This is a genomic window from Saccharothrix sp. (assembly GCF_031180885.1).
In the GTDB taxonomy this organism is placed as follows: Bacteria; Actinomycetota; Actinomycetes; order Mycobacteriales; family Pseudonocardiaceae; genus Actinosynnema.
The window spans coordinates 1-55,531 of sequence record NZ_JAPSLK010000038.1 but is presented as its reverse complement, the minus strand read 5'-3'; the positions used below and the strand labels follow the sequence as shown (position 1 = coordinate 55,531).

General features: G+C 71.7%; 54 protein-coding genes and 2 pseudogenes (1 of these 56 cut by a window edge). 19 read left to right on the top strand and 37 right to left on the bottom strand.

All coding sequences use genetic code 11. The features are described from left to right. From RIN75_RS31105 to RIN75_RS31095, 3 genes and pseudogenes are all read right to left on the bottom strand, one after another. Positions 1-280, bottom strand: partial view of a cellulose binding domain-containing protein gene (locus RIN75_RS31105; protein WP_309115613.1) — the 5' portion only. 221 nt of this gene lie to the left of the window's left edge; 280 of the gene's 501 nt are visible here — the first part of the coding sequence; it begins with the start codon at positions 278-280; the stop codon falls past the left edge of the window. Between the two features lie 115 nt (positions 281-395). Next, positions 396-836 (bottom strand): annotated as a pseudogene (locus RIN75_RS31100) (polysaccharide deacetylase family protein); the annotation flags it as partial. Further along, a pseudogene (locus RIN75_RS31095) lies at positions 734-1,036 on the bottom strand (endo-1,4-beta-xylanase); the annotation flags it as partial. The pseudogenes RIN75_RS31100 and RIN75_RS31095, both read right to left, overlap by 103 nt. Positions 1,037-1,171: 135 nt before the next feature. Between RIN75_RS31095 and RIN75_RS31090 the strand changes: the two are divergent. After that, the gene (locus RIN75_RS31090) at positions 1,172-2,308 is read left to right on the top strand and encodes an NAD(P)/FAD-dependent oxidoreductase (protein WP_309115612.1); all 1,137 of its coding nucleotides are present in this window, start codon (positions 1,172-1,174) and stop codon (positions 2,306-2,308) included. 28 nt (positions 2,309-2,336) lie between these two features. Here RIN75_RS31090 and RIN75_RS31085 read toward each other — a convergent pair whose 3' ends face one another. Beyond that, complete coding sequence (locus RIN75_RS31085; protein WP_309115611.1) at positions 2,337-3,881, bottom strand: SMI1/KNR4 family protein; 1,545 nt, start codon at positions 3,879-3,881, stop codon at positions 2,337-2,339. 30 nt (positions 3,882-3,911) lie between these two features. Beyond that, positions 3,912-4,589 carry a hypothetical protein gene (locus tag RIN75_RS31080; RefSeq protein ID WP_309115610.1) on the bottom strand — a complete coding sequence of 226 codons (678 nt, stop codon included), beginning with the start codon at positions 4,587-4,589 and terminating at the stop codon, positions 3,912-3,914. 69 nt (positions 4,590-4,658) lie between these two features. On the opposite strand from RIN75_RS31080, the gene RIN75_RS31075 reads away from it, so the two are divergent. Both RIN75_RS31075 and RIN75_RS31070 read left to right on the top strand, forming a co-directional pair. Next, positions 4,659-4,802 carry a hypothetical protein gene (locus RIN75_RS31075; RefSeq protein ID WP_309115609.1) on the top strand — a complete coding sequence of 48 codons (144 nt, stop codon included), beginning with the start codon at positions 4,659-4,661 and terminating at the stop codon, positions 4,800-4,802. A gap of 208 nt (positions 4,803-5,010) precedes the next feature. Beyond that, positions 5,011-5,205 (top strand): hypothetical protein, encoded by a 195-nt coding sequence (locus RIN75_RS31070; protein WP_309115608.1) that lies wholly within the window; start codon positions 5,011-5,013, stop codon positions 5,203-5,205. Here RIN75_RS31070 and RIN75_RS31065 read toward each other — a convergent pair. Next, a complete protein-coding gene (locus RIN75_RS31065; RefSeq protein ID WP_309115607.1) occupies positions 5,193-5,660 on the bottom strand; it encodes a MarR family transcriptional regulator in 468 nt (155 codons plus the stop codon). The two genes, RIN75_RS31070 and RIN75_RS31065, sit on opposite strands and share 13 nt — an antisense overlap. A 131-nt stretch (positions 5,661-5,791) precedes the next feature. On the opposite strand from RIN75_RS31065, the gene RIN75_RS31060 reads away from it, so the two are divergent. After that, on the top strand, positions 5,792-6,985 hold the full coding sequence (locus RIN75_RS31060) for an MFS transporter (protein WP_309115606.1): 1,194 nt from the start codon (positions 5,792-5,794) through the stop codon (positions 6,983-6,985). Here RIN75_RS31060 and RIN75_RS31055 read toward each other — a convergent pair. Both RIN75_RS31055 and RIN75_RS31050 read right to left on the bottom strand, forming a co-directional pair. Continuing rightward, the gene (locus RIN75_RS31055) at positions 6,969-8,486 is read right to left on the bottom strand and encodes a protein kinase (protein WP_309115605.1); all 1,518 of its coding nucleotides are present in this window, start codon (positions 8,484-8,486) and stop codon (positions 6,969-6,971) included. The genes RIN75_RS31060 and RIN75_RS31055 overlap by 17 nt on opposite strands. Positions 8,487-8,535: 49 nt before the next feature. Further along, complete coding sequence (locus tag RIN75_RS31050; protein ID WP_309115628.1) at positions 8,536-8,976, bottom strand: PPOX class F420-dependent oxidoreductase; 441 nt, start codon at positions 8,974-8,976, stop codon at positions 8,536-8,538. A 119-nt stretch (positions 8,977-9,095) separates the two neighbouring features. Between RIN75_RS31050 and RIN75_RS31045 the strand changes: the two genes are divergently transcribed. Both RIN75_RS31045 and RIN75_RS31040 read left to right on the top strand, forming a co-directional pair. Next, entirely contained in the window at positions 9,096-9,863 is a 768-nt protein-coding gene (locus RIN75_RS31045) for a GyrI-like domain-containing protein (protein ID WP_309115604.1), read from the top strand. Further along, positions 9,860-10,384 carry a GyrI-like domain-containing protein gene (locus RIN75_RS31040; protein WP_309115603.1) on the top strand — a complete coding sequence of 175 codons (525 nt, stop codon included), beginning with the start codon at positions 9,860-9,862 and terminating at the stop codon, positions 10,382-10,384. The genes RIN75_RS31045 and RIN75_RS31040 overlap by 4 nt, the downstream gene beginning before the upstream one ends. A gap of 16 nt (positions 10,385-10,400) precedes the next feature. On the opposite strand, the gene RIN75_RS31035 is transcribed toward RIN75_RS31040, so the two are convergent. The 3 genes from RIN75_RS31035 to RIN75_RS31025 all read right to left on the bottom strand — a co-directional run bounded on the left by RIN75_RS31035 (position 10,401) and on the right by RIN75_RS31025 (position 11,974). Continuing rightward, a complete protein-coding gene (locus RIN75_RS31035) occupies positions 10,401-10,673 on the bottom strand; it encodes a hypothetical protein (RefSeq protein WP_309115602.1) in 273 nt (90 codons plus the stop codon). Then, positions 10,673-11,458, bottom strand: a complete 786-nt coding sequence (locus tag RIN75_RS31030; RefSeq protein WP_309115627.1) for a hypothetical protein — start codon at positions 11,456-11,458, stop codon at positions 10,673-10,675. Before RIN75_RS31030 ends, RIN75_RS31035 begins: the two co-directional genes overlap by 1 nt. Positions 11,459-11,551: 93 nt before the next feature. Then, positions 11,552-11,974: a hypothetical protein gene (locus RIN75_RS31025; protein WP_309115601.1), complete on the bottom strand. Its 423-nt coding sequence runs from the start codon at positions 11,972-11,974 to the stop codon at positions 11,552-11,554. Between the two features lie 312 nt (positions 11,975-12,286). Between RIN75_RS31025 and RIN75_RS31020 the strand changes: the two genes are divergently transcribed. From RIN75_RS31020 to RIN75_RS31000, 5 genes are all read left to right on the top strand, one after another. Next, a complete protein-coding gene (locus RIN75_RS31020) occupies positions 12,287-13,777 on the top strand; it encodes a WD40 repeat domain-containing protein (protein ID WP_309115600.1) in 1,491 nt (496 codons plus the stop codon). Positions 13,778-13,837: 60 nt separating this feature from the next. Further along, the gene (locus RIN75_RS31015; RefSeq protein ID WP_309115599.1) at positions 13,838-15,262 is read left to right on the top strand and encodes a WGR domain-containing protein; all 1,425 of its coding nucleotides are present in this window, start codon (positions 13,838-13,840) and stop codon (positions 15,260-15,262) included. 344 nt (positions 15,263-15,606) lie between these two features. Continuing rightward, the gene (locus RIN75_RS31010) at positions 15,607-16,098 is read left to right on the top strand and encodes a hypothetical protein (RefSeq protein WP_309115598.1); all 492 of its coding nucleotides are present in this window, start codon (positions 15,607-15,609) and stop codon (positions 16,096-16,098) included. A gap of 10 nt (positions 16,099-16,108) precedes the next feature. Then, positions 16,109-16,546, top strand: a complete 438-nt coding sequence (locus RIN75_RS31005) for a DUF202 domain-containing protein (RefSeq protein WP_309115597.1) — start codon at positions 16,109-16,111, stop codon at positions 16,544-16,546. Beyond that, positions 16,543-16,809 carry a DUF202 domain-containing protein gene (locus RIN75_RS31000; RefSeq protein ID WP_309115596.1) on the top strand — a complete coding sequence of 89 codons (267 nt, stop codon included), beginning with the start codon at positions 16,543-16,545 and terminating at the stop codon, positions 16,807-16,809. Before RIN75_RS31005 ends, RIN75_RS31000 begins: the two co-directional genes overlap by 4 nt. Here the strand turns inward: RIN75_RS31000 and RIN75_RS30995 are convergent. The 10 genes from RIN75_RS30995 to RIN75_RS30950 form a co-directional block, all read right to left on the bottom strand. Further along, positions 16,784-16,975 (bottom strand): hypothetical protein, encoded by a 192-nt coding sequence (locus RIN75_RS30995; protein WP_309115595.1) that lies wholly within the window; start codon positions 16,973-16,975, stop codon positions 16,784-16,786. The two genes, RIN75_RS31000 and RIN75_RS30995, sit on opposite strands and share 26 nt — an antisense overlap. A gap of 244 nt (positions 16,976-17,219) precedes the next feature. Further along, positions 17,220-17,783: a hypothetical protein gene (locus RIN75_RS30990; protein ID WP_309115594.1), complete on the bottom strand. Its 564-nt coding sequence runs from the start codon at positions 17,781-17,783 to the stop codon at positions 17,220-17,222. Positions 17,784-17,833: 50 nt separating this feature from the next. Then, positions 17,834-18,346, bottom strand: a complete 513-nt coding sequence (locus RIN75_RS30985; protein WP_309115593.1) for a hypothetical protein — start codon at positions 18,344-18,346, stop codon at positions 17,834-17,836. Beyond that, the gene (locus RIN75_RS30980) at positions 18,346-24,585 is read right to left on the bottom strand and encodes an RHS repeat-associated core domain-containing protein (protein WP_309115592.1); all 6,240 of its coding nucleotides are present in this window, start codon (positions 24,583-24,585) and stop codon (positions 18,346-18,348) included. The genes RIN75_RS30985 and RIN75_RS30980 overlap by 1 nt, the downstream gene beginning before the upstream one ends. Before the next feature lie 32 nt (positions 24,586-24,617). Continuing rightward, positions 24,618-28,868: a LamG-like jellyroll fold domain-containing protein gene (locus RIN75_RS30975; RefSeq protein ID WP_309115591.1), complete on the bottom strand. Its 4,251-nt coding sequence runs from the start codon at positions 28,866-28,868 to the stop codon at positions 24,618-24,620. Between the two features lie 126 nt (positions 28,869-28,994). Next, complete coding sequence (locus RIN75_RS30970; RefSeq protein WP_309115590.1) at positions 28,995-29,264, bottom strand: hypothetical protein; 270 nt, start codon at positions 29,262-29,264, stop codon at positions 28,995-28,997. 25 nt (positions 29,265-29,289) lie between these two features. After that, positions 29,290-29,421, bottom strand: a complete 132-nt coding sequence (locus RIN75_RS30965; RefSeq protein WP_309115589.1) for a hypothetical protein — start codon at positions 29,419-29,421, stop codon at positions 29,290-29,292. A 153-nt stretch (positions 29,422-29,574) separates the two neighbouring features. Continuing rightward, on the bottom strand, positions 29,575-29,718 hold the full coding sequence (locus tag RIN75_RS30960) for a hypothetical protein (RefSeq protein WP_309115588.1): 144 nt from the start codon (positions 29,716-29,718) through the stop codon (positions 29,575-29,577). Positions 29,719-29,796: 78 nt separating this feature from the next. Continuing rightward, positions 29,797-30,681 carry an RNA polymerase sigma-70 factor gene (locus RIN75_RS30955; RefSeq protein ID WP_309115587.1) on the bottom strand — a complete coding sequence of 295 codons (885 nt, stop codon included), beginning with the start codon at positions 30,679-30,681 and terminating at the stop codon, positions 29,797-29,799. Positions 30,682-30,724: 43 nt separating this feature from the next. Continuing rightward, complete coding sequence (locus RIN75_RS30950) at positions 30,725-31,897, bottom strand: FAD-dependent oxidoreductase (RefSeq protein WP_309115586.1); 1,173 nt, start codon at positions 31,895-31,897, stop codon at positions 30,725-30,727. Positions 31,898-31,954: 57 nt separating this feature from the next. Between RIN75_RS30950 and RIN75_RS30945 the strand changes: the two genes are divergently transcribed. Next, entirely contained in the window at positions 31,955-32,701 is a 747-nt protein-coding gene (locus tag RIN75_RS30945) for a hypothetical protein (RefSeq protein ID WP_309115585.1), read from the top strand. 6 nt (positions 32,702-32,707) lie between these two features. Here the strand turns inward: RIN75_RS30945 and RIN75_RS30940 are convergent, their stop codons facing one another. The 4 genes from RIN75_RS30940 to RIN75_RS30925 are packed head-to-tail and all read right to left on the bottom strand — an operon-like array spanning position 32,708 to position 35,677. Further along, a complete protein-coding gene (locus RIN75_RS30940; RefSeq protein ID WP_309115584.1) occupies positions 32,708-33,736 on the bottom strand; it encodes an ABC transporter ATP-binding protein in 1,029 nt (342 codons plus the stop codon). Further along, positions 33,733-34,506: a molybdate ABC transporter permease subunit gene (modB, locus tag RIN75_RS30935; RefSeq protein WP_309115626.1), complete on the bottom strand. Its 774-nt coding sequence runs from the start codon at positions 34,504-34,506 to the stop codon at positions 33,733-33,735. Before modB ends, RIN75_RS30940 begins: the two co-directional genes overlap by 4 nt. Positions 34,507-34,532: 26 nt before the next feature. Further along, positions 34,533-35,279: a molybdate ABC transporter substrate-binding protein gene (modA, locus tag RIN75_RS30930; RefSeq protein WP_309115583.1), complete on the bottom strand. Its 747-nt coding sequence runs from the start codon at positions 35,277-35,279 to the stop codon at positions 34,533-34,535. Continuing rightward, positions 35,279-35,677, bottom strand: a complete 399-nt coding sequence (locus tag RIN75_RS30925; protein WP_309115582.1) for a TOBE domain-containing protein — start codon at positions 35,675-35,677, stop codon at positions 35,279-35,281. The genes modA and RIN75_RS30925 overlap by 1 nt, the downstream gene beginning before the upstream one ends. Before the next feature lie 169 nt (positions 35,678-35,846). On the opposite strand from RIN75_RS30925, the gene RIN75_RS30920 reads away from it, so the two are divergent. Beyond that, the gene (locus tag RIN75_RS30920; RefSeq protein WP_309115581.1) at positions 35,847-36,872 is read left to right on the top strand and encodes a hypothetical protein; all 1,026 of its coding nucleotides are present in this window, start codon (positions 35,847-35,849) and stop codon (positions 36,870-36,872) included. A gap of 824 nt (positions 36,873-37,696) precedes the next feature. On the opposite strand, the gene RIN75_RS30915 is transcribed toward RIN75_RS30920, so the two are convergent. From RIN75_RS30915 to RIN75_RS30905, 3 genes are read right to left on the bottom strand one after another with little or no spacing between them, the layout of a single operon-like run. Beyond that, positions 37,697-39,790 (bottom strand): hypothetical protein, encoded by a 2,094-nt coding sequence (locus tag RIN75_RS30915; protein ID WP_309115580.1) that lies wholly within the window; start codon positions 39,788-39,790, stop codon positions 37,697-37,699. Beyond that, positions 39,753-40,505: a protein phosphatase 2C domain-containing protein gene (locus RIN75_RS30910; RefSeq protein WP_309115579.1), complete on the bottom strand. Its 753-nt coding sequence runs from the start codon at positions 40,503-40,505 to the stop codon at positions 39,753-39,755. The genes RIN75_RS30915 and RIN75_RS30910 overlap by 38 nt, the downstream gene beginning before the upstream one ends. A 1-nt stretch (position 40,506) precedes the next feature. Beyond that, on the bottom strand, positions 40,507-41,340 hold the full coding sequence (locus RIN75_RS30905; protein ID WP_309115578.1) for a VWA domain-containing protein: 834 nt from the start codon (positions 41,338-41,340) through the stop codon (positions 40,507-40,509). Between the two features lie 160 nt (positions 41,341-41,500). Between RIN75_RS30905 and RIN75_RS30900 the strand changes: the two genes are divergently transcribed. After that, on the top strand, positions 41,501-42,508 hold the full coding sequence (locus RIN75_RS30900; protein ID WP_309115577.1) for a cyclase family protein: 1,008 nt from the start codon (positions 41,501-41,503) through the stop codon (positions 42,506-42,508). A 914-nt stretch (positions 42,509-43,422) separates the two neighbouring features. Here RIN75_RS30900 and RIN75_RS30895 read toward each other — a convergent pair. The 5 genes from RIN75_RS30895 to RIN75_RS30875 all read right to left on the bottom strand — a co-directional run bounded on the left by RIN75_RS30895 (position 43,423) and on the right by RIN75_RS30875 (position 46,603). Continuing rightward, entirely contained in the window at positions 43,423-44,274 is an 852-nt protein-coding gene (locus RIN75_RS30895) for a trypsin-like serine protease (RefSeq protein WP_309115576.1), read from the bottom strand. A 110-nt stretch (positions 44,275-44,384) separates the two neighbouring features. Beyond that, positions 44,385-44,894, bottom strand: a complete 510-nt coding sequence (locus RIN75_RS30890; protein ID WP_309115575.1) for an NmrA family NAD(P)-binding protein — start codon at positions 44,892-44,894, stop codon at positions 44,385-44,387. Then, positions 44,891-45,205, bottom strand: coding sequence for an NAD(P)H-binding protein (locus tag RIN75_RS30885; RefSeq protein WP_309115574.1), 315 nt, complete (start codon positions 45,203-45,205; stop codon positions 44,891-44,893). Before RIN75_RS30885 ends, RIN75_RS30890 begins: the two co-directional genes overlap by 4 nt. 47 nt (positions 45,206-45,252) lie before the next feature. Next, the gene (locus RIN75_RS30880) at positions 45,253-45,753 is read right to left on the bottom strand and encodes an endonuclease/exonuclease/phosphatase family protein (RefSeq protein ID WP_309115573.1); all 501 of its coding nucleotides are present in this window, start codon (positions 45,751-45,753) and stop codon (positions 45,253-45,255) included. Beyond that, positions 45,698-46,603 (bottom strand): RNA ligase family protein, encoded by a 906-nt coding sequence (locus RIN75_RS30875; RefSeq protein ID WP_309115572.1) that lies wholly within the window; start codon positions 46,601-46,603, stop codon positions 45,698-45,700. Before RIN75_RS30875 ends, RIN75_RS30880 begins: the two co-directional genes overlap by 56 nt. 94 nt (positions 46,604-46,697) lie before the next feature. Here RIN75_RS30875 and RIN75_RS30870 point away from each other — a divergent pair, with 94 nt between their 5' ends. Continuing rightward, on the top strand, positions 46,698-47,129 hold the full coding sequence (locus RIN75_RS30870; RefSeq protein WP_309115571.1) for a hypothetical protein: 432 nt from the start codon (positions 46,698-46,700) through the stop codon (positions 47,127-47,129). A 45-nt stretch (positions 47,130-47,174) separates the two neighbouring features. Here RIN75_RS30870 and RIN75_RS30865 read toward each other — a convergent pair whose 3' ends face one another. Both RIN75_RS30865 and RIN75_RS30860 read right to left on the bottom strand, forming a co-directional pair. Next, complete coding sequence (locus RIN75_RS30865) at positions 47,175-47,342, bottom strand: hypothetical protein (protein ID WP_309115570.1); 168 nt, start codon at positions 47,340-47,342, stop codon at positions 47,175-47,177. Between the two features lie 102 nt (positions 47,343-47,444). Then, positions 47,445-48,098 (bottom strand): helix-turn-helix domain-containing protein, encoded by a 654-nt coding sequence (locus tag RIN75_RS30860; RefSeq protein ID WP_309115569.1) that lies wholly within the window; start codon positions 48,096-48,098, stop codon positions 47,445-47,447. Between the two features lie 85 nt (positions 48,099-48,183). Between RIN75_RS30860 and RIN75_RS30855 the strand changes: the two genes are divergently transcribed. Next, a complete protein-coding gene (locus tag RIN75_RS30855) occupies positions 48,184-49,296 on the top strand; it encodes an epoxide hydrolase (protein ID WP_309115568.1) in 1,113 nt (370 codons plus the stop codon). On the opposite strand, the gene RIN75_RS30850 is transcribed toward RIN75_RS30855, so the two are convergent. After that, positions 49,278-50,321, bottom strand: a complete 1,044-nt coding sequence (locus RIN75_RS30850) for an RNA polymerase subunit sigma-70 (protein WP_309115567.1) — start codon at positions 50,319-50,321, stop codon at positions 49,278-49,280. The two genes, RIN75_RS30855 and RIN75_RS30850, sit on opposite strands and share 19 nt — an antisense overlap. Before the next feature lie 73 nt (positions 50,322-50,394). Here RIN75_RS30850 and RIN75_RS30845 point away from each other — a divergent pair, with 73 nt between their 5' ends. Then, on the top strand, positions 50,395-50,751 hold the full coding sequence (locus RIN75_RS30845) for a nuclear transport factor 2 family protein (protein WP_309115566.1): 357 nt from the start codon (positions 50,395-50,397) through the stop codon (positions 50,749-50,751). Positions 50,752-50,824: 73 nt separating this feature from the next. Beyond that, positions 50,825-51,376 carry a carboxymuconolactone decarboxylase family protein gene (locus RIN75_RS30840; protein WP_309115565.1) on the top strand — a complete coding sequence of 184 codons (552 nt, stop codon included), beginning with the start codon at positions 50,825-50,827 and terminating at the stop codon, positions 51,374-51,376. A 78-nt stretch (positions 51,377-51,454) separates the two neighbouring features. Here RIN75_RS30840 and RIN75_RS30835 read toward each other — a convergent pair whose 3' ends face one another. Continuing rightward, positions 51,455-52,846, bottom strand: a complete 1,392-nt coding sequence (locus RIN75_RS30835) for an FG-GAP-like repeat-containing protein (RefSeq protein ID WP_309115564.1) — start codon at positions 52,844-52,846, stop codon at positions 51,455-51,457. A gap of 236 nt (positions 52,847-53,082) precedes the next feature. Between RIN75_RS30835 and RIN75_RS30830 the strand changes: the two genes are divergently transcribed. Continuing rightward, a complete protein-coding gene (locus RIN75_RS30830) occupies positions 53,083-55,101 on the top strand; it encodes a hypothetical protein (RefSeq protein WP_309115563.1) in 2,019 nt (672 codons plus the stop codon). Positions 55,102-55,531 lie beyond the last annotated feature (430 nt).

Below are 55,531 nucleotides of genomic sequence, written 5' to 3'. Positions count from 1 at the left end.
AGGAGCCGGCGGTGATGGTGACCTCGCCGTTGAAGCGGTCACCCCACTGCTGCGTGGTCCGGTAGGTCGCGGTGCAAGAACCGGCGGGCAGCGGGGTGGTGGTGCCCGGCGGGGTGTCGGTGGGGGCGACGGCGCGGCCGGTGCTGGGCGAGATCATGCCGGTGCACAGGCCCCGGGACTTCAGGTTGGCCACGATCTGCGGGATGGCGTTGATCGTCGTCTGGTAGCCGTCGTGCATGAGGATCACGCCGCCGGCCTGGAGGTTGGACGCGGCCTGCACGATCTGCGCGGTGCCGGCGCCCGTTCCAGTCCCGGGAGTCGACGCTCCACAGCACCTCGGTGAGGCCGAACTGCGCCTCGACCGCCTTGAGGGTGCTGTTGGTCTCGCCGTAGGGCGGGCGGAACAGCTTGGGCGCCTCGCCGGTGGCCTGCTGGATCGCCTGCTGGGTCTGGCTGATCTCGGAGGTCATCTGGGACCGGCTGAACTGGGTCATGTGCGGGTGGGTGTAGGAGTGGTTGCCGATCCAGTGGCCCGCGTCCTTCTGGGACCTGGTGAGCGACGGGTTCGCGGCGACCTTGTTGCCTTGGTTGAAGAACGTGGCGCGGGCGCCGGCCGACCGCAGTGCGCCGATCACCTGGGTGGTGGTGCTCGCGTTGGGGCCGTCGTCGAAGGTGAGGGCGACGTAGCGGCGGTGCAGTCGGCGGGCGGGGCGGCCGTGGTGGTGGTCGTGGTGCCCGGGGTGCCGGCGGCGTTCAGGGCGTTGAGGACGGAGGTGTAGGCGGGCTTCTTGTTGCCGCTGCTGTCGAAGAGCAGCGGGGTGCCGGACGCGCGCCACGAGTCGCTGTCGCGGATGCCCCACACGGTGATGCCGTTGCACCGGGACACGGCCAGGCACGCCTGCACGACCCCTTGGTACCGCTGGGCTTGCGTGCTGCCGGAGCCCTCGATGTCGAGTTCGGTGATCGGGACGTCCACGCCGAGGTTGGCGAAGTTCTGGAGGGTGGTGTGGTAGTTGGACGGCACCGGGTTGCCGGACAAGCTTGGGCGCGAAACGAGATCGTCAAGAATTTCGATAACCAATGAAGACGTTGTCGTGCGCTTGCCATTTCGGCAACGAAGTTTGCCCGTTCGGCCAGAGTCGACGCATCGTTGTCGGCGGAGGTGGTCACGGTGACCGAGAAGTTGGTGAACAGGTACGACGTGGTGGTGGTCGGCGGCGGCGCGGCCGGGCTGAGCGGGGCGCTGATGCTGGCCCGGTCGCGGCGGTCGGTGCTGGTGGTGGACGCGGGCGCACCGCGCAACGCGCCCGCCGAGGGCGTCCACGGTTTGTTGGGGCACGACGGGGTGAAGCCCGCTGACCTGCTGGAACGGGGGCGGGCGGAAGTACGGCGGTACGGCGGGCACGTGGTGCACGGCGAGGTGGCCGGGGTCGAGCGGGCGGACGCCGGCTCCACGGCGCCCGGCTCCACGGCGCCCGGCTCCACGGCGCCCGGCTCCACGGCGCCCGGCTCCACGGCGCCCGGCTCCACGGCGCCCGGCTCCACGGCGCCCGGCTCCACGGCGCCCGGCTTCACGGTGTCGCTGACCGACGGCCGGTCGGTGCACGCCCGGCGGCTGCTGGTGGCCAGTGGGTTGGTGGACGAGTTGCCGGCAGTGGAGGGTCTGCGCGACCGGTGGGGTCACGACGTCGTGCACTGCCCGTACTGCCACGGGTGGGAGGTGCGGGACCGGGCGATCGGGGTGCTGGCGTCCGGGCCGATGTCGGTGCACCAGGCGCTGCTGTTCCGGCAGTTGAGCGCCGACGTCACCTACTTCGCCAACAGCCGCCCGCTGTCCGAGGAAGACGGCGAGAAGCTGGCCGCGCTGGACGTCCCCGTGGTGCACGGCGAGGTTGCGGCCGTGGAGGTCGCCGACGACCGCTTGACCGGGTTGCGCTTGGCCGACGGCACGGTCGTGGCCCGCGAGGTGGTGGCCGTGGCGACCCGGATGGTCGCCCGCGCGGAGTTCCTCGCGGGTCTGGGTTTGCGCGCGGTCGAGCACCCGTCGGGCACGGGCGTGCACGTGCCCTCGGACGGGATGGGGCGCACCGAGGTGCCGGGCGTGTGGGTGGCGGGCAACGTCACCGAACCGTCCGCCCAGGTCGGCGCGTCGTCGGCCGCCGGGGCCGCCGCCGGTGCGCAGATCAACGCGGACCTGGTGGCAGAGTCGACCAGGTGGGCCGTCGACCTGCGACGGTCACCTTTCGACCACGCCTCCGAAGCACGCAACGCAGAGCGCGTAGCCGGCCCCCGCCGCCACGGCCTCTGACCGGACCACCGCGCGATCCCGCCAGTGGTCAGCGGGTTGACAGGAGCCAGTCCGACCAGGCGACCACCTCCATCACCCGGGAGTTGCCCGCCCGCCGCGCACCCGCGAGGCGGGCGGGCAGGCGGCCGGCTGCGCGCAGCACAGCCCACTGGTCGCCCGACAGTGTCAGCACCCGCACGTCCAAGTCCGCCAGCGCCGCCACGTCGTCCACGTCCGCCTCCGACAAGTCCACAAAGGACAAAGCCGGTAGCGCCGCCAGATCCGCCACGCGGACCGGCAGGCCCGTCACGGTCAGGTCCCACAGGGTCGGGTGGCCCGCCAGGAGGGACAGGTCGGCCTCGCGGGCCTCGAGTGTCAGGCCCTCCACGGTGTGCGGCAGGTGCAACTCCACCCGGCCCGCGCGGTTGATGCTCAGGTCGCGCAGTCCCGGTGTGGCGGTCAGTGCGCGCAGGTCCAGTGTCTCGGCGTCGTTGAGGTAGAGCTGCTGGACCCGCTCACGGTTCGGGATCTCGGCCAGCACCTCCGCCAGGTCGCGGGACTCCACCGACTCCGAAGCGTCGTAGTCCTGGTCCTCGTCCCGCAGCGGCACGACGAGCCGGCCGTAGTCCTCCAGCGACTCGATCTCGTCCTTCCGCAATTTTTCCACCACGGCCGTCATCCGCGCGGTGACCGACTCCGCGACGTACCCGACCGGGCCGTAGAAGTCCCGACCGTAGGCGATCAGCTGCCCGGACCGGCCCGCGCGGCCGGGGTCGAGGTCGAGCGCGGCGTAGTTGCCGGCCAGGTCGGTGAAGGCGACGACCCACCAGTCGCTGCGCGACACCCGCCGCACCGCACCCGGCGGCTCCGCCTCCAGCACCACCCGGTCCAAAGCGAACAGGTCCTCGTTCCACCCCCACGCCCCCGGATCGCCGTCCAGGTACTCCGACACCACCTCGCCCAGCGGCATGAGCTTGTACCGCCCCAGGACACCGCTCTCCCGCATGTCGTCACCGATCAGCAGGTACAGCGCCCGCACGTCCTCGGGCAGCCGTAAACCCATCTCCCGCTCGGCGGCGGCCAGGTCCTCCTCGGTGCACACCTCGCCGAACTCCGGGTCCCGACCGGTCAGTCTTCGGTGGTGCCCGACGAACTCCGCCAGCAATTCCCCGACCTGCCGCAGCACCTCCGGGTCGGTCGGCGCCCCCGTCGGCTCCACACGGGCCGGGCGCGGCATCCCGGGCAGCGGGTGCCGGGGGTGGCGGTACTCCGGGTCGAGCACCACGGTGTCCGCCGAACTCCCGGGCGGCGCGAAGGCGTGCGTGAACTCCGACCCGCCCCGGCCGTCCAGCGCCACCTCGACCACCAGCAGCCGGTCGTCGCCGGACGGCCGCAGCTCCGCCTCCAGCTTCCGGAACAGGTCGAACCGCTCGAACGAGGCGTCCCCGGTCATCGGCCCCCGGTCCGGGAACACCTTGAACGACCACGACCCGCCGGTCATCACGACCTGCCACACGCCGGCCCGCCCCGGCGCCACCTCCCGCTCGGCGATCCGGGTCACCTCCGCCACCAGAACTTCGCGATCTTGAGTCATGGGGGGAGTGTCGCACCGGGGTACGACAATTCAGCGCGGTCCGGCGAAGAGGTCCACCACCGGGTCCCACCGGTTGCGCCGGTCCGGCGGGAACCGCCGCAGCGACTTGGCCATCCGCCGCGACCCCGGCCGGTAGAACCGGCGCGCCCACGGCGACCCCGGCCGCGCGACCCGGCACGTGGCGTACAACGCCAGCAGCGGCACGAAAAGCCCGCAGATGCCCAGCAGCGTCCGTCCTTTGAGGATCGCCACCACGGCGAACACCAGGTTCACCGCCACCACCAGCACCGCCGCCAGGCCGCCGTCGTCCGGGTCGTCGTCGAACGGCGAGAACCCCGCCAGCAACAGCAGTCCCACCACGACCGCGACCAGCACCGCGTCCACCGACCGCCGCCCCTCCGGTCCCCAGTAGACGTCGTCGAGCCGCAACCACAGCGCGAACTCGTCCAGCGTCAGCGCCGCCCCGATCCCGAACCCGACCGCCGTCACGTCGGCCCACCCCGCAGCGGGCTGGAACACCAGCGCGGTCGCGCCCGTGAACAACAGCAGGAAGATGCCGAACACCTGGTGGTGCACGTGGACGCCGCCCACCGAGACGTCCCGGAACGGCCCGCGCCCAGCCCGGATGAGCCGCGTCACCAGCCGCGTGACGAGGAAGGCGACCACGAAGGCCCCGAGCATCCAGGCGACGACCGACCGATCCACCACGCCCGGCACTGTCGCACCCGGACCCCGTTCCCGCCGGCCGGACCATGCACAATGCGCACGGGGGTGGGGATGAAGCGGACCGGTGTGGCGCTGACCGCGTTGCTGCTCGTCGGCGTGTGGGTGGCGGCGCAGGTCCCGGTGGTGGTGGGCGCGCCGTGCCCGGCCAGGCGCCGCCCGGCCCGGAGGCCGCCCTCGAACGCTGCCTCGACCTGATGCGCTCCACCGGGAGGCCCGTCACCGAGTCGTTCACCGCCGGCCCGAGCATGGTGCGTGACGGGGCGGTCACCGTTGTCGCGCGCTCGGCCACGAAAGCCGTGCGGTGCGCCGTCCACAGAACCGGCGCCACGAACTCGGAACACGACATCGACCAGGACCGCGCGGTGACTTCGATGGGCTTCGCGGGCTACCCGACGGAAGGTAAGTGGTACACGTTCGGGGCGGTGGCGGCCGACGTCGCCACGGTGATCATCCGGACGCGGTCCGGGCACGAGGTCCCGGCTCAGGTGAGCAAGGCTCCTACCTGGCGGACCTCACGGGTGTCCGCGAGGACAAGTCGCCCTACGTGCCCTTCGTCCGCGCGCTGGACGCGCGCGGCAACGTCGTCTACGAGGGCTGAATCTCCGTCCCCAACGCCTCGACGGCTTCGACCAGCGGGCGCAGAGCGGCGTCCTGACGGGCTTGGTCCAACGCCTCCCGCAGCGCCGTTCCGTGGGTGGGGCGGGCCTGCTCCAGCAGCGCCAGACCGGCCTCGGTCACGTCGGTGTAGATGCCGCGCCGGTCGGTCGGGCACAGGTAGCGCGACAGCAGGCCGCGTTCCTCCAAGCGGCTGACCAGGCGCGTGGTGGCGCTCTGGCTGAGCACGACGGCGTTGGCCACCTGGTGCATCTGGAGGTGGCCGCCCTCGCCGTTGTGCTGCCGGCTGAGCACCTCCAGCAGGGAGAACTCGCGCACGCTCAGGTCGTGCCCGGCCTGCAAGGCCCGCTCCACGCGGCCCTCGATGCGGTCGTGCAGGACCGACAGCGCGCACCAACCGGCAGCGAGCGCCGTCATGGAGGGGGCGGTGGCGGTCATCGACAGCGGCCTTTCACTCGGAGGGGGACATCCGTCACGTTAGCATAGCCCGCGCTTGCAACTATCCCGCGTCTGCAACTACCGTCGGACGCCTGTAAACATCGTTTGCAAGTCTTCTGGAAGGTCCTCTCATGCCTCTCGCGCTCGTGGCCCTCGCCATCGGTGCATTCGGGATCGGCACCACCGAGTTCGTGATCATGGGCGTGCTGCCCGAGGTCGCCGCCGACTTCGGCGTCACCATCCCCACCGCGGGCTGGCTGGTCACCGGCTACGCGCTCGGCGTCGTGCTCGGCGCCCCGCTGCTGACCGTCCTGGGCACCCGGGTCTCGCGCAAGAAGATGCTCATGTTCCTCATGGGCCTGTTCATCGTCGGCAACGCGCTGTCCGCCCTGGCCCCGGTGTTCGCCGTCATGCTCGTCGGCCGGGTGGTGGCTTCACTGGCGCACGGGGCGTTCTTCGGCGTCGGCTCCGTGGTCGCCGCGGGCCTGGTCGCGCCGGAGAAGAAGGCGTCGGCCATCTCCCTGATGTTCATGGGATTGACCCTGGCCACCGTCGTCGGCGTGCCCGGCGGCACCGTGATCGGCCAGTCCGCGGGCTGGCGGGTCACCTTCGCGCTCGTCACCGTGCTCGGCGTGGTGGGCCTGCTCGGCGTGGCGAAGCTGGTGCCCGAGACCGGCCGGCCCGAGGGCGTGACCGTGCGGACGGAGTTCGCGGCGTTCCGCAACGTCCAGGTGTGGCTGGCGATGGCGATGACCGTCCTGGGCTACGGCGGGGTGTTCGCCGCCATCACCTACGTCGCGCCGATGATGACCGAGGTCGCCGGGTACTCCGCCGGCGCGGTCACCTGGCTGCTGGTGCTGTTCGGGATCGGCATGTTCGCGGGCAACCTTGTGGGCGGCCGGTTCGCCGACCGCGCCCTGATGCCCATGCTGTTCACCTCTTTGGGCGCTCTCGCCCTGACCCTGCTCCTGTTCACCTTCACCGCGCACGACCGGGTCCTGGCGGCGATCACCCTGACCCTCGTGGGCGCGCTGGGCTTCGCGACCGTGCCGCCGCTGCAGAAGTGGGTGCTCGACCAGGCGTCCGCCGCGCCCACCCTGGCGTCGGCGGCGAACATCGGGGCGTTCAACCTGGGCAACGCCCTGGCCGCGTGGCTGGGCGGCCTGGTGATCACCGCCGGCCTCGGCTACACCGCGCCCAACTGGGTCGGCGCCCTGCTGACCGGCACCGCGCTGGTGCTGTCGTTCGTCGCCGCCGGACTAAACCGGCGCGCCCAAGCCGCCCCGGCCCGGCCGCTGGTGGACGCCGTCAGTCCTCGGTCATGATCGGCTCGGTGAGCTTCGCGCCGTCGGCCCGGCCGACGAAGCAGGAGGAGGTCCGGTCGGACGTGCGGTCGCCGCTGGACGTGGTGCGCAGCTTCCACGCCTCCGCGGTCGGGACGACGACCCAGAACCGCAAGGTGGTCTCCTTGTCCTGGCCGGTCACCTTGTCCGACAGGAAGACCCGCGTGCACTCGGCGGTGGCCTTGCGCGTCAACTCCTCCACGGACGGGTAGGGCGCCTCCTTCTTGTGGTCGGTGCCGGAGTTGATGGTGTGCAGGACTTCCACGTCGTGCGGGGCGTAGCAGCCGATCCGGGCGTTGATCCCCAGCCCGCCGCCGCCCTTGGCGGGCACCCAGTTCAGGCAGTCGTTCTGGAACACGAGGAGGGTGTAGACCGCGATGTCGCCGTCCGGACCGACGGTCAGCACGGGTTGCATCGCGGGCGAGGACGTGGGGGCCGCCGAGGACGGGGAGGTCCGGGTGCCCGGTGGCGTGGTCGTCCCGCCCGGCAGGCCCAGGGTGAAGTACGGCTTGAAGACCGTGAAGTACAACAGGACCACCGCGCCGATCACGAAAAGCGGCGTCAGGGTTGCGGAGAGGATGAGCCCGGTGCGGCGGCGCGGTGCGACCACGGCAGCAGGGACAGGTGGGACGGCCGGGGTGCGGACGGTCGGCGGGTCGACCCGGGTGGTGGAGTCGTCGTGCAGCGCCCGTTCGATCAGGCGTCTGGCCTCGGGCGCGCGCAGTCGGCGTTCCGGGTCCGGTTCGAGCAGGCCCACGATCAGGTCGAACAGCGGTCCGGGGGTCAGGTTCGGCTGGGGGCGTTCGGTCATCACCGCGAGCAGGGTCGCCGACGTGGTGTCCCGCTCGAACGGGTTGCGGCCCTCGGTGGCGTAGAACAGGGTCGCGCCCAACGCCCACAGGTCCCATGCCGGTGACGCCGGCGCGCCCGACAGCCGTTCGGGTGACATGTACGCGGGTGAGCCGATGAGCGTGCCGGTCGCGGTCAGCTTGGGGTCGTCGAGGGCCTGCGCGATGCCGAAGTCGGTCAGCTTCACCGGACCCCGGCCCGGCACCATCACGTTGCCGGGCTTGACGTCCCGGTGCACCACACCGGACTCGTGCGCCGCCTCCAGCGCGGACAGCAGCTGACCCGCCAGGGTCGCCGCCGCGCGCGCGTCCAGCGGCCCGTCCAGGTCGACCAGCTCGTCCAGCGTGGGGGCCTTGATCAGCTCCATCACGATGTAGGTCTGGTCGTCCTCCTTGATCAGGTCGTACACCGTGACCACGGAGGGGTCGGCCAGGCGACCGGCGATCCGCGCCTCCCGCAGCACCCGCTCCCGGTACACCGCCCGTTCCGCGACCGGCACGCCGCCGGGGATCATCAGCTCCTTGACCGCGACGTCCCGGTCCAGCACGGTGTCCCGCCCGAGCCACACGGCCCCCATGCCACCCCGGCCCAGCTCGCGGACCAGCCGGTAGCGCCCGTTGCCCACCTCACGCATGGTCGGGGAGTCTGGCAGTCCCGCACGCCCGCGCGGCGAGGCGGCCAGGTCACTGGTCCGGTCGGCGCAACGGCCCGGAGCCGGGCCGGTAGGGCTCGACGCCCACCACGTGCCGGGCGTGCGTCGGCTCCACCACGACCTTGACCCGCTGCTCGCCGGGCACCCGCCACTCGAAGCGCGGCACGCCCAGGTACTTGTGCGCCAACGCGTCGATGGACCGGTCCGCCTCGGCGCCCAGGATGAAGTCCACCACCCGGCCGCGGATCACCACCCGGTCGTAGGGGTCGGCCGGGTCCACGCACGACAGCGACACCCTCGGGTCGCGCCGCAGGTTCTCCTCCTTCACCCGCCCCACGGCCGTGTTGAACACGATGTGGTCGCCCTCGACGTCCACCCACATCGGCGACACGTGCGGCGACCCGTCCGGGTTCACCGTGGCGAGGTGCCAGAAGTGGGCCGCCGCGACCCGTGCCCGAACCCGCTCGTCCAACACCGCGCCTCCCCGTGTGGTCGGTTGGCATTGTCCCGCGAGCGCCCCGACGAGCCCATTCCCCGGACGGCGGCATTCCGCGCCACAGTGGACTGGACTCTCCCACTGTCGGAGAGTCCATGCTGGTGCCCGTGGACGCGGAGTTGCTGCCGATCGGGCAGTTCGCCAGGTTGAGCCGGTTGAGTGTCAAGCAGTTGCGGCACTACGCCGAGTTGGGCCTGCTGGAGCCGGCGCACGTGGACGTCGACTCCGGCTACCGGTACTACCGGCGGGACCAGGCGCGGCAGGCGCTGTCGATCGCGTTGCTGCGGTCGCTGGACGTGCCGCTGCCGGTCGTCGCCGCGGTGCTGGCGGGGTCGGCGGAGGCGCTGGAGGGCGTGCGGCGGGCGCAGGAGGAGGAGTTGGCGCGGCGGCGGCGCACGGTGGCGGCGTTGCGGCGGGTGCTGGACGAGGGGCTGCCGGCCGCGCCCGTCCAGGTGGTCACCGAGCCCGCGCGGCGGGTCGTCATGGAGTCCGAGACGGCGGCCGGTCCGACCGACGTGGCCCGGGCGACCTCGGCCGCGGTGGCCCGGCTCCTCCCCCGCGCCCGGATCCCGGAACTCGTCGGGCTGTTCCCGGTCGAGCTGGCCGACGCCTTCGAGGTCCGCGTGGCCCTGGTGGCCGAGGACGGCACCGAGGTGCTGCCGGGCGGGACGTTCGCCCGTGCCACCCACGTCGGCCCCTACGACCAGGTCCCGCTCACCGCACACGCCCTGCTGGCCTGGTGCGTCGAGCACGGCCACCCGCTGCGCGGCCCGATCCGCGAGGTCTACGTCTCCAACCCCGCGACCACCGAACCCGACCACCTGGTCACCCACCTGATGATCCCCTTGGAGGACTGGACATGACCCCGACGCTGACCACCCACGGCCCCACCACCTACCTGAGCGTCACCGGACAGGGTGAACCTGGCGGCACCGAACACGTGACCGCCATGCAGGCCCTCTACACCGTGGCCGCCGCCATGGGCACCCGTCCGGGTCCCTTGGAGGGCCAGTGGTGGGCGGAGGACGAGCGCCCCGCGCTGGAGGTGCCCCGCGACCAGTGGCGCTGGCACCTCCTGCTCCCCCTGCCCGCCCCGCAGGACGGCCAGGTGGAACGGGCCAGGGAACAGACCCGCGCCACCTGTCCGGCGGTGGACCGGGTCCGGCTCGCCACGGTCGCGGAGGGCCAGTGCGTGGAACTGCTGCACGACGGGCCGTTCAGCGAGGAACACCTGTCGCTGAAGGTGATGGAGGAGTTCATCGCCGAGCACGACCTCGCGTACAACGGCCTGCACCACGAGATCTACCTGACCCCGCTGGACGACCCGTCCCCGCGGACCCTGCTGCGCCAGCCGGTGCGCCCGGCAGCTCAATCCGGCTCGTAGGACCGGCTCGGCCGGTTCACGGTTGCGACACGGCCGTCACGTCGGTGAGCACGTAGACCGAGCTGGTGATGCCGTGCGACACCGGTCCGTCCTTACGCGCCGTCGGGGGGACTAGGCGCAGGACGCCCGTCACGCGCACGTCCCGGCCGACTTCCTCGCCCCACGCGGGCAGGTGCTCGACGTAGACCGGCAGGTCGCCGCCCGCAGGCACGACCACCGCCCCGGCGTGCGCGTTGTGGGCGGTGCCGTGCAAGGTGATCCGCTGTCCCAAGTGGACGTTCAGGTCCATCACGGCACCCTCGCGAACGCGACCGTGTACACCTGCGCGTCGAAGTCGAGCAGCGGTCGGGAGTAGAACCGGCTCGTGCTCTGGTAGACGACCATCCCGGGTTCGGCGTGGTTGGCGTGCCACCAGTTCCGGTTCTGCTCGTCGTACCAGCCGTAGTCGAAGTTGACGTACCCCGGCCGGGCGACGTACCGGTAGCGGCTCATGTCGACCTGGCCGGTGGTGGCGTTCGGCCGGAACACCGCGGCGGCCTCCTCGTCGGTCCACGACGGGTCCTGCTTCATCCAGAACCGCTTGGAGAACAACGACGCCGTCAACTCTTTCGGGTCGATCCACGACGGGTACGCGGACACCACGTTCTTCAGACCGCTCAGCAACGGGTGTTTGCGCACCAGCGCCGCGTACTCGCGTGGAGACGGCCGCGACGCCAGGACCTCGTTCAACGCGGCCTGCACCGCCCGCGCCCGCTCGAACGTGTCGAACGACAGCCCCAGCGGCGGGTTGGCCACGTCGTCCCGCTCCAGGTTCACCACCGTCACGCCGATGCACCCCCGCGCGAGCGTAGCGCGCTCGTCGTCGGTCATCGCGCGGCCGTGCTGCTCCTCCCAGGCCGCGATGTAGTCGGGCACGGACCACTCGCGGTGGGAGACGCCGGGCGGCAACGCCGGCGCGATGGGCGGTCGGACGACGGTCGTGTCACCGGGCGGCGCCGCGATCGCGTGGGCGATCGGCGCCATCGAAACGCCCAGGCCCAGAACGACCGCGACCAGTACGCGCACCAACCACATGGGCACTTGCGAACCTCGAATCATCAGATGGGCGAAGGAGAAACGGGCCGGGCCGCGGCGCGACCGCGGACACCGACCCGGACCGGGTGGACGTCACCGGGCGATCGTGATGTCCCGTTCCTGCTCGGCGGAGCCCCAATCGTTCTGCGTCCAGACGCTCAGCTGCGCGGTGGCGTACGCCGAACCCGGGCGGAACGCCTTGGTCCGCGAGACCACCGTGACGTCGACCTTCTGGAACGTCCCGGTGCACGTGGTGATCGGGACGTACCGGTCGCCCGTGGCGATGTCGCCGCGCACGTTCTGGGTGACCTGCACGAACAGCGACCCCTGCGCGCCGGGTGCGCACACGACGGTGGTCGGCACGGTCACCGCCGCGCCGTGGGCCTCCAGGCGCGCCGGCGACTCGACCGACAGGGCGGCGACCGCGCCGTCCAGCGGCAGGGTGTCCGCGGTGGCGGGCAGCGCCGAGGCGACCAGGGCGGCGGCGGTCAGGGCGAGGACGGGAATTGCCCTCATCATTTCCTCCTCGAATTGGAACATTCGACGCGGCCACCGCTGTGCGGCGGCGACGCGCTCCGGGAAACGACGCTAGTAGCGCTTGATCGCGCATTTCAAGAAATGACAAAAGCGATTCTTACCATTTCCGCCGGGCGCGGGATCGCCGTGGTGGGACGGAGTTGATCCGCCAACCGCACCACTTCCCCGCTGCCCGACGGACCCGGTCCGCCTGGGCGGGCCGCCCACCGGTGGTTGACGAATAACCAGGTTCACGGATTTCCGCCGGAGTGCGGGTCGCGCGGCGCCGGTCGCCGGCAGAATGCCCGGGTTATGCGCACGGCGCTCTTGATCGCCACCGACACCTACGCCGACCCGACCTTCCGGGCGCTGCGCGCGCCCGCGCTGGACGCCGTCGAGCTGGACGGCGTGCTCGCGGACCCGGCGGTCGGCGAGTTCCGCACCGAGGTGCTGCTCAACCGGTCCGCGCAGGAGGTCAGGCAACGGGTGAACGAGGTGTTCGCCGCGGCGGGCGTGGACGACCTGGTCCGCAGTGCCGACCCGTCGCTGCGGGCGGAGGGCGTCCGGGTGCTGCGCACTCGTGCCGAGGCCGGCGACACCGTGTCCGCGCAGGCACTTCGCCTCCTCGCGGCGAGCCAGGACCAGGAGCTGTCGGCGGCGGCGAGCGCGGCGCTGGGCCTGCCGGTCGAGCAACCCGTGCACACGCCGGGCGCGGCGGTCCTGCCGCACCACGCGAAGCTCGGCGCGCGCACCACGGCGGTGGCGTTCACCCCGGATTCGTCGCTGATGGCGGCCGGGGGACGGGTGTTGGACACCAGCAGTTGGCTAGGCGTGGGACCGACGCAACTGGACCGGACCGCGTACGCGTTCAGCCCGGACGGGCGGCTGCTGGCGGTGAGCACGCCGACCGGCGCATCGCTCTACTCGACCGCATCCTGGACGGTGGTCACCAAGACCGTCGCGCCGCGCCTGCGCCAACCGGTCCAAATAGGACGACCGAGCTTCAGCCACGACGGGCGCACCCTGGTGCTGTGGGTGCCCGAGCAGCCACCGGCCCTGTGGGTGGCGGTCGAGGACCAGTGGCAACACCGACCGCTGCGCATGGCCAAGCTCGTCTGCCTCCACGTCGCCGCCGCCGCGCCGAAGATGGCCACGCTGAGCGTGCACAACGAAATCCAGGTGTGGGACACGGAGACCCGGCGACCGGTCGGCGCCCCCTTGGTCCCGGAGACCTCCGCCCGGGCGGTGGCCCTCAGCCCGGACGGCAGGCTGCTCGCCGTGGCCGAGGAGGACCGCACCTCGCTGCGGCGCACGGCGGACCACGGCGTCGTCGCCACCCTGCCGCGCGGGACGTCGTCACCCACCGGGTTGGCGTTCAGCCCCGACGGCCGGCTCCTGGCGACCAGCAGCGACGACGGCCTCCACCTGTGGAGCGTGCCGGCGGGGCGGCTGCGGCAGACCGTGGAGACGTACGTGCGGGACGTGGTGTTCAGCCCGGACCTGCGGCTGATGGCCGGTGTCGCGCGCAACGGCGTGGTGTGGCTGTGGGCGGTCGACGAGCACGACCTCGGTTCGCTGCCCGAGCCACCCTTGCCGCCCACCGCCGAGCAGTGGCAGGAGGTGGTGGCGCGGGCCCGGCGGCTGGCGCTGATCGGGGGCGGGTCCGCGTTCGCGGTCGGGTTCGGCGCGTCCTTGCTGCTCTCCGGCTTCTCGTGGCTCGGTCTCGCCATCGCGCTGGGCGTCGGCGTGTTCCTGTCGGGGGTCGCCGTGGTGGCGGTCCAGTTGTTGCTCACCGGCTGGTGATCCGGAATTGTCGTACCCCCTCGCTACCTTGATCACAGCTGATCGAGAAGGGGGAGGGTCATGTCCGGCACGACGTACCTGGAGCTGTCCGAGGCGGGCGGCGGCGCGCACAAGTTCTACGAGGTGCGGGTCGAGGACACCGAGGTCACCATCACGTACGGGCGCATCGGCGAGCAGGGTCAGGTCCGCACCGCGACCTTCGCCGACCACGCCAAGGCGCTCAAGGCGGCCGAGAAGAAGATCGGCGAGAAGGTCCGCAAGGGCTACGCCCCGGCGGTCAAGGGGATGCGCCAACGGCGACCGGTGAGCCGGCGGCAGATCGTCAGCACGCGGTCCACAGCGCACCAGGCTCCGGTGCTGTGGCGGTTCGCGTCCGGCGCGCCCGCGTTCGGGATCTTCGTCGGCGAGGACCACGCGTGGGTCGGCAACGAGAACGGCGACGTCTTCACCCTCACCCACGACGGCCGGGTCACCGGGCGGTTCGGCCTGCCCGACGCGGTGAAGTGCATCGTGGCCGACGACTTCTGGATCTACGCGGGGTGCGACGACGGTCAGGTGTACGACCTGGGCGCCAAGGTGCCCCGGGTGGCGTACGAGATCGCGGACGACGTCGACATCTACTGGCTCGACATCCACGACGGCGTGCTGGGCGTGTCCGACCGGCAGGGCCGGGTGACGGTGGTGGACCACGAGGACGAGTTCCAGTGGTCGATGCCGGCGAGCGGGGACAACGCGTGGATGGTGCGGTGCTCGGACGAGGGCGTCTTCCACGGGCACTCGCGGGGCGTCACCCACTACAGCGGGCGCGGGCACCGGGCGTGGCACGCCGACACCGTGGGCCAGGTGCTGTTCGGCTGGCAGGAGCGCACCGAGGTGTTCGCGGGGACCAGTAGGGGGTGGGTGCACCGGTTCGCCAAGTCCGACGGGCGCAAGACAGGTGACTACCGTTGCGACGCACCGGTGTTCTCGTGCGCGACATCGCCGGACGGGGAGTTCGTGTTCGCCGGCGACAACCAGTCCTCGGTGTACTGCTTCGCCGCCGACGGCACAAGGCTGTGGAAGCTCGCCACGGGCTGCGGTTCGGCGTTCTCCATGCAGTACCGGGATGAACGCCTCTACCTGGTGACCACCGACGGTTCCCTGGCCTGCCTGGACGCCAGCCCCGAAGCCGTCCACGCCGCCGAACAGGGCCACCTCCCACCCCGCCAGGACATCAAGGCCGGCGCCATCGCCCGGGTGGAAGCGACCGCCGAGGTGGAGGTCATCTCCGACGCGACACCCGGCGAGGGCGTCATCGTCGAGTGCGTCCAGGAGGGCGGCCGCCTGAGGGTCCACGTGATCTCAGAGGGCTACGACCGGAGTTGGGGCGTCCAATTCCCGAAGAACATCCGCGTCCCCGGCGCGCGCTACCTGGTGTCCGAAGTCCTGACATCCGCCAGCGGCTCCTTCTACCGCACCCGCGGCGAAATCAAACGCCTCCGCTAACCCTGGCGACCCGTCATTTCAGCGGTGACCACCACCCGGGCAGGCGGTGCCGACCAGGAAGTACAGGCCGGTCACATCACCGGCGACACACACCTCCACGGCACCGCCACGTCCAGCACGACCGTGCCGGTCCGACCGTGCCCAGACAACTTCCCCCGAACCGTCTCCCACTTCGCCCGGCCGCCAAGCCGAGTCGGCCACCTTGGACGCGCTTCTGACCGAGCAGCCGTCGACCGTGATCATCTCGGCGATCGCAAGCATGGCTGGCTTCGACCCCGGCCCGCCGCACCTTCACCGACCACGCCTCGACGGCCGCGAAGACGAACTCCGCGGCGACCACCAGCATGCACGACGTCTTCTGCCACCCGTTCCCCGAGATCGCCGGCATCGTCGGCCGCACCCCCGCCGCCTGCCGCCAGCTGGCCGCCTCCGCGCGCCGCCGGCTGCGCGCCGCACATATCCCCGGTCCGAACCCCGAGCAGGCCGTGCTCGTCCGCAACTTCAAGCAGGCGTGGGAAGCGCAGGACATCACCGCCCTCGTCGGCCTGCTCGACCCGAACGCCACGATGACCGCCGACGGCGGCGGCATCGTCAACGCGGCGCGCCGCCCGATCCGCGGCGGCCACGACATCGCCCGCTACATCATGGCCGCGGCGGCACCCCGCCTGACCCTCCTCGAACGCACCGTCAACGGCCGCCCCAGCCTGGTGGCCCGGTACGACCGCGTCACCGTCACGGTCGCGGCGTTCGACTTCGACGGCGACCGGATCACCCGCATCTGGGCCGTCCGCAACCCGGAGAAGCTGCGGCACTGGCAGTCCGACCGGGACACGTGAAGCTGCCACAATGGACGGACCCGACCGAGTGGAGACCCGCGATGACACCGCCCGCCGGAGCAGCCGGTTGATGCGCGACCTGCGGCTGTGGTTCTCCCCCGCGCGGCTGCTGGCCGAGGGGGAGAACCCGGACTACCGCTTCTCCCTGGCCAACGAACGCACGTTCCTGGCCTGGCTGCGCACCGCGCTGGCCCTGGTCGGCGCGGGCTTGGCGGTCGACCAGTTCCTGTCCGGCCTGCACCCGGGCCTGCGCACCGCCGTCGCCCTGACCGCCATCGGCCTGGGCACGGTGTGCGCGTTGCGCGCGGTCCACCACTGGGTCCGCTGCGAACGCGCCATGCGCCGGGGTGAGCCGCTGCCGGTGACCCGCTTCCCCGCGCTGCTGGCGGTCCTGCTGTTCGCCCTCTCGTGCGCGGTCGTGGTCACGGTCGTGGTGAGCAACCCGTGACCGACCCGGGTTTGCAGCCCGAACGCACCCACCTGGCGTGGCGGCGCACGATCCTGACCTTCACCGTGGTGACCATCCTCGCCGCCCGCCACACCGCCCACCACCCGGCGGCCCTGGCCCTGGTCGCCGCGACGTGGCTCCTGTTCTGCACCATCGCCTACACCCGGTCGCGCACCACGACCCGCCCGGTCCCGCACCACGTCCCCCTGATCGCCACGCTCTCCGTCCTGGCGTTGGCTACCGCCGCCGTGCTGTCCCGGTAGCCCTCGGGTAGATCAGGCGCAACCCCAGCACGCACACCGCCCGCATGACCATCTCCAGCCCGGCGTGCACCGCCCACGCCCCCACCAACGTCGGCCCGCCCCACGCCCCGCCCAACGCCGGATCAGCCGTGAACGGGAGCGCGAGCGCACCACGTTGTCCGGCCACAACGGGTAGAACCACCCCCCAGCCACCAGGTACAACGCCAGCACCACCAGCGGCGCGGCGAGGACCGCGCGACCGAAACCCGGTCGCGGCTGGACACCGATTCGGACGAGGATCGTGCTCATGCCTGAAAGCTAGGCGTGCACGCGGTCCGTGGCGTCGTACCCCGGTGCCGTCTCGAACGTCATACCGCGGTACCACCCTGGTGTCGTTCACGCCCGTCGGAAGCTCTGAGATACCGCCTGTTCTAATTGCGCCGATGATCGACGACAGAGCGCTGGCGCGAAAGACGCTGCGAGTGCCCAGGTCGCCGGGTCCGGCCGGGGACGGGTGGGCGGTGGCGTGGCGGTTTGATGCGGTGTTGGTGCAGGTTGGGTTCAAGGCGTCTGGGGAGTTGTTGCGGCACGTTGCCGGGTTGGCGCCGGGTGCCGCGACCGCGTTGGCGGTGCAGGCCATCGCGGCCGTGCGTGAGGTGGTTGGTGATCACGTCCTGCACCCGTGCGACCTCGTCGAACGTGGCCACCGGCGGGACCGGCCGCACGTCGAGCCGGGCGGCGGCGACCTCCGCGTCCGCCCGCGAGTTGTGGACGTCGGCCGCCGCGGTGAAGAACCGCACCAGTTCTTCCACGGACGTCCGCGGGTCGGCGGCCACGCGGGGCTTGTCCCGCTGCACGGACAGCAACGCCGCCGCCACCTTGTTCCCGGCCAGCCGGTGGAGCGCCTCGACGGGATGCTCGACACCCCGAGGCCCGGCGGACGACGCCGCTCCGGCACGCTCCGCTCCGCCGACCCCGCTCCACCACCACTCCACTGTCGCTCCGCACCGACCGGGCACAACGTCCGTCCGGGCAGCGACAAGGGCTAATCCGCCGGGAACGCCCGGATGTAGACGTGCTGCGGCCGGGCGGATCGGTTCACCACGACCAGCACCGACTGGTCGTTCACCCCGTCGGTCCGCTCGACGGTCCAGTACTCCACCCGGTCCGTGCGCGGGAACTCCCAGGTGATGCCCGACCCGGTAGGCGGCTCGACCGGCGGTCCGCTCTCCTGGAACACCGGTTTCCACTGCACGACCGGCGTCGACCCGTCGATCCCGACGCCGGCCAGGAAGCTCTCCACGCACTCGTCGCCGGCGGTGAAGTCCATGACGATCGTGCTGTCGGCGAACCCGGGCCCCAGGTAGAACCGGGCGGTCTCCTGCGCGCACCCCGGCAGGGGCACCGACGCCTGCTGCTGCGCCTCTTCGAAGGAGAACCCCGACCGGCTGCCCGGGTACGCCTTCGGGTCGTGGCTCGGGTACAGCACGACGGTGGCGATCACCGCCGCCGCACCCGTGAGCGCGGCGGCGGTGATCCAACGGGCCTTCGAGGGCACTAACGACTCCGGTCGATGGTCAAGGTCTGACTGCCCCGGACCACGAAGTCCTGGGCCAGACCGGCGGCCGGCATTTGGGACAGGTAGGTCAGATCGTAGACCCCGGCGACGGTCTTGCCCTCGTCGAAGTTGTAGTCCTTGATCAGGTCCACGGTGACCGCGCCGCGCACCCGGGTGCCGCCGCCGTTCTCCTGGGTGACGGTCACCTGGCCGGAGATGCGGTACTCGATGCTCTGCAAGGCGAGCTTGTTGTCCGTGGTGGAGTCCACGACCGCCTTCAGCCAACCGCTGTCGAGGTTGACCGTGCAGTTCGCCGACCCGGCGCACTTCTCCGCCGCCATGGCGCTCAACGTGTTGATCGGCTCCTCCCGGGTGCCCTTCCAGTTGTCGTCCACCATCAGCTGGTCCATCTGGTCGGGCCGCAGGATGTAGTCACTACCCGACCTGCCCGCCCAGTGCCCGAACAACTCGCAGGTCAGCTCGTAGCGGACGCACACCGCGGTCCCGACCAGCCCCATGTGCTCCAGACGGGCGTTGATGTCGTGCGCCGCCAGCCCGGCCTCCAGCACCGACAGCTTCCGGTACGGCTTGTGCTTGGCCTGGTCGGAGCCGTACTCCGGCTTGCCTTGCGGGTGCTTCACCGTGTGCGGCGCGTTGCCGCAGGCGCTGCAGCTCATCCACGGCTTGTCGTCGCCCGCGCCCGCGCACGGGTAGCCGTCGCTGCGCATCCAGCCGTGGCCGGGCACGTTGTAGCAGGGGCCGCCGCGGGGTTCGGTGCCGTCCGGGTCGGTCAGGTTGACCGGGTTGTTGTTGGCGTAGGAGTACCCGTTCCACTGCTGCGGGTTGTCCTGCTTCAGCAGCGGGTCGACCGCGGTGAACCGGCCCAGGGTCGGGTCGTACTCCCGCGCCCCGAGGTGGACCGTGCCCGACGCGTCCTGCACGCCGCCGATGAAGCCGTGCCGGTCCGGCCACGACGACGGCGGGGTGCCGCGGCCGACGCCGAACGGGTCGTGGTGGCGGCGGGTGACGGCGAGGGTGCCCGCGTCGACCGACGCGGTGCCGGTGCCCTGGTGGTCCTCGACCGTCCACACCAGACCGGCCGACGTCCGCCGGGCGACGTTCTTGCCGCCGTGGGTGTAGAACCGGGTGCCGGTGGCCGTGGTGGAGCCGGCCGGGACGAACAGTTCGACGTCGCCCGCGTACAGGGTGGTGCCGGACGGTTCCCGCGCGATGAGGCGGTTGCCGTCCGCGTCGTACAGGTAGCGGGTCGGCTTGCCGGTGGCGGTGTCGGTGTCGACGGCCACGTGGCCCTCGGCGTTGTAGTCGAGGGAGTGGCCCGGGCGCGCGTTGGTGTTGCCCGCCGCGTCGTAGCCGTAGGTCGCCGAGGTGGTGCCGCCGGGGCCGGTGGTGGTGACCGTCGTCGCCCCGTGCGGCCGGGGCGAGCCCGGTGCCGGGTAGTCGATCTTGGTCTTGGTGTCGCCGGCCGCGGTGTGCTTGACCTGCTCCACCCGGTTGCCGGTGACGTCGTAGGACCAGTCCGTCCAGTACGGCGCCACGCCGCCGAGCCCGGCCACCGAGGCCGCCGCCGAGCAGTCGCCCGAACCCGGCGTCCACGCCGACGTCAGCCGGCGCAGGTAGTCGTAGCCGAAGCACTGGGTGTCGTCGACGTCCCCGATCCGGGTGATGTCACCGGCCGGGTTGTACGTGTACGCCCGGTTGGCGACGACCTGGTCGGTGGCCGTGGACCGCACGACCATCGCCGACGCCAACTCGTTCGTGGCGCCCTCGTAGGTGTGGGTCGCGGACACCTGCTTGGGGTTGTTCGCGTCGGCCAGGTTCAGCCGCAGCACCTGCCCGAACGGGTTGTACTGGGTCAGCGACACCAGTTTCGTGCCGCCGTTGCCGTTGGCCGCGAACGACTCCGTGGGGTAGCCCAGGGCGTCGTAGCCGCGGTAGATCGTCTCGGCGGGCAGGCCGCCCACGCCGGGCGAGCTGACCGTGGCGACGGCCCCGGTGTTCGGGTTGTAGGTGACGGGGAAGGAGTGCGTGCCGCCGATCCCGGCCTCGCTGGTCGGGATGACCACGGTGGTGCCGGTGGGCCGACCGGCCTCGTCGTACCCGGACACCGCGCGCACGTAGGCCTTGCCGCCGTCGAAGCGGACCGCGTTGGTCTCCTTGCCCTTGAGCTTGGTGTCGTACGTCCAGCTCGCGAGCTTGAGGCCGGCGGTCGACGTGTCGAACATCGCCGTCTTGCGGCCCAGCGCGTCGTAGGTGTACGCGAGCGCCTTGCCGCGGCCTTCGGTGGTCTTGACGACCTGGCCGGCGGCGTCGTAGGTCGTGGTGGTGGTGCCCGCGTCCGGGTCGGTCTGGGTGGTCTTGCGGCCCAGCAGGTCGTAGCCGAACGTCCACTTGTTGGCGCCCGTGCTGTCGGTGACCGTGTGCTGGAGACCGGACGGCAGGTACGTGTAGGTGGTGGTGTCGGCGGGGTCCGCGGGGCCGGTGCGCGCCCGGTCCTTGAACTGGAGGGTCTTCACCTTCTGGCCCAGGCCGTTGGTGACGACCGCCGAGGCGGTGCCGCCGGGCGGCGGGACCGTGGTGACCCGGTCGCCGTCGTAGGCGGTCGTGGTCCGCTTCAGCTCCACCCCGTCGTGCAGGGTGATCACCGCGGTGGGCCGGCCCGCCGAGTCGTGCTCGGTCACCGTGGTGACGGGCACCGCGTTGTCCTGCACGACCAGCAGCGACGGCTCCGGGGCGGCGCTGTTCCAGTACTGCTGGTGGGACTTCCACGCCCGGCCCTGCGAGTCGTGCAGGGTGTCGGTGACCACCCGGCCGCCCTGCGCGTACGGGGTCGGCGACTGGGTCTGCACGGTCCGGCCGAGGCCGTCGACCAGCGCGTAGCTGGTGGCGTACTGGCCGGAGGCGAGCAGCCGGTTGGACGTCACGACGCTCGGCGAGGCCGTGTTGACCGTGTAGGCGAAGGTGGCGTCGGCGGGCGAGGAACCCTTGGTGTGGCCGGGCTTCCAGACCGCGGTGAGCCGGCCCAGCGGGTCGTGGGCCAGGTCCGTGCGCAGGCCCGACCGGTCGACCTTGCCGGTGACCACGCCGCTGGCCGGGTCGATCTCGTCCACGGTCGTCAGCGAGGTCGCCACGCCCGCGATGGTGACCGGCGGGGCGTTGGTCACGATCTTGGTGACCGGGCTGCCGGTCTCCGGCGTGTACGTGGTCGTCGTGGTGCGGTTGAGCGCGTCGGACACCGACACGACCCGGCCGTAGACGGTGTCGTAGCCGGTCTTGACGCTCGGCGTCTGGAACACCGCCGACCCGCCGGCGGGCCAGTCGGACAGCATGTGCACCTCGGTCGCGTCGCCCCGGGTCGGCGCGACGCCGTGGGCCTGGCCGTCGTAGAGCGTGCGGACCTCGGAGATGATGTTCGCGCTGCTCGCGGCGTTGGCCTGGGTGCACGGGCCGGACACCTTCTGCACCGTCTTGGGCAGGGTGAGCAGCCACGTGCTCGTGTTGGCCGCGTACTCCGTGCGGGTGCACGAGGTCTGGGCCGCGTCGTCGACGTCGCCCTCGGTCTGCACCTGCGTGGGCAGGCCGTGGTCACCGAAGGTGGTGGTCGTGCGGGACGTGCGCCACTTGTTCGACGCCGCCAGCCACACCCGGCTGCGGGTCACGCCCGTGCCGACGTGGTGGGCCTTGACGCCGTTGGCGTCGGTGGCGGTCGCGCCGGAGGACCACGGGTCGTTGAGCGTGGCCGTGATGACGTTGCCGTCCAAGTAGGACAGCGTTTCCAGGGCGAAACCCGAGTACTGGTCGCCGTCGGTCGTGTTCTCGCCGAGCGAGTTGGCGACCGTGACGGACCTGGTGCCGGAGGCCGCCTTGTCGCCGTCCATGCCGCGCAGGTACCGGGTCTGGGTCACCGTGCGCGGCCCGGCCGCATCGCCCGGGTTGCCCAGGGTCGTCTTGACCACGCCGTAGCCGCGCCACTGCGACCACGTCCGGTACTTGGCCTCCTGGAAGAAGTTCTCGTCGAAGTGCCAGGCGCCGCCGTCGAGGTAGTCGTAGTGCGTGCGGGTCTGCTGGCCCAGGGTCGTGCGGCCGTCCGTGTGCACGTCCGTGACGACGTACTTGTTGAACCAGTCGAGGACCGGGTCGGTCGCGCCGGCGGGTGTCCAGTGCACCGGGTAGCACCGGGTGGTGTTGGTCGCCGGATCCGGGGTGCCCGACTGGCAGTCCGGCTCGGAGTAGGTGACCGTGGTGGTGCCGCCGAGTTCGCCGGTGATCGCGGTGATCCGGTAGCGGGACAGGCTGGTGTAGTTCTGCGAGGCCAGCGTCCGGTTGCTCTTGGCGGTGCCGCCGAACGTGGTCGGCGGGAGCGAGGCGCTGCCGCCGGCGAGACCGGTCCGGGTGACGCTGTCCAGCCACAGCGACGGGCTGTCGCCGCTGCCGGTGGCCGGGAACGAGTGGGCCAGCGCCCACCGGTCGGCGTCCAGCCAGCCGCCGGACCCGTTGGCCACCTGGGTGGTGATGGTGGTCAGCTTGCGGCGGGTGAAGAACGACGGCGCGACGTTCTTGCACACCGCGCCGGGCGCGCACAGGCGGTCGGCGGGGACGTCCGGCCACGAACTCGCCGTCGAGGTGTTCAGCTGGCCCGGGTCGCACGTCACCGCGCCGCCGGGCACGCAGCGCTCGGCGGTGTCGAACAGGACGCGGGCGGGCGCCTGGGCGAAGTTGCCGCCGGCCGCCGCGTTCAGCCCGTACTCCATGCGCAGCAGGTGGCCGCCGCGCACGTAGGAGGTGCCCGCGGTGGTGACGTTCATGTTCTGGCCGTAGGCGTTGATCTCCGGCTGGTAGTAGTAGACGACCGCGTTGCCGTGGGTGTCCACGACGTGGTCGAGGTTCCAGCGCCAACCCTGGGTGCACGCCGACGCGGCGAACGTGGCCTGGTTGCACGGCTCGCCGCCGTGGTTGCCGTAGACCGGCGCGGTGAACGTCGACTGGGTCTCCGGCTTGCCCGCCGCCCAGCCCGGGACGCGGTTGAGGCCGAAGAAGTACTGCGTGCCGTCGGGCGTGGTCACCTTCCAGTGCTCGCCGTCCCGGGCGCCGTTGGCCGCGCCGGTCAGCCGCTCCACGCGCGAGCCGTCCTCGTTGCGGGGCCGCCAGTTCCCGGTCGCGGTGTCCTTGACCAGGACGGTGCTGCGGCCGGCGTAGGAGATGGTGGCGTTGTCGGACGCCCAGCACAGGTCGCCGGTCTTGGTCTGGCCGTTGTTGCCGCCCAGGTCCAGTGCGCACGGCTTGTAGGAGCGCTCGACGAACCCGCCCGCGGCCAGCGTCCAGCCGTCGCCGATCCACGAGGGCTGGTTGTTGGTGGCCGAGGTCGCGCCGTCCACGGTGGCCGACGAGTACGACAGCGACAGCGCCGGGGTCGTGCCGCCCAGCGCGGCGGGCAGCTTGATCGGGTAGTCGTACGTGAACGAACCCGACGCGCCGCCGGCGGTCCAAGTGCCGGATGGGGAGAGCGGGGTGGCGGTGTAGTCGCCGGAGCCGCTGTCGCCCTCGGCGGACGCCGCCAGCACGGTCGCGGAGGTCAGCGTGGTCTCACCGACCAGCGCCTTGTCCTTGTTGGTGTGCTCGACCGGCGTGGCGACGTTGCACTCCGGCTTGTCCGGTGTGGACAGCAGGCAGTCCGGGTAGGACACGAGGCGCAACCGGCGGCCGTAGTCGCCGCCGAACGCCTCGGCGAACCCGGAGTAGTCCAGCCGGACCGTGATCGGGCCGGACGTGTCACCGGACTTCGGGCTGACCCGGTAGAGCGCCCGGCCGTCGCGCAGGCCGAGGGACTCCACCTCGACCTTGCCCGCGGCCCGGCTCGCCGAGCCCCGGCCGTCCGGCGCGCGACCCGCCTTGCCCTGACCGCGGCCCAGCGCCAGCCCGGACTTCCCGGCGGCGACGGCGGCGGTGCGGGTGCCCGCGCCGACCGGCGCCAGGTCGACCTCGACCTTGCCGGTCTCGGGCAGCCGCACCTCCGGCGGCGTGGCGAGCGAGCGGGTCTCGCTCTCGGGCGCCGGGCGCGGCTGGTCGGCCGTCCCGGGCACGGATTCGGTCTGCTGGAGGGCCGGGAGGTCCCAGCCCAGGCCGTGCCAGCCCTTCTTGGCCGGCGCGGCGCTCGCGGTGACGGTGCCCACCAGCATCAAGGCCGCCGTCACGACGGAGGTCGCAAGGGTGCTGCGTCTCATGTGCTTCACCTGTGGTGTGGTCGCGGCGGGGGTCAGTGGACGGCGCCGAACAGGGCGCCCGGGTCGTCGGCGGTGCGGTCGTCCTGGATCTGGGAGACCGTCCGCACACCGCTGTGCACGCGCACGCCGGCGATGCCGCCGTGCCACTGGTCCACCGCGTTGCCGCCCCACTTGAAGTTGCCCAGGGTCAACGTCCCGTTGCCGTCGTAGGCGGGGACGTCGGTGATGCACCCGGACTGCTTCTGGCCGTTGACGTACAGGCACGCCGTGCCGGTGGCCCGGTCGTAGGTCATGGCCAGGTGCGTCCACTTGCCGTTCTCGGCCGCGGCGTCGCTCCACGCGTACTTCAGGCAGTTCGCCTGGTCCCGGGTGCACGGCACGACCAGCGACCACTTGCCCTCGGTCTGGTCGTCCTTGCGGTAGCCCAGCGAGAACGGGCCGTTGGTGGTGTCGTCGACGCTCACCGCCGACTTGGTCATGGTGTTGGTCGCGTCGTGCTTGACCCATGCCTCCACCGTGTAGGACCGGTCGGTGCGGAAGTCCTGCGCACGGGGCACGGTCAGCGCGGTGCCCGCCGTGGGCTGGAACCGGGCGTAGGCCGCGTCGGAGTCGGTCACCAGGGACACGTCACCGGTCGCGGTCGCCGACCAGTGGCCGTCGACGTGCCAGGCAGAGTCTACATAGGACAGACCGGCCAGCGCGGCGACCTGGCTCGCGGTCAGCGCCTGCTGCCACAGCTGGACCGAGTCGATGCTGCCCTTGAAGAAGTGGGTCGGCGAGCCGAAGTCGTACGTGCCCACGGTGACCTTGCCAGCCGCGTTCCACGGGGTGCCGGTGAACGGGCGCGAGGCGACCAGCCGGCCGTCGAGGTAGAGCTGGATGCGCTTGGTGTCGTTGTTGTAGACACCGGTGACCAACGTCCAGTCGGTCTTCGCGGGACCTGGCCCCCACGCCCACTGGGTCTCGGCACCCGCGCGGTCCTCGGTGTTCAGGCCGAAGATCCACGCCTTGACGTCCGGCGAGTACCGGATCGCGAAGCCGGGCACGTTGGTGCCGGACTGGCCGACCACGCCGTAGTAGCCGTTCAGGTCGTCCGGCTTCACCCACGCGGACACCGTGAAGGACTGCGCGGTGTTCACGGCGGGTCCGGCGGAGCGGCTGGAGCTGTCCGACGTGCCGGCGTAGCGCAGGGCGGAGCCGGACTTGCCGGGCACCCACGTCGCGCCGGTGGTGATCAGGTTGTTGTCGTAGCCGGCGCCGTTGTTGCTGGAGTCGGCGGCCGTGGTGCCGGTGCCCTCGTCGAACTTCCAGAAGCCCTGCAACGACTTCACCGGCGCGGGCACGTAGTTGCCGGAGAACTCGTCACCGGTCGCCCCGGTGGCCAGCTTCTCCGCCGCGCCCTCGGCGAGGCCGAGGGTGACCCGCGAGGTCGACACGCCCGCCAGGTCGCGCACGTCCTGCGCGGACAGCACCCGCTGCCACGCCTGGACGTCGTCGATCTTGCCCGGGAAGAAGTCGGCCCGGTTGCCCGACCACTTCGCGCCGCCGATCACGAACGGACCGGTCGCCGGGAACAGCGGGTTCGCCATGACCTTCGTGCCGGCGAGCTTGCCGTCGACGTAGAGGGAGAGCTGCTTGGCCGGTGCGTCGTAGGTGCCCACGAGGTGGGTCCACACGCCGAGCGCGGGCGCGGCCGAGCCGTCCGCGGAGGTGGCGCGGTTGGCGGTGTCGCTGACCGCGTCGCTGTTGGTGGTCGAGAACGACCACTTGCCGACGTCGTGGGAGAACTGGAGGTAGAAGCCGCTGACCGTGCCCGCGTCCTGCGAGGCGACGGTGTAGTAGCTGTCGGTCCGGTTCAGCATGGCCCACGCGGAGACGCTGAACGACTGCGTGGTGTCCACGACCGGCTGCGCGGTGGCCGCGTAGCCGTTGTCGGCCAACTGGAGGCCGCCCTTCACGCCGTCCTTGGCGCCGAACGCGTCGGCCTGGGTCCACGAGCTGCCGCGGTTGTGGCCGACGTTCCACCCGGCGCTGCCGCCGAGCGTGGCCGGGTGCGCGGTCTGGCCGGGGTTGAGGGTGGCGACGTTGTCGGCCGCGGTGGTGCCGAACTGGTCGTCCAGCGCCCAGGCACCCTTGAGGTACTTCGCCGAGGTCAACGGCTGGACGACGTAGGCGCACGCGGTGTTGGGCGCGGTGCCGACGGTGGTCAGCGGCGCGACGCACGAGCCGCTGGGGCCGGGCGTGCCGGCCTTGTTGACCGCGCGGACCTTGAGCAGGTTCTGGTTGGCGTTGCGGGCCGTGGTGGACAGCTGGGCGGTCGCGGTGATCTTGCCGTTCTCGTCCTTGCGGCCGGCCTGCACGGACGGCGAGCCCTGGGTGGACGGTTCGCTGCCGTCGAGGGTGTAGACGAACCGGTCGATGTCGTACAGGTTCGCCGTGGCCATGTCGACGCTGATGTCGAAGGTGGCGATGTCACCCTGGTTGGCCGGGGTGTTCGTCGGCCTGGTGACCGGCGCGAGCGGCGGGGTGGCGTCCACGAAGAACTCGCAGTCCCAGTCCCAGCGCGGTGACCATGCCTCGCCGTCGTAGACCTTCATGGCCCACTTGTAGATGCCGTCGGAGTTGATCCACCCGCTGGGGACGGCGACCTGGGCGAGCGCGCCCTGGTTGGCGCCCGGTGTGCCGATGTACGGCCGGGAGTTGGCGTTGTCGAAGTACGTGCCGGGCACGTCCGCGCCGTACGGCCCGCCGCTGGTGGCGATCATGACCTCCAGGCCGCCACCGTCCGGGTCGGACACCCAGGCTTGCAGCTGCGGCGTGCGGGTCGCCACCCACGGCCGGTTCTCACCCTTGACGCACGGCAGGGTGCCGTTCTGCATCGAGTGGCTCCACGGGTTGTTCGGCGTGGAGTTGTAGTGGGTCTCCAGGTACGGGTTGAGCCCGAAGCGCCGCCACGAGTACGTGTTGCCCTCCTGCTCGCCCTTGAGCAGGAACGTGGTGAGGTCCCAGCCGCCCGCCGACGCGGAGCGCACGGCGCCGGTCACGTCGAACTGCATGGAGACGTTCGGGGCCTTGGACTGGTTGGTCACGTTGCTGGAGGACTGGAAGGTGCCCGCGCCGGGCTGGTTGTTCCAGGTGGTGTTGCCGTCGATCCAGCCGGAGAGGTAGACCTCGGTCGGCTTGGCGCTGCCCGCTCCCCACCAGGAGTAGTTGAGCGTGGTGTTCAGGGTCGCCCAGTGGATGTTCTTCCACTTCACGGCGCCGGTGTTCATCTGCACGTAGGAGCGGGAGACGCCGGAGGAGTCGGAGTTCTGGTAGCCGGCCTTGAGGTCGGCGAGGTCGCCCTGCCAGGCGTCGAAGTTCCGCGCGGTCGGGTAGCCGGACTGCACCACCACGTGGTGGGCCTTGCCGCAGGAGCCGCAGGAGTAGTCCGGGTCCAGGTACACCGGGAACTTGGTGTCCTTGTGCCGCAGGAACTCCTGGTCCGGGATGATGGTGACGCTCTCCGGGGTCACCTCGGCGACCATCACCGCGGTGCGCCGGCCGACCTCGCCGTCACCGCTGGAGTCCCACATCCGGGTGGCGTCGCCGGTGAACCGGACCGCGCCGTCGGCGTCCACGACCTCAAGGCCGGGGTCCGCGGCGGTTTTCTTGGCGGCGGTGCGGACCTTGGTGTTCTTGGTGTGGGACCCGAAGGTCACCTTGCGCAGTTGGGGGTTCCGCGCCGCTTCCGGGGTCTTGACCACCAGGACCTCGGAGAACCCGATGACGTCCGCGGTGACCTTCAGGTCTACGCCCGGGAACACCTCGGGATAGGTCGCGCTCGGCCCGTCCAGGACCGGTTCGGGCAGGTCGGAGGCCCAGGTCAGGCCGATCTCCGCGCCGCCGTGCGCCATCTTGGCCAGGGGCGTGCCCTTTCCGCCGCCGGAGAAGGCGAGGTCGACCACGGTGGTCTTGGGCGCGATGGTGCCGTCCGCGCGCTTGACCAGCGTGGTGTCGACCGCGGTCCACTGCCCGTCGCGCTTGACCCGGACCGGCCGCTGGTGCTGCCGCCAGGTGAACCCGCCGTCCGGCGTGGCCCAGAACTCGTCGGTCTCGGTGGTCTTGCCGGTGATCCGCACCGACCGCCCGAGCTGCTTGGCCAGCGCCTGCGCCCGAGCCTCGTCAGGCGCCTCGTCCACCACCGCCACCGGCTCGGGAGCCGCCACGGCCCACGCCGGCTGCACCACCCCGAACCCCACGACGAGAGCCGCCAACGCGGCCACCCGTCTGATTCCGCGCACGCCAAATACCGGCACCACTTGGATGAAGCCCCCCGTACACAGGCGGCGGTCCGCCGCCACGCCAACTCGATCAGCGGAGAACACTGCCTGGTGCGAGGTCGTAAAGCACTAGCCCGATCAGCCCAATCACGCAGAGCTAACACGAGGACCGCTCGCCCGGCCGCCCGGGGCGAACCGCTCCGCGAAAGCCGACAGCTGGTCCCGCTGCTCCGCCGGGTCCGCGCTCGTCGCGCTCACCACGACCCGCGTCACGCCCTCGGCCGCGTACCGTTCGACCTGCTCGACGGACATCTCGATCGACCCCCACCGCGTGTACTCCAACACCCCCGGGTCACGCCCCGCGGCCTCCGCCGTGACCCGGACCAGCGCCCACCGGGCCGCGCGCTCGTCCGGCACCAGCGCGCCACCGGGGAAGTACCCGTCACCGCGCCCCGGCCCGGCGCGCCGCCGCGCGGCTGGACCCTCCCACGTGGACCGGGACGCGATCGGCGTTGTGGGGCTTGGGGAAGCTGCACAGGGCCTCGAACGCGAAGAACTCCCCCGCGTGGCTCACGCCCTCAACGTGCGGGCGCCCGTGGTGAACCCGCTGCGCGACCCGCGCTGGGGCCGCAACGAGGAGGGCTACTCCGAAGACCCGGTGCCCTCCTCGCCGCCCGCCCACAGCAGCCGCAGCACGTCGATGGCCTCGTCCGCCGTCAAGGCAAGCTCACGCCGCCGCCTCGCGCGCCGGTGGTGTCTCGGCGGTCCGGTCCGGGAGGTCGAGCACGGTCGGTTCGGGCGGCGGCGGGGTGTCCGAACTCCCTTGCAGGGCCATCGCGACAGCTGCGCCGGGCACGCGGTAGAGGCACATCAGCCACCTCCGGTCTCATGGGGACTCACGATCTCGACGCTAGGCGCGCGGCCCGTTCCCCCGCTTCTCCAAACCTGATCAGCCCAGGGTCAGCGCCGTCTGCGCGCCGACCCGGGTCAGCTTCTCCGGGTTGCGGACGAAGTACAGGCCCGTGATGCGGCCGTCCGAGACGTGGCAGGCGAGGACGCCGTCCAGCTCGCCGTTCACCCGCGTCACCAGCGCCGGGCTGCCGTTGACCGTGGTCGGCTCGGTGACCAGGTCCACCGTGAACCTCCCGAGGCCGCCGACGGCGTACCGGGCGAACTTGTCCGCGCCGACGATCGGGCGCAGCGCCGCCTGCTTGACCCCGCCGCCGTCGCTGACCAGCACCACGTCCGGCGCGAGCACGTCCATCAGTCCTTGGAGGTCACGCGTCTCCAGCGCCTTTCGGAACGAGTCCAGCACCGCCCGCACCTCGCTGGGCGCGACGGCCTTGCGCGGCCGGCGGGCCTCGACGTGCTTGCGGGCCCGGTGGGCGATCTGGCGTACCGTGTCGCGGGTCTTGCCGACCGCCTCGGCGATCTCGGCGTAGCCCAGCCCGAACACCTCGTGCAGCACGAACACCGCGCGCTCGGTCGGCGAAAGCGTTTCCAGGACCAGCATCATCGCCATGGAAACGCTTTCCGCCAACGCCACGTTCTCCGCCACGTCCGGCGTGGTCAGCAACGGCTCGGGCAGCCACGGGCCGACGTAGGACTCCTTGCGGCGCTGCATGGTGCGCAGCCGGTTGAGCGCCTGGCGGGTCGTGGTGCGGACCAGGTAGGCGCGCTGGTCGCGCACCTGGTCCAGGTCCACCTCGACCCACCGCAGCCACGTCTCCTGCAACACGTCCTCGGCGTCGGCCGCCGACCCGAGCATCTCGTAGGCCACGGTGAAGAGCAGGTTGCGGTAGGTGACGAAAACCTCGGTCGCCGAATCGCTCATGCCCCCGCCCTCCCGCTCGTGAACATGATCATCCTCATGACCGTCAGCGCGCACCCACCGGCTCGGCGCTCACGGCGGCGACCCGCTCGCGGCGCTTGGCGTCCTTCATCCACGCGTTGCGCGCGCCGGGCTTGCGCGCCTCGGCGGCCAACTGCTTGACCGTGCCCTTGCACACGAACTCCTTGAGCAGCGCGCCCAGGCGTCCGGCGATGTGGTGCTTGGTCGCGTTGTCGTCCCTGGCGGCGACCTGGAAAATGCCGCGCGCCCGGCCCAGGCTGACGCAGAGCCCGACGAAACCGACGTCGACCGCCGCCGGTTCCGTCCCGGCGATCCGGCTGAGCACCGTCTCCGCGGCCTGCGGGCCGAGTTGGACCGCGGCCTGGCAGCTCATCCGGAACGGCAGGTCCGAGGGCGCCGCCGAGTCGCCGGCCGCGACGATCCGCACGTCGTCCACGCTGGTCAGGGTCTCGTCGGTGAGCAGCCGGCCCTGGACGTCCACCCGCAGCCCGCTGCGCGCGGCCAGGTCCGGCACGCCGAAGCCCGCGGTCCAGATGGTGACGTCACTGGCGACCTCGCGGCCGTCGAGCCGGACGGCGTTGGGCAGCACCTCGGTCACCATCTGGTCCTCGACCACGGTGACGCCGAGCGCGGCCATCCGCCGGGCCACGGTCCGCCGCCCCTTCGGGTGCAGGTACGACCCCAGAGTCCCGCCGCAGACCAGGGTGACCCGACGGCCCTGCTCGGCGAGTTCGGCGGCCACCTCGATCCCGGACGAACCGGCCCCGACCACGGTCACCGCGGCGTCGGCGGGCGCGGCGTCGAGCACCGGCCGCAGCCGCTGCGCCTCCTCCAGGCTGCCGATCGGGAAGGCGTACTCGGCCGCGCCGGGCACGCGCGGGGCGGCGGAGGCGCTGCCCACCGCGTAGACCAGGTAGTCGTAGCGCACCGACTCCCCGCTCGCCAGTTCGACCGCGCGGCCGGCCGCGTCGATCCGCGTGGCGCTGTCCACGACGAGCCGGACCCGCGGCGCCAGCACCTCCCGGTAGTCGACCACCGCCGGGTGCGACCCGCCCACCAGCTGGTGCAGCCGGATCCGCTCGACGAAGGTCGACCGGGGGTTGATCAACGTCACCGCCACGTCCTCGCGCCGCGTCAGGCGGTTGGCCGCCATGACCCCCGCGTACCCGCCGCCGACCACGACCACATCGATGCCCATCGGTGCCTCCTCGACTTCCCAGGCGTTCGGCATGAGGACACCGCGGGACCGCCGAACGTGACAGCCCGTGAGCCAGATCACTCGCGCAACACCCTGCACCGCCGCAAGAGCCCCGACTGGTCCAAGACCCACTACGTGCAGGGGCACCTGCTCAACGACCACCTCGGCGGGCCGGGCCTGGAGTACAACCTGGTGCCGCTGACCAGCCAGGCCAACGAGGTCCACGAGTCCACCGTGGAGCACTTCGTCAAGCAGAAGTTCCTCGCGATGCGCGTCGAGCAGCAGCACATCGCCGCCGGGCGCACCGTCGCCAACCCGATCGCCTCCATCAGCTACAAGGTCGTCCCGACCTGGCCGGTGACCCGACGCCCCAACACCACCCTGTGGCTGAAGGCGAAGGCGGACCTGGCGACAATCCTGGCCGCCGTGCGCAGTGCGGCGCCGCCGGCGTACGACCCGGCGACGACCAAGTGGGACGACTTCGCCCTCGACGTCGTCCAGGGCCGCGCCCCGGCCTACGCGAGACTGATCGACGCCGCCGACTGGCAGTTGCTGGGCCAGGTGACCGCGGCGCTGCAGAACATAATGGAGTTCATGACCCTGGACACCATGGAAACGCGCGTGGCCCACGTGGCGGACCTGTGGGAGTTCGAGGACGCCCACGTGCCGACCGGCCTGACCTGCTCCTACGAGACCACCCGCCAGGACGGCGCCAAGGACCAGGACGGCAAGCTGAACACGTGGGTGCCCAACCTGGTCGACCAGATGGCCCTCAACCACCCGGTCGACGTGTGGACGCCCTGATCCGCTTCAACTCGGGTAGGTGTGGACCTCGGTCGCCTTCAGCACCGCCCACAGCCGGTCGCCCGGTTCCAGTCGCAGGTCGGCCATGGTCGCGGTGGTGACGTCGGCGAACACCGGTGGGGTGCCGTCGAGGTGGACGCGGGTCGTGTGGGCGTGGCGTTCGATGCCGGACACGGTGACCGGCCAGGTGTTGCGCGGGCTGCCCGCCGGTTTCTCCGGGTACAGGCCGACCGCGGTGGGCGGGAACACCACGTGCACCGACCCCGTCGCCGGCTCGGCCACGGTCAGCGACCCACCATCCACAATGGACACTTCAGTGCCGTGCGCGGTGCCCCGGTACAGGTTCAGGCCGACCAGGTGGGCCACGTAGTCGGTGCGCGGCCGGCGGACCACCTCCGCCGGTGTGCCCTGCTGGACCACCCGGCCGTCCTCCAGGATGACGATCCGGTCGGCCAGCACCATCGCGTCCAGCGGGTCGTGGGTGACCAACAGGGTGTGACCGGGGTAGTCGCGCAGGTGCCGGCCGAGGTCGGCGCGGACCTTCAGGCGGGTGCTCGCGTCCAGGGCGGCCAGCGGTTCGTCCAGCAGCAGCAACTGGGGCGCGGTCGCCAGGGCGCGGGCGAGGGCGACCCGTTGCGCCTGTCCGCCGGACAGGGTGCGCGGCTTGGCGCGTTCGAACCCCGCCAGGCCGACCCGGTCCAGCCACGTCGCGGCGGTCGCGTTGGCCGCCGCCTTGGCGGTGCCGCGGGCGCGCAGGCCGAACGCCACGTTGTCCAACGCGGTCATGTGCGCGAACAGCAGGTAGTCCTGGAACACCACGCCGATCGGCCGCCGTTCGACCGGCAGACCGTCCCAAGTGGACTCACCGACCCGGACGCGGGCACCGGGCACCAGCCCGGCCAGCGCGCGCAGCGCCGTGGTCTTGCCCGCGCCGTTGGGGCCGAGCAGCGCGACGACCTCGCCGGGCGCGATGGTCAGGTCGACGTCGAGGCTGAAGTTCGCGCGGCTCACCCGGATCGACGCGTCGAGGGTCATGTCGCACCCCTGATCCACCGGTCACGCAGCCCGGCCAGCACGCCCACCGACACCACCAGCAGCACGATGCTCAGCACGATCGCCGCGTCGGGATCGGTCTCCAGCGCCAGGTACACCGCGAGCGGCATGGTCGTGGTCTCGCCCGGGAAGTTGCCCGCGAAGGTGATGGTGGCGCCGAATTCGCCCAACGCACGAGCCCAGCACAGCACCGTGCCCGCGACCAGTCCGGGCAGCACCGACGGCAGGGTCACCCGCCGGAACGTCAGCCACCGCGACGCGCCCAGTGTCGCCGCCGCCTCCTCGAACCGGGGATCGGCCGCCCGCAACGCGCCCTCCACCGAGATGACCAGGAACGGCATCGCGACGAACGCCTCCGCCACGACCACCCCGGCGGTGGTGAACGGCAACGACACCCCGAACCACGCGTCCAGGTGCTGCCCGACCAACCCGCGCCGCCCCAGCACCAGCAGCAACGCCACACCGCCCACGACCGGCGGCAACACCAGCGGCACGGTCACCAGCGCCCGCAGCACCCCGCGCCCCGGCAGGTCGCCGCGCGCCAGCAGCCACGCCAGCGGCACGCCCAGCACCAGGCACACCACCGTGGCCAGGCTCGCGCACACCAGCGACAGCCGCAGCGCCTCCCCCACCTCGGCACCGACCAGCCGCGCCGGCAACGTCCGCCACGGCGCGCGGACCAGCAGTCCCACCATCGGCAGCAGCAGGAAAGCCAGGCCCAGCAAGGCGGGCAGCACGAGGACGACCGGCAGCCGGCCCCGGGTCGCGCGTTCGGTGGTCACGGTAGGACGAACCCCGCCTCCGTCAGCACCGCCCGACCCTTCTCGGACCGGACGAAGTCGATGAACGCCTGCGCCCCGGCCGCGTTGCGCGCCTTGGCCACCGGTGCGATCGGGTAGTCGTTGACCGCCTGCCCGGCTTCCGGGAAGTCCTTGCCCTCGACCTTGCCCCCCGCCGCCTTCACGTCCGTCCGGTAGACCAGCGCCGCGTCCACCTCGCCCAGCGACACCTTGGTCAGCGCCGCCTTGACGTCCTGCTCCAGCGTGTCGGGCACGGCGGTGACCCCGGCCGCCGCCAACACCTTCCGCGCCGCCGCACCGCACGGCACCTGCTCCGCGCACAGCGCGATCTTCAACTCCGCCTTGCCGAAGTCCGCCAGCCCGCCGACCCCGCCCGGGTTGCCCTTCGGCACCGCGATCTGGAGCGTGTTGCGCGCGAACGTCGTCGGCGTGGCGGTGATGGTCCCGGTGTCGGCGACCTGCTCCATGTTGGCCGGCGCGGCCGAAGCGAACACGTCCGCCGGCGCGCCCTGGTTGAGCTGCTGGGCCAGCGCCGAACTGCCGCCGAAGTTGAACTTGACCTTGATCCCGGGGTTGGCCGCCTCGAAGTCCTTGCCCAGCGAGGTGAACGACTCGGTGAGCGAGGCCGCGGCGAACACCGTGACCTCGCCGGGAGCACTGCCTTCGTCCGACGTCCCGCACCCCGCGACGACCAGCGCCGCGACCACCGCGACCAGCCTCCGCATCAGGCCTCCGGGATCTCGACGACGACGTGGGTGGACTTGATCGACGCGACCGCGACGCTGCCCACCTCCAGGCCGAGTTCGTCCGCGGACTCCCGGCTCATCAGCGACACGATCCGGAACGGCCCGGCCTGCATGTCGATCTGCGCCATGACCCCGTCCTTCACCACCCGCGTGACGATGCCGCGCATCCGGTTGCGCGCGGACGCGGCCACCGTGACGCCGGGCTCGGCCGTCTCGGACAACTGCTGGGCGAACACCGCCAGCTCGGCGCCGTCGATCGCCTTGCGCCCGTTGTCGAGCATGGTCGCGCGCAGGCGCCCTTGATCGATCCAGCGACGCACCGTGTCATCGCTGACCCCCAGCAGGGCGGCCGCCTCACTGATCCGCAGATTCGGCATGGGCGGGAGCTTAGTTCCGAAGACACGGAACTTCCACCGCCGATATCACCGCGATCGCGGCGTACCGCCGACCGCGACCGTCGTCGCGCGCACCCCGGAGGCGGTCCCGTCCGTCGGCACACGCAATTCGGGTGACACCGAGGCGACCGCCCGACCACAATCGGTCGCCGTGACCGAGCCCATCGTCCCGGTGCTGTGGCTGTGCGGCCCGCCCGGGGTCGGCAAGACCACCGTCGGGTGGGCGGTCTACCAGCTACTGCTGGAGTCCGGTGTCGACGCGGGCTATGTGGACGTGGACCAGCTCGGCATCTGCTACCCCGAACCGCCGTCCGACCCGGGTCGTCACCTCGTGCAGGCGCGCAACCTGGACGCGGTGGTCGCCAACTCCGGCCGTCAGTGCGTCGTGGTCTCCGGGGTCGTGGACGTAGAACGCGGCGTGCCCGTCGACCTGATCCCGCACGCGGCGCTCACGCTGTGCCGCTTGCAGGTCGATCCCGAGGAGCACCGCCGCCGCCTGGTGGCCAGGCAGGCCCCGGCGGACATGGTCGACCGGGCACTCGTCGAAGCGGCCGTGCTGGAACCGGGCATCGGGTTCACCGTGGACGCCGGCGGGGCGGTGTCCGACGTCGTGGACCGGGTGCTGCGGCGCGCCGAAGGCTGGTTAGCGCCGGAGCGGGTGCTGTGGCTGTGCGGCGCGACCGCCGTGGGCAAGTCGACCGTCGGTTTCGCGGTCTACCAACGACTCCTGCGCACCGGCCGGACCACCGCGTACGTCGACCTGGACCAGATCGGCCTGCACGGCGAGGTCGACCACCGCCTGCGGGCCGCGATCCTGGCCGCGATGTGGCGCAACTACCGCGCGACCGGCGCCCGGACGCTGGTCCTCACCGGCCCCGTCGAGCCCGACCTCACCCCCTACACCGCGGTCCTCCCGCAGATCACCCTCTACCGCCTGCACGCGACCCGCGACCGCCTGGCCGACCGGATCAGGTCCCGCGCGCGAGGCGAAGGCTGGAACCAGCCGGGCGACCCCATCCGCGACCAGCCAACCACCACCCTGCACCACCTCACCGAACGCGCAGCCGCCGAAGCCGACCTGCTGGACCGCCTCGCCCTCGGCCACCGCATCGACACCGACCACCACGACCCCGACCACCTGGCCGACCTGATCACCACCGACTTCCACACCCGCTGAGCCGCGTGGTCCCCGGACGCCGGTTTGCGGGTCGAACGACCCTCAGAGCGGACACGCGGAGTGCCTGGCGTGGCGGGTGGCGTGATCGTTTCACTCGAAGGTTGGCTCCGATGCTCCGTCTCGTCCTCCCGGTCCTCTGCGTCGCCCTGGCCCTGACCGCCTGCGGCTCGGAACCACCCGCCGCGCCAAGCGGCCCCTCCTCCGAACCCACGACCACCACACCCACCAACCCCAGCTCGCGGCCACCGCGGTTCAGCGAAGCCGGGTGGTACCGCACGCACCCGCTCAAGGTCGAGAACAGCATCCTGGAGACCTCCCTGCTCGGCGGGGCCGTCATCGTGACCGGGCGGACCGAGTCGGACTGGGGCAACCGCAAGCACACCGGCGGCCTCGACCAGGGCTGGTTCGTGGCCTACCGCAAGGACGCGGTGAGCGCCGGCCGGGTCCGCGCGCCCGCCTCCGACTGCACGATGCCGGTGCAGGGCCACGAGAACTACTGCGTCGGGGGCGGGGCCGCCTACGGCATCAGCCTCGGTGGCTCGTCCCCGCCGGGCGAGGGGATCTACCAGTCCACCCGGGTCATGCTGTTCGACCGGAACACCAGCGAGATCGACCCGAGCACCGACTCCGTCCCGGCCGGCCAGAAGTTCCGGGTCGTCCTGGACTCGCGCGTAGTGAGCTACGACCCGGACACCTTCCGGTCCGGCGACCTGGCGATCCTCTGGTTGGACAGCACCACCGGGACAGCCGGATCGACGGCTTCACCACCATGCCGAACGACGCGTTCATCCCCGTCACCTCATGACCGCGCGATCGCGCGCCGCTCAACCCTTGCCGGTGATGGTGAAACGCAAGTACCGCAAGTAGTTCACCAGGTGGAACGAGTCGGCCCGCGCCGTGGCGTCGGACGCGGCGCGGTGGGCGTCCGCCAGGGCTCGGGCGGCTGCGGCGGCCTCGCGGTCGTGGGTGGCGCGGGCGCGGGTGAGGGAGGTGTTGCCGGCCTTGCGTTCGTCGGCTAACAGGGACTGTTCGACGCGCAGGGTTTCCAGCAGGTCGCGGTCGCCCTTCTTGGCGTCCTCCATGACCTGCTCGCGCTGGACGTCCAGCGCCGCGCTCTCGGCCTCGAAGCGCTCGCGGAACGGTCTGCGGTCGGCGGCGGTCAGGTAGGTGGGACGGGCGCGGTTGGCTGCCACCGTCGCCCGTTCGCGCCACTGGTCGATCCGGACCGCCTCCGCCGTGAAGACCCCGCGGACGCGCATCTGGCTGCCGTTGGTGAGGACGAACATGGCCCGCCGGTCCGGCTCGTGGCGCAGGCCGACGAAGTCCGCGGCGGTCCGGATGCCGACCGCGGCCAGGTTGGCGACCTGCGCCGGCTCCAGCCCTTCGACCTCGGCCACGGACGACTTCGCCAACTCGGCCCGCACGTACTGCTTCTGCCGCAACGCGAGCAGCCGCTGCTCCTCCGCGTGCGCCCGCGCCAGCGCCGCCCGCCGGTCCCGCTCGATCCGGTCCAGCCGCTCCTTCACCGACTGCCGGTGCGCGGCCAGGCGGGTGTTGTGCCAGTGCTGGAGGTTCCGGCGCTTGTCGTCCTGCTCCTCCTTGAGCGCCTCGGCCATCTCGGCGAGCCGCCGGCCTTCCTCCTCCAGCAACGCGACCCGGGCGGCGGCCGCGTCCCGGGCGGCCCGCAGCCGCCGGCCCTCCGCACGCGCGGCCCGTGCCCCGCGCCGTTCCGCGCTCACCTCGTAGGCCGCCGTCGTCCACGCCACGACCACAGCCGCGTCCACGGCCGCGACGACCTCGCCCACCAGCCCGAGGGGAACCCCCAACGGCACCAACGCCATCAGCGACCACGAGGCCAGCGTCCGGGTCGCGGGCCGTTCGGCGAACCGCACCAGCGGCGGCGGCGCGGGCATGTGCGGTTCGAGCCGGTCCGCCAGCCACGACGGCAGGACGGTGCCCGCCGGTGCCCCGGGAGACACGGTGTCCAGCGGGCGCAGCGGCGGCGGTTGGGCGCGCTCGGTCAGCAGGACGTCCTCGAAGCGCCGGGCCAGCGCGCGCAGCCCCGGGTCCGGGTGGCTGGTCAGCGTGGCCAGCGGGAACGACCCCGCCGGGTCGGTGAAGTCCGGCTCGGCGAGCAGGAGGTGTTCCGCGTCCTCGTCACGCAATTGCTTCCACAACGCCGGATCGACCGCCAAGGCCACCAACGACAGGTAGACCACCCACGCCGAGAACCGGTCGACCTCCGGCCCGAAGTCGGCGGCGGTCCGGTCGGGCGACTGGTAGTTGCGGTGCCCGGTCTCGGTCGCGGCCATCCCGGCCAGCGCCGGCACGTACATGCCGTCGTAGTCGACCAGCTTCACCACGCCGTCGTCGGTGACCAGGATGTTGCCGTGCTGGAGGTCGCCGTGCCCCACACCCGCCGCCGCCAACCGGCCCATCAGGTCGGCGAACCGCTCGGCGACGCGCGCGAGGGCCGCCGGGTCGTCCAGGTTCCGCTCGATCCACCGGATGAGCCCGATCCCCTCGACCCACTCCATCCGCAGCACCGGGTACCAGGCGCCCTCGACGAGCACCCCCTGGTCGACGTAGTCGAAGCCGACGATCCAGTCGTCGTCCAGGGTCGCCAGGTGCTCGCCGATCGCCCGGTACCGCGCCGCCTGCTCCCGCACCTCGCGGGTGAAGCACTTGACCGCGTACCGGGTGCCGTCGGCGACGGTCAGCGAGAAGACGCCCGCGAAGTTGCCGGAGATGACGCGGGGGCGGCCCAGCGCGTCCAGTTGCACGTCGGCGCCGGCGAGGTCGGTGCCGCGGAAGCACAGCGCGGTGTCCTGGAGCGCGTCGACGTAGGTGGCGCCGGACGGGAACGCGCGACCGGGCTCGTCATCCGAGGTCCACGTGAACGACGGTGACGTCGTCATTGCGCATCAACCCCTCCTCCCGCACCGCGTCCAGCCACCCGGCGAACCCCTCGAGGTCACCCGCGAACCCCCGCAGCACCCGCCACGGCCGCCCACCCCGCGCGTTCTCCCGCAGGAACCACTCGGCGACCGCGTCCGTGCACAGGAAGAACCCGTCACCCGGCTCGGTCGTGCCGGCGGCGATGCGCACGTGCCGGGCGAGCAGGACGGTGTCCCGGTTGAACGCGTTGAACAGCGGCGGCGCGTTGTCGAAGGCGTTCGCCTGATCCAGCGGGAAAGCGCACACCAGCCGCCCGTCCCGCACCTGGAACAGACAACTGTCCCCCAACGCCGCCGCCTCCCACCTCCCCGCGCCGAACCGGGCCGCGAGCACCGTCGCGTGCGGTCCCCGATCCAACTTCGGCTGCTCGTACCACGCAATCGGCCGTCCAGCCGCCTCCCGCCCCACCACGTAGTCGTCGAGCCACGCCTGCCAGGCCAGTCCCGCCACCGCCAACCCGGCGGCGAAGCTCTCGGCGTCCCGGAGCACGTCCGACGCGCTGTCCAGCAACGAGTCGGTGAGCAGGGTGGCCCACTCACCCGCGAGCAGGCTCTCCGACGCCCCGTCGGCCACCGCCGCGAGCACCGTCCCGTCCGCGGACCGGACCCGGCCCGCGTCCTCGCACTCCCGTTCGGTGTTGCCCCGCTTGGGCACGCGGAGGGTCGCGGTGAACACGTCAGCGCAGTTCCGTGGCCCGCGTGCCGATGTCGAGGAACTGGACCACCGACGTGATGTCCGCGTTGTAGACGAACCCGCGGGCCATGTCACCGGCCGGCACGCCTTGCTGGAGCGCGTAGAAGCGCATGTGCTGCGGCAGCAGGCTCGACATCCCGAAGAGCGTGCGCGCGTAGGGGTCGGGCAGGGCCACGTCGGTGTCGGGGAAGGTCACCGGGACCGCGTTCGCGGCCGACACGTGCAGGTTGAACAGCAGGGCGGCGCCGTCCGCGGTCACGTGCGTCTGCACCGCCCAGGCCGCGGTCGCCGGGTCGCCGTCGGTGGACTCGCCGTCGGTCAGGTTGAGCACGATCGGCGGGAAGCAGTCCGGGTGCCGGGCCACCCAGTCCCCCACCAACGCGTCCGCGCGGGCGAGGGCGTGGCACATCGGCGTGGCCCCGTTCGCCACCGGGTCGACCCACACCGGGAAACTGGTGGTCGTCTCCACCAGCCCGCCGGCCCCGTCCGGCACCTTCTTGACCCGCTTCTCCACCCGCGCCGGCTGGTCGGCGACCTGGCTGAGCGGCACCAGGTCCCGCCCGGCGAGCGGCCCGGTGAAGGCCGAGCCCACGGTGTGCCCGTACCCGAGGACGGCGACGTGGAAGTAGTCCCGGACCCCTTCCTCCTTCGCGCACTTCACGCTCAACTCGGCCAGCAACCGGTTGATCGCGTCCGCCACCACCTCGGCCTTCCGCTGCCCACCCCCGCCGATCGGGTCGTTCATCGACGCCGACTGGTCGACGAGGAACACGAAGCAGGACGGGTTGGCCCGACTGATCTCGGCCGAGTAGGTCACGAAGCTCCCCCTATGGACGTCACGCCGCCACAACATCATGCCAACCCCCGGGCATCGGACGGGCGGCACTGGAGACGGGCTAGCGGGCGCTACGACGTTCGGCCGGTCCCGTACGGCCAAAACAGCGGCCTGCGGATGAGCCGCTAGTGTCGTCCGGGTGATGCCCACGCAGGACGACGTGCTCGGGTACTTCACCACGCTGTCCAACTGGGGCCGGTGGGGCGACGACGATCAACTCGGCACCCTGAACCACATCACCGACGACGTCCGGCTCGCGGCGGCGCGGACCGTGCGCCACGGTCGGAGCGTGTCGTGCGCGTGGGAGGTCGCCGTGCCCGGGGACATGGAGCGGTCGACGACGTCCTGCCCGTGCGCCGCCGACATGCCGGGTGCGGAGAACATGCCGGCGCCCGGGTTCCGGAACGACCGGCGCTGGGGCTTTTCGATGGAGCGGCTGGGCATCACGTTCCACGGTAATTCCGTTACCCATGTCGACTCGCCGTGCCACATCTTCTGGGACGGCAAGATGTACAACGGGCGGTCGCACGGGGAGGTGGATGCTGCGACCGGGTCGGGGTGGGCGGCTGTGACGGCGGCGGCGAACGGGATCGTCACGCGGGGTGTGCTGCTGGACGTTGCGAAGGTGCGTGGTGTGCCGTGGTTGGAGCCCGGGGAGGGTGTGTTTCCCGAGGATCTTGAGGAGGCTGAGCGTCGGCAGGGGGTGAGGGTGCGGTCTGGGGATGCGGTGCTCTTGCGGACCGGGTATGGGCGGGTCCGGGGTGACGTGGGTGGGGTCGGCGGTTTTGAGCAGGCTGGGTGGCATGCGTCTTGCTTGCCGTGGCTGCATGAGCGGGAGGTCGCGTTGATCGGTGCGGACACTCCGCAGGACGTTCAGCCGTCGGGGTATGCGGACGTGTTGATGCCGGTGCACGCTGTGGGCCTGGTTGCGATGGGGCTGTGGTTGCTCGACAACTGTGATTTGGAGGCGTGCGCGGCGGTGGCTGAGGAACTTGGTCAGTGGGAGTTCCAGCTCGCGGTCGCTCCGGTCCGGTTCGCCGGCACTTCCGGCAGTCCCGTCAACCCGATCGCTACTTTTCTGATTCAAGCGCTTCAAGCGTTTCAAGCGCTTCAAGAGACTTTGGACGCGCTTCGCGCTCTCAAGATGTGACGCGCTGACGCGCTCTCAAGATCAAAAGCGGGCCTGGAGGCCCCCGGGGGGGGGGAAGGGCGTCGGTCTGCCCCCGCACGGCCTGCCGGAGGCAACCACGCTTTGGCCTTCTCCGCAACCGGTAAAGCGTGGTTGCGGAGAAGACCAAAGCGAGGTTGGGCTGCGCCCAGGCCGTACGGGGGCAGACCGAGGCCCTTCCTGTGGCTTGGCAGCCCGGTGCGCGCCTTCGGCGCAAAAGCGCCCCGGCAGGTGGGTGGTGCGGTGGGCGGGCGGCTGGACCCTGCGCCGACTGGACCCTGCGCCGACTGGACCCTGCGCCGGGTGGGCGGTGCGGCGGGCTCGACGGTGCGGCGGGCTCGACGGTGCGGCGGGCTCGACGGTGCGGCGGGCTCGACGGAACGCAGGTGGGCGTTGCGGTGGCTCGGCATTACGGCGGTGCGGCGGCTGGGTGGTGCGCCAGCCCGGCGATACGGCGGCCCGGCGATACGGCGGCCCGGCAGTGCGGCGGCCCGGCAGTGCGCCGGCTCGGCGGCCCACAGTAGGGCCAGCCCCGCAGTAGGCCGGCTCGGCAGTAGGCCAGCTCGGCGGCCCGGTGGTGCGGCGGCTGGGTGGTGCCGTGGACGGACGGCTGGGTGGCGCCTGCCCGGGTGGATGGTGCGGTGGGTGGGCGGGTGCGGAATGGGGCGTTTCCGTGGTTCGCGGCGCGCCGGGCTGTGGCCTCGGGCCCCGTCTCCATTGTCCCACGAGGGACCGACAATCCCGGCTGAGCGCCCCCTGGGGCTCATTCTCCCACGAGACACCGTCAGTCGTGGCCGGGCGGCGAAACCCGGCCGCCCGGCCACGAGAGACGGGAAACAGGAAACGGGAAACGAGGGCGGCTCAGCCCTTTGTGGACCGGGCCGCGAAGCGAGTGGTCAGGGCAGGCGGACGTAGGGGGTTAGGAAGGTGCGGGCTGAGGGGGTGTCCAGGCGGTAGACGACGTTGGTGGCGTAGCACGGGGCGTCGCCGGTGATGGTGGTGGCGACCAGCGTTCGGGTGCCGTCGATGGTGGCGAAGTTCGGGCCGCCCGAGTCGCCGTAGCACGCACCGCCGTAGCCCTGGGACTCGATCATCGACAGGCGCAGCCACGTGTTGTTGAGCGCGTTGAAGCCCAGCGGGGCCTTCATCCTCGTGCCGCCGCCCGGGTGGGTGTGGCCGCCGGGCGCGTTCAGGGCTTCCTCGGTGCCGTAGCCGACCACCGAGTACTCGATGTCGTCCAAGGCCTGCGGACCCAAGGCGTCGAGTTTGCCGGCGGTGGGGAGCGTGGCGGGGGTGAAGGACCAGCGGGCGGCCATTTGCTTGGCGGGGACCTCTACCACGGCGATGTCGTGCGAATCCGCCGAGTTGCCGGGGTAGGACGGGTCGTTGTGGGCCACGCCCTGGACGCCGACGGCCGCCGCCTTTTGGGCCGGCGTGCCGGGAGCGGCGTCCAGCGCCGACTGGACGTCCTGGAGGAGGGAGACGTAGAACTTCACGTTGGCCGGCCAGTCGGTGGTGCAGTGGGCGGCCGTCAGGAACGTGTCGCGGTCGATCATCGTCCCGCTGCACACCCAGTCGACCCGGTCCGGGGTGGCGGGGTTGTTGTCGTTGTCCCAGGTGGCGACCAGTGCGCCGACCTCGGTGCGCTCCGGCGCCGGAGTCGCGTTGTACGTGTTGATCGCGGACGCGGGTGTCGCGGTCGCTGCGGCGAACGCGACCACGGCTGCGGCCACGGTGGCTGTGCGCATGGGCACTCCCTTGCTGCGTGCGGCGTGAGAGCGCGATTGAACCCCGCTTCCGCCGCCCGCGACACCCTCTTCCGACCGTTGACAGATGCCAGGGAACCCTGCACTGTCCTTTATGGACGCGTGAACTCGGCGGCGTGCGCTTGTGCCCACTGCTCGAAGGTGCGGGCCGGACGGCCTGTCACGTCCACGACGTCGGAGCGCACCTCCGACTCGTCCAGCTTGCCCTCGACGTAGAAGCTGAAGAACGCCTCGACGTACTGCGCGGGCATGGCCGCTTCGAGTTCGGCTCGGGTTTCGGCGTCGGAGAGTGGGACGGCGGTCAGGTTTCGGTTGAGCACCTCGGCCAGTACGGCCAGCTGGTCGGCGGGCTTCATCGGTTCGTGGCCGGTCAGGTTGTAGATCCGGCCTCCGTGGGTGTCGTCGGTCAACGCGCGAGCGGCCACGGCACCGATGTCGGCCGGGTCCACGCACGCGGCCACGACGTCGGGGAACTGCACGCGGACGGTGTTTCCTTCGGCCAATTGGGGCAACCACCGCAGGGCGTTCGACATGAAGGCCCGCGGGCACAAGAACGTCCAGGCCAGGCCGGACTCCCGCACCCCGCGCTCGGCCAGGGTCATGTGCGCGACACGGCGTTGTCCATGTCCTCCAGCGTCGCCGAACCACCCGACAGCAGCACCACCCGCCGCACGCCGGCGTCCCGCGCCCGAGCCGGCAACCGGTCCGCGCCGGCGTACCCGGGCATCGGGAACAGGGTTCCCACGCCGTCCAGCGCGATGCTGTCCGGGTCGTTCAAGTCGCCCACGACGGCCTCGACCCCGTCCGGCAGCACCGCGTCCGATTTGCGCACCAACGCCCGGACCGGCGCACCCGCCAGCGCGTCGACCACGGCGGACCCGACGTTGCCGGTGGCTCCGGTGACCAAGTACATGGCTCCCCCAGTGAGTGGGCCCGCGAGCATGCGCGCCGCCGCGCGCCTCAGTGCAGAGGTTTGACCTCGACCTCCACGCCGTAGTGGTCGGACACCGGCTCCGACGTGCCCCGCAACTCCGCCCGCAACGCCCGCAGCCCGCGCACGAAGACCCGGTCGCGCCGGTCCGCCTGGCCGGTCAGCGACGACACCGCCGCCAGCGGGTTCGCCACCGGGTCGAACGTCGGCGTGTCGTCGCCGCGCACCGCCGTCCACGCGTCCTGCAAGCCCAGCACCCGGCCGGGCAGGTCGGTTCCGTCGTTGAAGTCGCCCAGCACGACCACCGGACAGTCCACATCGGACAGACACTCGGCGACGTCCGCCAACTCCTCCGCCCGCCGCACACCCTGCCCGGTGTGGTCGCTGGTCAGGTGGGTCGTCGCGACCACGACCGGCCCGGTGGCCGTCTCGACGACCATGGCCGCCAACGCCTTGTGCGGACCCAGGGAGTGCCTACCGGCCTCCGCCACGGGCACCCGGCTGAGCAGGACAAGGCCGGTGTCGTTCACCGATCGGTCCACCACGTCGACCGAGTAGCGCTCCCGCACCCAGGGCGCGGCGAGCAGCATCGCGAGCGGCACCCGGTGCGACAAGGTCGCCAGCACCCCGGCCAGTCGGGCGTCCCCGGTCCGGCAGGTCCAGCCGCGCCAACGCGTCCTCCGCGCCGTCCGCCAGGCCCACCGCGGCGAGAAGCGCGGGCACGTCGATCGGCAGGCCCGCGCGCACGTCCCACAGCGGACCAGCAGCACCACGACCGTTGGGCGCCACCGGTCCGGACATCCAGTGCCGGTCGGTCTGAACGTGGTTCGGGCGCACCCACTTCGCCACACGGGCGGGGAACTCGGCCCGGTGGAACCCGTCGACCGTGCGCACCACGTACCCCTCCTGCCGGGACGGGTCCAGCCGCAGCGCCCGCAGCGCGCGCTCGTCGAACACCCCGCGCCACAGCACCGGGGGCACCGGGATCCCGAGCCGCCGGGTGAACCGGACCGTCTCGTCCCAGCCCGGGCAACGGTCCCCGTCCCACACCGAAAACGCGTAGAACCAGCTCGCCAGGTCGTCGTAGCCCAGGGAGTGCCGCGCGTGCATGTTCTCGCCGCACACCCGCCACCCGACCGGGATCGAACCCGACACCGCGCCGTGCAACGCCTTGACCCACGCCCGCGACGGGTGGTGCGCCGAGTCGAGCGACCGGGCGTGCAGCCGGTCCCGGTACAGCGTGGTGTTCTCGCCGTCGCGCTTCTCGGTCACCACGACCTCGCGCCCCACGAACCCGCCGAGGTCGGCCAACCGCACGTCGTCCGCCGTCGCACCCGGCGACCACGGCAGGTGCGAAGTGCGTGGATACCGCACCCTCATGATCCCGATCCCTCCGACGACGAGACGGGATCGTAGAAGCGGCTCCACGGCGATTACCAACCAGTTCCGCACCACTGGAGACCCGGTTGCCACCATGATGATCCCTGCGACATCGGACGAGTGGAAGGCCGCCACCATGACGACCACCCCCGCCACCCGGAGCACCGGCCGCAAGTTGGCCAGGTTCGTCGGGCACTACCTGGAGATGGTCGTCGCCATGCTCGTCGGCATGATGGTGCTGGGGATGCTGTGGCCGGCCTCGTGGACCGCGAAGGTCGAGGTCGGGGCGTTGCTGATGGCCACCGACATGACGGTCGCGATGGCGCTGTGGATGCGGATCCGGAAGCACTCGTGGCCGCGCATCTTGGAGATGTCCGCCGCGATGTACTTGCCGTTCGTGGCGCTGTTCGTGCCGTACTGGCTGGGGGTGCTGTCCGGCGACGCGCTGATGGTCGCCGCGCACGTGATCATGTTCCCGCTGATGCTCGCCGCGATGCTGTGGCGGCGCGCGGACTACTGGCACTGAGGCGCCAGGCCCCTGGCGCGGATGAGCCAGGGGCCTGGCCGCGGGTCAGCCGCCGAGGCCGCCGAGCAGCGGGCCGAGGAAGCCCATCAACGGCTGCACCAGCGCGGTCGGGCCGCCGGCGGCGATACCGGTGGGCGGCGCGGCGTTGGCGACCGGCGCGGCGAGGACGAGGGCGGCGGCCGTCGCGAGGACGAGCTTGCCAAGAGTGCGCATGGGGACTCCGAACGGTTGCGTTGGACGAACAACCGAGGATGCTGGCCCAGACCCGCCGCGCGCGCGATCCGAACCGCCAAGGTCAACACGGTCGGGTGACATTCAGTCCACAGAGGACTCCCGGGGCTGCCAGCGCCAGGCGAAGTCGCCGGCGTGCGGCGGCGGGCCGGGCAGGTCGGGCTCGCCGGTGCGCCCCAGGCTCTCCACCATCATCGTCAGCACGCGCCGGCGCAGCTCGCGGGTCCGCTCGGCGTCGGGGAGGCGGATCGCGGCACAGCTCTCCAGCACCAGACCCAGGTCCTCGACGACGGCGTCCGGGCGCAGCCGGCCCGACGACCGGGCGCGGTCGACCAGGGCGGCGGCCAGCCGGGCGGCCCGCCGGGAGTCCTCGAACATCTCCGGGGTCGGGGTGAACGTGCCGGCCAGGTGCACGGTCAGCGAGTGCACGTCCGCGTCCACCACCCGGTCCAGGAACCCGGCGAACGCGGCCCACGCGTCCGGCTCCTCCAGCGCGGCCTCCGCCTCGGCGATGTAGCGGCGCAGCCCGTCGTGGCACAGCTTGCGCAGCATGTCCTCCTTGCCGGGGTAGCGGCGGTAGAGGGCGCTGATCCCCACGCCCGCGCGCTTGGCCACGGCCGCGATCGGCGCCTTCGGGTCGGCCATGAACACCTCGCGCGCCGCGTCGAGGATCACCTGGTCGTTCTGGGCCGCCTGACGGCGGCGACCGGGCAGGCCGGTCTCGGGGGGTGACGACATGGTCACCAGACTAACACTTGGAACGGATCGTTCCGCTCTGCTACAGTGAAACGGAACAAAGCGTTCCGTTCCGAAGGAGAGAGCCATGACGAACACCGAGATCCGCCCCTTCCGCGTCGAGGTCCCGCAGGCTCAGCTCGACGACCTGGCCGACCGCCTGCGCCGCGCGCTGTGGCCGGCGGAGTTGCCCGGTGTCGGCGACGCGTACGGCGTGCCCGGCGACCGGGTCCGGGGCCTCGCGCGGTACTGGGCGGAGGAGTTCGACTGGCGGGCCTTCGAGGCGCGGCTCAACGCCCACCCGCAGTTCGTCACCGAGATCGACGGCGAGGACATCCACTTCCTGCACGTCCGCTCGTCCCGCCCGGACGCCACCCCGCTGGTCCTGACCCACGGCTGGCCCGGCTCGATCGTCGAGTACCTGGACGTCATCGCCCCGCTGACCGAGCCCGCCGCCGACCGGCCCGCCTTCCACGTGGTGATCCCGTCCCTGCCCGGCTTCGGGTTCTCCGGCCCGACCCGCAGCACCGGGTGGAACCGCCACCGCACCGCGGCGGCCTGGGTCGAGCTGATGCACCGCCTCGGCTACGAGCGCTACGGCGCGGTCGGCAACGACGGCGGCTCGATGGTCTCCCCCGAGATGGGCCGCCTCGACCCCGAGGGCGTGATCGGCGTGCACGTCACCCAGATCTTCTCGTTCCCCTCCGGCGACCCGGCCGAGTTCGCCGGGCTGAGCGAGGCCGACATGGCCGCCGTGCAGCACCTCCAGTGGTTCTACGAGAACAAGTTCTCCTTCAACCAGGTGCACAGCCAGCAGCCGACCACCCTGGCCTACGCCCTGTCCGACTCCCCCGTCGGCCTGCTGGGCTGGAACGCGCAGCTGTTCGACGAGAACCTGGACCCCGAGTTCGTCGTGGCGAACGTGGCGGTGCACTGGCTGACCGGCACCGCCGGGTCGGCGATCCGCTTCTACTACGAGGACGCCCACACCGCCGAGCAGCCGACCGGACCGACCACCACCCCGATCGGGCTGTCCATGTTCGCCGGCGACTTCCAGTCCATCCGCGCCTTCGCCGAGCGCGACCACAAGAACATCGTCAGCTGGAACTCCTACACCGGCCCCGGCGGCCACTACGCGGCGCACGAGGCGACCGACGTCCTGGTCGCCGACATCCGCCAGTTCTACGCGAAGCTCAGCTGATCGCCCTCGGACGGGGCCGGTCCCGGTGACCGGCCCTTTCGGCGTGCGTCAACGGTTTCCGGCAGGCCGAAGTGGTCGAAGACGGTGTTGTCGTGGAACCGCGTGACCCGGCTGATCCGGTCGCCGGACAACGTCAGCACGATCATGCCCGCGCGGTGGGCCGTGTCCGCGCCGGGTTCCGCGTGGTAGCAACCGAAAGCCGGTTGGGTGTTGGCGCGGACGGGCAGCAGGTGGACGGCGCGCGCTCCCCGCCACGCCGTGCTGACGCGCAGGAACTCCGCGATCCCCGGGCCTTGGTACTCGTGCGGCGCGGGCGGCATGCTCAGCCAGGCCTCGTCGCTGAGCAGGGCCACGACGGCGTCGACGTCCCCCGCGGTGAACGCGTCGGCGAACCGGCGGGTCAAGGCCTGTTCCTCCGGCGAACCCGGGGACGGCGGCCCGACGCCGCGGTGCCGGTCGAGGGTGGCGCGGGCGCGTTGCAGAGCGCCCTTGACCGCGGTCTCGGTGGTGCCGAGCAGGGACGCGACCTCGGCCGCCGGGTAGCCCAGCACGTCGCGCAGCACGAGGGTGGCCGCCTGCCTCGGCGGGAGCAGCTGCAAACCGGTGATGAACGCCAGTTCCACCGCCTCCCGACCGGCGTAGCGGGCCTCCGGACCGGGCGCCGGGTCCACCACGGTCTCGGGGTAGGGCTGCAACCACGTCACGTCCCCGCGCCGAGTCGGCTCGGGCGGCACGAACGGCGGCACCGGCTCGGGCGGTCGGCGGCGGCCGTGGTCGCGCAGGACGTTGAGGCAGCGGTTGGTGGCGATGCGGTACAGCCACGTCCGCACCGACGCCCGCCCCTCGAAGCCGCCCACCCCGCGCCACGCGGCCAGCAGCACCTCCTGCACCGCGTCCTCGGCGTCGGCCACCGAACCCAGCAGCCGGTAGCAGTGCAGCCGCAACTCCTCGCGGTGCGGTGCGACGAGTTCCCGGAAGGCGTCGGCGTCCCCCGCCTGCGCGCGGTCGAGCACGGTCTGACCCACCCGGACATCCTGCCACCGAAGATTTCCCGGCCGAGTGCGTTCCGTTCGAGTCGTGGGTGGTGTCGGTACGAGCATGAAGAACGCACAGGACACCGCACTGGCCTACTTCAAGGCCTGGACCGGCCAGGACTTCGACCTCGCCATGACCTACATCGCCGACGACGTGGTGGTCGACGCGCCGCCCGGCCGCATCGAGGGCGCGGAGGCGTTCCGCGGGTTCATGGGGCCGTTCGCCCAGACCGTCCAGGACTCGGCGCTGCTCGCCGCCTTCGGCGACGAGGACACCGCAGTGCTGGTCTACGACACGCGGACCGCCCAGGTCCCCAGCGCGCCGGGGGCCGAGCACGTGACCGTCCACAACGGCCGGATCACGCACATGCGGATCATCTTCGACCGCCTGCCGTTCGAGGTGGCGCGGCGGAACGGCTGAGGGCGTTGCGCGGATGATCGGGTGCCGGCTATCTTGAACCGGTCGTTCCAAGATAGCCAGGAGGTCGCCTGACATGGCGGAGTTCACCCTGCACGACGAGACCACCGCCCCCGAGGGCGCCCGGCCCGCGCTGGCCGCCGCCAAGCGCCGCATGGGTTTCGTGACGAGCCTGAACGCGGTGATGGCGGAGTCGCCGGAACTGCTCGCCGGGTACAACGCGCTGGCCGAGCAGTTCGGCAAGTCGTCGCTGCCGGAGCCGGCCAAGCACGTCGTGCTGATCACGACGAGCGTGCTCAACGGCTGCGAGTACTGCGTGGCCGCGCACACCACGGTCGCGTTGAAGGCCGGCGTCGACCAGGCGGTCGTCGAGGCGCTGCGGGCTGGGAAGGGGCTGGCCGACGAGGAGTTGGAGGAGGTCCGGGCGCTGACCGAGTCCATGGTCACCGACCGGGGCTGGGTGTCCGACGAGCGGGTCGAGCGGTTCCTGGCGGCGGGCTACACCAAGCGGAACCTGCTCGACGTGGTCCTGGGCGTGGGCGTCAAGACGCTGTCCAACTACACCAACCACATCGCGCACACCCCGCTCGACCCGGCGTGGGCCGACCAGGCCTGGTCCCGCGACTGACCGGCGCGGTGGCGGAGCCGGGACACCCGGGGCCGGCTCCGCCACCCCACTCAGCCGGCGCGCGGCTTCTTCCGCGTGTCAGAACGCGACGCGGATGGTGACCGTGGCCGGCGGTGAGACCGCGCCGGCCGCGTCGACCACCTGGTAGGTGAACGAATCGGCCCCGGCCGACACCGACCGGGCCTGGTAGTGGAACGAACCGTCGGCGGCCAGGGTGAGCGTGCCGTGCCGGGGGCCGCTGACCAGCCGTGCGGTGAGCGGACCGCCGTCCGGGTCGGTGTCGTTGCCCAGCACGCCCGGCGCGGGCACCCGCAACACCGACGACCACACCGGCCGCGTGAAGGTGTCGTCGACGGCCGCCGGCGGGCGGTTCACCGGGGTCGTGTTGAGCCGCACGACCACGCTGCTGGTGGCCAGGTCGGGCCGCCCGTCGGCGTCGAGGTCGGCGGCCACGAACAGGTTCGGCAGGTCCGGCCCGAACAGCACGGGCGCCGCGAACGCGCCCCCGCCAAGGTTGCGCACCACGGACAACCCGTTGAGGCTGCGCGCGAGCACATCAGGCCGCCCGTCCACGTCGACATCCGCGAGCACCGGATCCGCCGCAGTCGGGTCGGGGCTGAGCACGACCGCCCGCGGCGCGCCGAGCGTCCCGGCACCGCCTCCCGCGCGCACCTCCCCCGGCGCGTCGAGGTTCGCCACGACCAGGTCCGCCCGACCATCACCGTCGACATCACCCAACGCCGCCCCCATCGCCTCCCTGCCGAGCCGCGTGCCGGCCGCGCCGAACGTGCCGTCACCCCGACCGGTCAGCACCCACACCTCGGTCGACGTGGTCGCCACCAGGTCGGGCCTGCCGTCCCCGTCGAGGTCGTCCAGCCCCAGCCCCACCACGCGGTCGCTCACCGTGCCGAACGCGGCGGCGGGCCGCGGGGCGAACCCGCCGGCACCGTCGTTGATCAGCACCGTCACCCCGGGCGTCGCGCCACCGGACGAGCGTCCGACCGCGAGGTCCGGATCGGTGTCCCCGTCGAGGTCGCCAACCACGACCGCCTGCCCGTAGCCACCGCCCAGCCCGTGCCTGGCGCGCTCCACGAACGTGCCGTCACCCTGACCGGACAGCACGAGCAGCTCGCCGTAGTAGTCGTCGGCGACCGCGAGGTCGGCCTTGCCGTCCCGGTCGAAGTCAGCCGCCGCCGGCACCCGCGTAGGCACCCGCACAGGGTCCTTGCGCACGGTGAACCCGCCCGCGCCGTCGCCGAGGAACACCGACAGCACCGCCTCGCCTTGGTTCGCCACAACGAGGTCGACCCGCCCGTCACCGTTGACGTCGCCGGCGGTGATCCCGTGCGGCCGGTGCCCCGCCGGGAACACCACCGGCGGCGCGAACGCAACCTCCCCCTCATCCGCCTCCGCCACACCAGGCACCACCGCCAGCACCCCGACCACCGCCACCACAACCGCACCCCGCACGAGACCCTCCCCGGCTCGAACGTTCCTCCCCAACACCTTCGTACCAGGCCACCCCATCACCCGATGACGTCCGAACGACCCACACCAGCCCGAATTTCACGCCGCGCGACGGACGGGCTCCAGCGGCCGGGTGACGCCGGGACACGGTCCAGCGAATCCGCCGGGCACGGCGCGGTGGGGCCGCACAGCCCGTGGCAGTGTCGACCGGCGGACGGACCTGAGGTCGGGAGAGTGCGATGAGCCGACACATCGGCGAGGAACGACACACGGACCTGTGGGCGGGCACGAGCCCCGCACCAGCCCCCACCCCGGCCGAACGCCGAACCCCACCCACACCCCCGGAGTTCGACCACACCCCACCCGAGGCCAACCAAACCCCACCCGCTTTCACCACCGCCACCACGACACCCACCCACAGCACCACAACCACCCCGAGCCCCACGACCACACCCACCCCGCCACCCACACCCCGCCGCTCGGAGCGCCCCTCCCCCCAGCACACCACCCCCGAGCGCGTCGCCCCCACCCCACCGGAACCGTCCACTTGGGACGAACCAACCGACCGCGACTTCGTCATCCCCGCCGACGGCTTGACCGCCCAGCAGCGCAAACACGCGCTGACCAAGCTGGAGACCTACCTGGTCGGCAAGCACGAGCACATGGTCGGCTTCCAGGGCAACCAGGACATGGGCCACGCCCAGCAGGACCTGGCCCGGTTCCTCGACTTCCACCTCAACAACGTCGGCGACCCGTTCCAGCAGGGCAACTACATGCCCAACACCAAGGTCGTGGAACGCGCCGTGCTGGACCGCTACGCCGAGCTGTGGCGCGCCGAGTGGCCCTACGACGCCAAGAACCCCGACAGCTACTGGGGTTACGTGCTCACCATGGGCTCCACCGAGGGCAACCTCTACGCCCTGGCCACCGCCCGCGACTACCTGTCGGGCCGCAAGCTGATCGGCGACCCGGGCGGCGTCAACCCGCAGATGGTCTACGTGCAGGCAGCGACCCCGGCCTCGGCCGTCCCCACGGCCCGTGACGGCGCTGCACCCACCGCCGACCCGCGCAACGCCTACCGCCCGGTGGCGTTCTACTCCGAGGACACGCACTACTCGGTGATCAAGGCCGTGCGGACGCTGGCGATCGACACGTTCGGCGCGATCGGCACGGCCGAGTACCCGAACCAGTGCCCGATCGCCGACCGGTGGCCGCTGGAGGTGCCGTCGAAGGGCGGCCCGGACGGCAGTGGCGAGATCGACGTGGACAAGCTGGAGCAGTTGGTCCGGTTCTTCGCCGAGCGCGGCCACCCGATCCTGCTGCTGCTCAACTTCGGCACCACGTTCAAGGGCGCGTACGACAACGTCGAGAAGGTGGCGGCCCGCCTGGTCCCGATCTTCCGCCGGCACGGCCTGCTGGAGCGCGACATCGAGTTCGAGCCCGGCCGCACCGACCGCCGGCGTGGTTTTTGGGTGCACGTCGACGGGGCGTTGGGCGCGGGGATCATGCCGTTCCTGCGGTGCGCGGCCGAGGAGGGCCCGCACAGCGAGCTGGCCATGGCGTTGCGGCGGGAGCTGAAGGGCAAGGTCCCCGAGTTCGACTTCGGCCTGCGGGTGGAGGGCGTGGACGTCGTCGGCTCGCTGGTGATGAGCGGCCACAAGTGGGCGGGAGCGCCGTTCCCGTGCGGTGTCTTCATGACGAAGAACAAGTTCCGCGTCGAGCCCGCCGCGACCCCCGCCTACACCGGTTCACCGGACACCACTTTCGCCGGTTCCCGCAACGGCCTGTCCCCTCTGGTGCTGTGGAACCACTTGGCGGCCAAGTCCGTGCGCGGCCACGCCACCGCCGCCGTGGCCGCCCTGCGCCGAACCCGTTACCTCGAAAGCGCCCTGCGCGAACTGGAAGACCGCCTGGACCGCGAGGACCGCCTACCGGAGGGCGGCCTCTACGTGGACCGCAGCCCAATGGCCCTGACCGTCCGCTTCCGACGTCCGAACGATGAAATCATCGCCAAGTGGTCGCTGTCCTGCCAGCCCATGCACACCAATGCGGGCGAACTGCGCCAATACGCCCACGTCTTCGCGATGCCGCACTTGACCGAGGAGAAGATCGACCAGTTCATGGAAGACCTCTTCGCCGAGAACGCCTTCCCGACCCACAACATCCCGGGCCCCGCACCCACCACAACCGCGACCACGTTCGCTCCGGACGTCCAGCCACTGGCCCTCGTCCCGACCACCGGCCGAGGCTTCCAGTAGCCACCGGCGGTCGACCGCACGCAGCCACCTCCCTACCCACCGGGCCGCTTTCGCCCGCGCAGCGCGGTCGCTTTCGCCCGCGCAGCGGGCTGCTTTTAGGCGCGCGCAGCGCGGTCGCTTTTGGCTTTTCCGCCCTCCCCGTATGGCCTGCCCGAAGGGCTACCACAGATTTCCCGGGTGCCGCCGAAATTTTTTGTGAGGAACGAGCAAAAAATTTTAGCGGCACCCGGGAAATCTGTGGTGGGCTCCGCCAGGCCGTACGGGGAGGGCGGAAAGCCCCGCTTTTGCTTTTCCTCCCCCGGCGGCCTCCCAAGCCCGCTTTTCATCTTGAGAGCGCGTCAGCGCGTTCGCTTGTGAAAGCGGTTTAAGAGCTTTGAAAAACGCGCGTAGCGCTCTCAAGAAAACGCGCTGACGCGCTCTCAAGATCAAA

Excerpts from the sequence above, each read along its gene's own strand:
- RIN75_RS31040 (WP_309115603.1), top strand. The coding sequence starts at position 9,860 with ATGACCCCGACGCTGACCACCCACGGCCCCACCACCTACCTGAGCGTC.
- RIN75_RS30865 (WP_309115570.1), bottom strand. The coding sequence starts at position 47,342 with ATGCGCACTCTTGGCAAGCTCGTCCTCGCGACGGCCGCCGCCCTCGTC.
- RIN75_RS30950 (WP_309115586.1), bottom strand. The coding sequence starts at position 31,897 with ATGGGCATCGATGTGGTCGTGGTCGGCGGCGGGTACGCGGGGGTCATG.
- RIN75_RS30940 (WP_309115584.1), bottom strand. The coding sequence starts at position 33,736 with ATGACCCTCGACGCGTCGATCCGGGTGAGCCGCGCGAACTTCAGCCTC.
- RIN75_RS31075 (WP_309115609.1), top strand. The coding sequence starts at position 4,659 with ATGAAGCGGACCGGTGTGGCGCTGACCGCGTTGCTGCTCGTCGGCGTG.
- RIN75_RS30955 (WP_309115587.1), bottom strand. The coding sequence starts at position 30,681 with ATGAGCGATTCGGCGACCGAGGTTTTCGTCACCTACCGCAACCTGCTC.
- RIN75_RS31015 (WP_309115599.1), top strand. The coding sequence starts at position 13,838 with ATGTCCGGCACGACGTACCTGGAGCTGTCCGAGGCGGGCGGCGGCGCG.
- RIN75_RS31065 (WP_309115607.1), bottom strand. The coding sequence starts at position 5,660 with ATGACCGCCACCGCCCCCTCCATGACGGCGCTCGCTGCCGGTTGGTGC.
- RIN75_RS30915 (WP_309115580.1), bottom strand. The coding sequence starts at position 39,790 with ATGACGACGTCACCGTCGTTCACGTGGACCTCGGATGACGAGCCCGGT.
- RIN75_RS31010 (WP_309115598.1), top strand. The coding sequence starts at position 15,607 with ATGCACGACGTCTTCTGCCACCCGTTCCCCGAGATCGCCGGCATCGTC.
- RIN75_RS31085 (WP_309115611.1), bottom strand. The coding sequence starts at position 3,881 with ATGACTCAAGATCGCGAAGTTCTGGTGGCGGAGGTGACCCGGATCGCC.
- RIN75_RS31060 (WP_309115606.1), top strand. The coding sequence starts at position 5,792 with ATGCCTCTCGCGCTCGTGGCCCTCGCCATCGGTGCATTCGGGATCGGC.
- RIN75_RS31025 (WP_309115601.1), bottom strand. The coding sequence starts at position 11,974 with ATGAGGGCAATTCCCGTCCTCGCCCTGACCGCCGCCGCCCTGGTCGCC.
- RIN75_RS30885 (WP_309115574.1), bottom strand. The coding sequence starts at position 45,205 with ATGTACTTGGTCACCGGAGCCACCGGCAACGTCGGGTCCGCCGTGGTC.
- RIN75_RS30980 (WP_309115592.1), bottom strand. The coding sequence starts at position 24,585 with ATGAGACGCAGCACCCTTGCGACCTCCGTCGTGACGGCGGCCTTGATG.
- RIN75_RS30890 (WP_309115575.1), bottom strand. The coding sequence starts at position 44,894 with ATGACCCTGGCCGAGCGCGGGGTGCGGGAGTCCGGCCTGGCCTGGACG.
- modA (WP_309115583.1), bottom strand. The coding sequence starts at position 35,279 with ATGCGGAGGCTGGTCGCGGTGGTCGCGGCGCTGGTCGTCGCGGGGTGC.
- RIN75_RS30840 (WP_309115565.1), top strand. The coding sequence starts at position 50,825 with ATGGCGGAGTTCACCCTGCACGACGAGACCACCGCCCCCGAGGGCGCC.
- RIN75_RS30845 (WP_309115566.1), top strand. The coding sequence starts at position 50,395 with ATGAAGAACGCACAGGACACCGCACTGGCCTACTTCAAGGCCTGGACC.
- RIN75_RS31045 (WP_309115604.1), top strand. The coding sequence starts at position 9,096 with ATGCTGGTGCCCGTGGACGCGGAGTTGCTGCCGATCGGGCAGTTCGCC.
- RIN75_RS31020 (WP_309115600.1), top strand. The coding sequence starts at position 12,287 with ATGCGCACGGCGCTCTTGATCGCCACCGACACCTACGCCGACCCGACC.
- RIN75_RS31035 (WP_309115602.1), bottom strand. The coding sequence starts at position 10,673 with ATGGACCTGAACGTCCACTTGGGACAGCGGATCACCTTGCACGGCACC.
- RIN75_RS30855 (WP_309115568.1), top strand. The coding sequence starts at position 48,184 with ATGACGAACACCGAGATCCGCCCCTTCCGCGTCGAGGTCCCGCAGGCT.
- RIN75_RS30875 (WP_309115572.1), bottom strand. The coding sequence starts at position 46,603 with ATGAGGGTGCGGTATCCACGCACTTCGCACCTGCCGTGGTCGCCGGGT.
- RIN75_RS31055 (WP_309115605.1), bottom strand. The coding sequence starts at position 8,486 with ATGCGTGAGGTGGGCAACGGGCGCTACCGGCTGGTCCGCGAGCTGGGC.
- RIN75_RS30900 (WP_309115577.1), top strand. The coding sequence starts at position 41,501 with ATGCCCACGCAGGACGACGTGCTCGGGTACTTCACCACGCTGTCCAAC.
- RIN75_RS30895 (WP_309115576.1), bottom strand. The coding sequence starts at position 44,274 with ATGCGCACAGCCACCGTGGCCGCAGCCGTGGTCGCGTTCGCCGCAGCG.
- RIN75_RS30860 (WP_309115569.1), bottom strand. The coding sequence starts at position 48,098 with ATGTCGTCACCCCCCGAGACCGGCCTGCCCGGTCGCCGCCGTCAGGCG.
- RIN75_RS30830 (WP_309115563.1), top strand. The coding sequence starts at position 53,083 with ATGAGCCGACACATCGGCGAGGAACGACACACGGACCTGTGGGCGGGC.
- RIN75_RS31030 (WP_309115627.1), bottom strand. The coding sequence starts at position 11,458 with ATGTGGTTGGTGCGCGTACTGGTCGCGGTCGTTCTGGGCCTGGGCGTT.
- RIN75_RS30925 (WP_309115582.1), bottom strand. The coding sequence starts at position 35,677 with ATGCCGAATCTGCGGATCAGTGAGGCGGCCGCCCTGCTGGGGGTCAGC.
- RIN75_RS30870 (WP_309115571.1), top strand. The coding sequence starts at position 46,698 with ATGATGATCCCTGCGACATCGGACGAGTGGAAGGCCGCCACCATGACG.
- RIN75_RS30960 (WP_309115588.1), bottom strand. The coding sequence starts at position 29,718 with ATGTGCCTCTACCGCGTGCCCGGCGCAGCTGTCGCGATGGCCCTGCAA.
- RIN75_RS31005 (WP_309115597.1), top strand. The coding sequence starts at position 16,109 with ATGGACGGACCCGACCGAGTGGAGACCCGCGATGACACCGCCCGCCGG.